54 protein-coding genes, 1 pseudogene and 1 riboswitch (2 of these 56 only partly in view) are annotated in these 56799 nt (G+C 61.3%); of the genes and pseudogenes, 21 read left to right on the top strand and 34 right to left on the bottom strand.

The window, feature by feature from the left end:
* From ACST81_RS24795 to ACST81_RS24770, 6 genes and pseudogenes are all read left to right on the top strand, one after another.
* Positions 1-743, top strand: a pseudogene (locus ACST81_RS24795) (ABC transporter permease) (it extends 210 nt beyond the left edge of the window).
* A gap of 11 nt (positions 744-754) precedes the next feature.
* Positions 755-1675: an SMP-30/gluconolactonase/LRE family protein gene (locus ACST81_RS24790; RefSeq protein ID WP_438754172.1), complete on the top strand. Its 921-nt coding sequence runs from the start codon at positions 755-757 to the stop codon at positions 1673-1675.
* A gap of 52 nt (positions 1676-1727) precedes the next feature.
* Complete coding sequence (gene denD, locus ACST81_RS24785) at positions 1728-2717, top strand: D-erythronate dehydrogenase (RefSeq protein ID WP_438754170.1); 990 nt, start codon at positions 1728-1730, stop codon at positions 2715-2717.
* A gap of 49 nt (positions 2718-2766) precedes the next feature.
* A complete protein-coding gene (locus tag ACST81_RS24780; RefSeq protein ID WP_438754590.1) occupies positions 2767-3666 on the top strand; it encodes a sugar phosphate isomerase/epimerase family protein in 900 nt (299 codons plus the stop codon).
* Entirely contained in the window at positions 3663-5372 is a 1710-nt protein-coding gene (locus ACST81_RS24775; RefSeq protein ID WP_438754168.1) for a dihydroxyacetone kinase family protein, read from the top strand. The genes ACST81_RS24780 and ACST81_RS24775 overlap by 4 nt, the downstream gene beginning before the upstream one ends.
* A 269-nt stretch (positions 5373-5641) precedes the next feature.
* The gene (locus ACST81_RS24770) at positions 5642-5869 is read left to right on the top strand and encodes a hypothetical protein (protein ID WP_438754167.1); all 228 of its coding nucleotides are present in this window, start codon (positions 5642-5644) and stop codon (positions 5867-5869) included.
* 94 nt (positions 5870-5963) lie between these two features.
* Here the strand turns inward: ACST81_RS24770 and ACST81_RS24765 are convergent, their stop codons facing one another.
* Complete coding sequence (locus ACST81_RS24765) at positions 5964-6851, bottom strand: hypothetical protein (RefSeq protein ID WP_438754165.1); 888 nt, start codon at positions 6849-6851, stop codon at positions 5964-5966.
* 208 nt (positions 6852-7059) lie between these two features.
* Between ACST81_RS24765 and ACST81_RS24760 the strand changes: the two genes are divergently transcribed.
* Positions 7060-8052: a Gfo/Idh/MocA family protein gene (locus tag ACST81_RS24760; RefSeq protein WP_438754163.1), complete on the top strand. Its 993-nt coding sequence runs from the start codon at positions 7060-7062 to the stop codon at positions 8050-8052.
* Positions 8053-8073: 21 nt separating this feature from the next.
* Here ACST81_RS24760 and ACST81_RS24755 read toward each other — a convergent pair whose 3' ends face one another.
* Positions 8074-9072: an ABC transporter permease gene (locus tag ACST81_RS24755; protein WP_438754161.1), complete on the bottom strand. Its 999-nt coding sequence runs from the start codon at positions 9070-9072 to the stop codon at positions 8074-8076.
* 38 nt (positions 9073-9110) lie between these two features.
* Complete coding sequence (locus ACST81_RS24750; RefSeq protein WP_438754158.1) at positions 9111-9881, bottom strand: ATP-binding cassette domain-containing protein; 771 nt, start codon at positions 9879-9881, stop codon at positions 9111-9113.
* Between the two features lie 222 nt (positions 9882-10103).
* Here ACST81_RS24750 and ACST81_RS24745 point away from each other — a divergent pair, with 222 nt between their 5' ends.
* Both ACST81_RS24745 and ACST81_RS24740 read left to right on the top strand, forming a co-directional pair.
* Positions 10104-11084 (top strand): NAD-dependent epimerase/dehydratase family protein, encoded by a 981-nt coding sequence (locus ACST81_RS24745; protein ID WP_438754156.1) that lies wholly within the window; start codon positions 10104-10106, stop codon positions 11082-11084.
* A gap of 44 nt (positions 11085-11128) precedes the next feature.
* Complete coding sequence (locus ACST81_RS24740; protein ID WP_438754154.1) at positions 11129-12121, top strand: substrate-binding domain-containing protein; 993 nt, start codon at positions 11129-11131, stop codon at positions 12119-12121.
* 50 nt (positions 12122-12171) lie between these two features.
* Here the strand turns inward: ACST81_RS24740 and ACST81_RS24735 are convergent, their stop codons facing one another.
* The 16 genes from ACST81_RS24735 to ACST81_RS24660 all read right to left on the bottom strand — a co-directional run bounded on the left by ACST81_RS24735 (position 12172) and on the right by ACST81_RS24660 (position 28636).
* On the bottom strand, positions 12172-12891 hold the full coding sequence (locus tag ACST81_RS24735; protein WP_438754588.1) for an ABC transporter ATP-binding protein: 720 nt from the start codon (positions 12889-12891) through the stop codon (positions 12172-12174).
* A gap of 41 nt (positions 12892-12932) precedes the next feature.
* A complete protein-coding gene (locus tag ACST81_RS24730) occupies positions 12933-13892 on the bottom strand; it encodes a FecCD family ABC transporter permease (RefSeq protein ID WP_438754586.1) in 960 nt (319 codons plus the stop codon).
* 89 nt (positions 13893-13981) lie between these two features.
* Complete coding sequence (locus ACST81_RS24725; RefSeq protein ID WP_438754152.1) at positions 13982-15025, bottom strand: ABC transporter substrate-binding protein; 1044 nt, start codon at positions 15023-15025, stop codon at positions 13982-13984.
* Between the two features lie 257 nt (positions 15026-15282).
* Positions 15283-15525: riboswitch (cobalamin riboswitch) on the bottom strand.
* Between the two features lie 89 nt (positions 15526-15614).
* A complete protein-coding gene (locus tag ACST81_RS24720; RefSeq protein ID WP_438754150.1) occupies positions 15615-16403 on the bottom strand; it encodes an SDR family NAD(P)-dependent oxidoreductase in 789 nt (262 codons plus the stop codon).
* A gap of 129 nt (positions 16404-16532) precedes the next feature.
* A complete protein-coding gene (locus tag ACST81_RS24715; RefSeq protein ID WP_438754148.1) occupies positions 16533-18287 on the bottom strand; it encodes a tetratricopeptide repeat protein in 1755 nt (584 codons plus the stop codon).
* Between the two features lie 289 nt (positions 18288-18576).
* On the bottom strand, positions 18577-19794 hold the full coding sequence (locus tag ACST81_RS24710; RefSeq protein ID WP_438754147.1) for an ROK family transcriptional regulator: 1218 nt from the start codon (positions 19792-19794) through the stop codon (positions 18577-18579).
* A gap of 109 nt (positions 19795-19903) precedes the next feature.
* Positions 19904-20419, bottom strand: coding sequence for an RES family NAD+ phosphorylase (locus ACST81_RS24705; protein WP_438754145.1), 516 nt, complete (start codon positions 20417-20419; stop codon positions 19904-19906).
* Entirely contained in the window at positions 20412-20783 is a 372-nt protein-coding gene (locus ACST81_RS24700; protein ID WP_062578326.1) for an antitoxin Xre/MbcA/ParS toxin-binding domain-containing protein, read from the bottom strand. The genes ACST81_RS24705 and ACST81_RS24700 overlap by 8 nt, the downstream gene beginning before the upstream one ends.
* 77 nt (positions 20784-20860) lie before the next feature.
* Positions 20861-21652, bottom strand: coding sequence for a crotonase/enoyl-CoA hydratase family protein (locus ACST81_RS24695; protein WP_438754142.1), 792 nt, complete (start codon positions 21650-21652; stop codon positions 20861-20863).
* The gene (locus ACST81_RS24690; RefSeq protein WP_438754141.1) at positions 21649-22524 is read right to left on the bottom strand and encodes a hydroxymethylglutaryl-CoA lyase; all 876 of its coding nucleotides are present in this window, start codon (positions 22522-22524) and stop codon (positions 21649-21651) included. The genes ACST81_RS24695 and ACST81_RS24690 overlap by 4 nt, the downstream gene beginning before the upstream one ends.
* Positions 22521-24506, bottom strand: coding sequence for an acetyl-CoA carboxylase biotin carboxylase subunit (locus tag ACST81_RS24685; protein ID WP_438754139.1), 1986 nt, complete (start codon positions 24504-24506; stop codon positions 22521-22523). Before ACST81_RS24685 ends, ACST81_RS24690 begins: the two co-directional genes overlap by 4 nt.
* A gap of 12 nt (positions 24507-24518) precedes the next feature.
* Complete coding sequence (locus ACST81_RS24680; RefSeq protein WP_438754137.1) at positions 24519-24902, bottom strand: RidA family protein; 384 nt, start codon at positions 24900-24902, stop codon at positions 24519-24521.
* An 11-nt stretch (positions 24903-24913) separates the two neighbouring features.
* Positions 24914-26521, bottom strand: coding sequence for a carboxyl transferase domain-containing protein (locus ACST81_RS24675; protein WP_438754135.1), 1608 nt, complete (start codon positions 26519-26521; stop codon positions 24914-24916).
* Between the two features lie 8 nt (positions 26522-26529).
* Complete coding sequence (locus tag ACST81_RS24670; protein WP_438754133.1) at positions 26530-26913, bottom strand: type II toxin-antitoxin system VapC family toxin; 384 nt, start codon at positions 26911-26913, stop codon at positions 26530-26532.
* Positions 26910-27401, bottom strand: a complete 492-nt coding sequence (locus tag ACST81_RS24665; protein ID WP_438754132.1) for a hypothetical protein — start codon at positions 27399-27401, stop codon at positions 26910-26912. Before ACST81_RS24665 ends, ACST81_RS24670 begins: the two co-directional genes overlap by 4 nt.
* Positions 27402-27472: 71 nt before the next feature.
* The gene (locus ACST81_RS24660; RefSeq protein ID WP_438754130.1) at positions 27473-28636 is read right to left on the bottom strand and encodes an isovaleryl-CoA dehydrogenase; all 1164 of its coding nucleotides are present in this window, start codon (positions 28634-28636) and stop codon (positions 27473-27475) included.
* A gap of 251 nt (positions 28637-28887) precedes the next feature.
* Between ACST81_RS24660 and ACST81_RS24655 the strand changes: the two genes are divergently transcribed.
* The gene (locus tag ACST81_RS24655; RefSeq protein ID WP_438754128.1) at positions 28888-30102 is read left to right on the top strand and encodes a TIGR03862 family flavoprotein; all 1215 of its coding nucleotides are present in this window, start codon (positions 28888-28890) and stop codon (positions 30100-30102) included.
* A 6-nt stretch (positions 30103-30108) separates the two neighbouring features.
* Here ACST81_RS24655 and ACST81_RS24650 read toward each other — a convergent pair whose 3' ends face one another.
* From ACST81_RS24650 to gcl, 5 genes are all read right to left on the bottom strand, one after another.
* Positions 30109-30528: a DUF4174 domain-containing protein gene (locus ACST81_RS24650; RefSeq protein WP_438754126.1), complete on the bottom strand. Its 420-nt coding sequence runs from the start codon at positions 30526-30528 to the stop codon at positions 30109-30111.
* Positions 30529-30635: 107 nt separating this feature from the next.
* Positions 30636-31904, bottom strand: a complete 1269-nt coding sequence (locus tag ACST81_RS24645; protein ID WP_438754124.1) for a glycerate kinase type-2 family protein — start codon at positions 31902-31904, stop codon at positions 30636-30638.
* Between the two features lie 63 nt (positions 31905-31967).
* Positions 31968-32852, bottom strand: coding sequence for a 2-hydroxy-3-oxopropionate reductase (locus ACST81_RS24640; RefSeq protein ID WP_438754122.1), 885 nt, complete (start codon positions 32850-32852; stop codon positions 31968-31970).
* A 5-nt stretch (positions 32853-32857) separates the two neighbouring features.
* A complete protein-coding gene (gene hyi, locus ACST81_RS24635) occupies positions 32858-33670 on the bottom strand; it encodes a hydroxypyruvate isomerase (protein ID WP_438754121.1) in 813 nt (270 codons plus the stop codon).
* A gap of 22 nt (positions 33671-33692) precedes the next feature.
* A complete protein-coding gene (gcl, locus tag ACST81_RS24630) occupies positions 33693-35477 on the bottom strand; it encodes a glyoxylate carboligase (protein WP_438754119.1) in 1785 nt (594 codons plus the stop codon).
* A gap of 359 nt (positions 35478-35836) precedes the next feature.
* On the opposite strand from gcl, the gene ACST81_RS24625 reads away from it, so the two are divergent.
* From ACST81_RS24625 to ACST81_RS24615, 3 genes are all read left to right on the top strand, one after another.
* Complete coding sequence (locus ACST81_RS24625; protein WP_438754118.1) at positions 35837-36664, top strand: IclR family transcriptional regulator; 828 nt, start codon at positions 35837-35839, stop codon at positions 36662-36664.
* A gap of 164 nt (positions 36665-36828) precedes the next feature.
* Positions 36829-37599: a HipA family kinase gene (locus ACST81_RS24620; RefSeq protein WP_438754116.1), complete on the top strand. Its 771-nt coding sequence runs from the start codon at positions 36829-36831 to the stop codon at positions 37597-37599.
* A 52-nt stretch (positions 37600-37651) separates the two neighbouring features.
* A complete protein-coding gene (locus ACST81_RS24615; RefSeq protein ID WP_438754114.1) occupies positions 37652-38383 on the top strand; it encodes a hypothetical protein in 732 nt (243 codons plus the stop codon).
* A 78-nt stretch (positions 38384-38461) separates the two neighbouring features.
* On the opposite strand, the gene ACST81_RS24610 is transcribed toward ACST81_RS24615, so the two are convergent.
* Positions 38462-39484 carry a glycoside hydrolase family 25 protein gene (locus tag ACST81_RS24610; protein ID WP_438754112.1) on the bottom strand — a complete coding sequence of 341 codons (1023 nt, stop codon included), beginning with the start codon at positions 39482-39484 and terminating at the stop codon, positions 38462-38464.
* A gap of 173 nt (positions 39485-39657) precedes the next feature.
* Positions 39658-40491, bottom strand: coding sequence for a hypothetical protein (locus ACST81_RS24605; RefSeq protein ID WP_438754110.1), 834 nt, complete (start codon positions 40489-40491; stop codon positions 39658-39660).
* 295 nt (positions 40492-40786) lie between these two features.
* Here ACST81_RS24605 and ACST81_RS24600 point away from each other — a divergent pair, with 295 nt between their 5' ends.
* Positions 40787-41020, top strand: a complete 234-nt coding sequence (locus ACST81_RS24600) for a hypothetical protein (protein ID WP_438754108.1) — start codon at positions 40787-40789, stop codon at positions 41018-41020.
* A 123-nt stretch (positions 41021-41143) separates the two neighbouring features.
* On the opposite strand, the gene guaD is transcribed toward ACST81_RS24600, so the two are convergent.
* Positions 41144-42481: a guanine deaminase gene (guaD, locus tag ACST81_RS24595; RefSeq protein ID WP_438754106.1), complete on the bottom strand. Its 1338-nt coding sequence runs from the start codon at positions 42479-42481 to the stop codon at positions 41144-41146.
* Complete coding sequence (locus tag ACST81_RS24590) at positions 42478-43713, bottom strand: urate hydroxylase PuuD (protein WP_438754104.1); 1236 nt, start codon at positions 43711-43713, stop codon at positions 42478-42480. Before ACST81_RS24590 ends, guaD begins: the two co-directional genes overlap by 4 nt.
* A gap of 135 nt (positions 43714-43848) precedes the next feature.
* Here ACST81_RS24590 and ACST81_RS24585 point away from each other — a divergent pair, with 135 nt between their 5' ends.
* Genes ACST81_RS24585 through ACST81_RS24575 form a run of 3 tightly spaced genes read left to right on the top strand, consistent with a single transcriptional unit; the run spans position 43849 to position 45508 of the window.
* On the top strand, positions 43849-44763 hold the full coding sequence (locus ACST81_RS24585) for a LysR family transcriptional regulator (RefSeq protein ID WP_438754103.1): 915 nt from the start codon (positions 43849-43851) through the stop codon (positions 44761-44763).
* Positions 44764-44822: 59 nt separating this feature from the next.
* Positions 44823-45089, top strand: a complete 267-nt coding sequence (locus ACST81_RS24580; RefSeq protein WP_438754101.1) for a type II toxin-antitoxin system Phd/YefM family antitoxin — start codon at positions 44823-44825, stop codon at positions 45087-45089.
* On the top strand, positions 45089-45508 hold the full coding sequence (locus ACST81_RS24575; protein ID WP_438754099.1) for a type II toxin-antitoxin system VapC family toxin: 420 nt from the start codon (positions 45089-45091) through the stop codon (positions 45506-45508). The genes ACST81_RS24580 and ACST81_RS24575 overlap by 1 nt, the downstream gene beginning before the upstream one ends.
* Before the next feature lie 15 nt (positions 45509-45523).
* Here ACST81_RS24575 and xdhC read toward each other — a convergent pair whose 3' ends face one another.
* From xdhC to uraH, 4 genes are read right to left on the bottom strand one after another with little or no spacing between them, the layout of a single operon-like run.
* Positions 45524-46369 carry a xanthine dehydrogenase accessory protein XdhC gene (xdhC, locus tag ACST81_RS24570; RefSeq protein ID WP_438754097.1) on the bottom strand — a complete coding sequence of 282 codons (846 nt, stop codon included), beginning with the start codon at positions 46367-46369 and terminating at the stop codon, positions 45524-45526.
* A 5-nt stretch (positions 46370-46374) separates the two neighbouring features.
* Positions 46375-48711 (bottom strand): xanthine dehydrogenase molybdopterin binding subunit, encoded by a 2337-nt coding sequence (xdhB, locus tag ACST81_RS24565; RefSeq protein ID WP_438754096.1) that lies wholly within the window; start codon positions 48709-48711, stop codon positions 46375-46377.
* 10 nt (positions 48712-48721) lie between these two features.
* A complete protein-coding gene (gene xdhA / locus ACST81_RS24560) occupies positions 48722-50203 on the bottom strand; it encodes a xanthine dehydrogenase small subunit (RefSeq protein ID WP_438754094.1) in 1482 nt (493 codons plus the stop codon).
* Between the two features lie 3 nt (positions 50204-50206).
* Entirely contained in the window at positions 50207-50566 is a 360-nt protein-coding gene (gene uraH / locus ACST81_RS24555) for a hydroxyisourate hydrolase (protein WP_438754092.1), read from the bottom strand.
* Between the two features lie 163 nt (positions 50567-50729).
* On the opposite strand from uraH, the gene puuE reads away from it, so the two are divergent.
* Positions 50730-52148: an allantoinase PuuE gene (gene puuE, locus ACST81_RS24550; RefSeq protein ID WP_438754090.1), complete on the top strand. Its 1419-nt coding sequence runs from the start codon at positions 50730-50732 to the stop codon at positions 52146-52148.
* Between the two features lie 10 nt (positions 52149-52158).
* A complete protein-coding gene (locus ACST81_RS24545; RefSeq protein ID WP_438754088.1) occupies positions 52159-52644 on the top strand; it encodes an ureidoglycolate lyase in 486 nt (161 codons plus the stop codon).
* 38 nt (positions 52645-52682) lie between these two features.
* Here the strand turns inward: ACST81_RS24545 and ACST81_RS24540 are convergent, their stop codons facing one another.
* Together ACST81_RS24540 and ACST81_RS24535 are read right to left on the bottom strand one after the other, a co-directional pair.
* On the bottom strand, positions 52683-53141 hold the full coding sequence (locus tag ACST81_RS24540; protein WP_438754087.1) for a hypothetical protein: 459 nt from the start codon (positions 53139-53141) through the stop codon (positions 52683-52685).
* Positions 53142-53400: 259 nt separating this feature from the next.
* Positions 53401-54693 (bottom strand): NCS2 family permease, encoded by a 1293-nt coding sequence (locus ACST81_RS24535; protein ID WP_438754085.1) that lies wholly within the window; start codon positions 54691-54693, stop codon positions 53401-53403.
* 825 nt (positions 54694-55518) lie between these two features.
* On the opposite strand from ACST81_RS24535, the gene ACST81_RS24530 reads away from it, so the two are divergent.
* On the top strand, positions 55519-56544 hold the full coding sequence (locus ACST81_RS24530; RefSeq protein WP_438754083.1) for a LacI family DNA-binding transcriptional regulator: 1026 nt from the start codon (positions 55519-55521) through the stop codon (positions 56542-56544).
* Between the two features lie 42 nt (positions 56545-56586).
* Positions 56587-56799, top strand: partial view of an ABC transporter substrate-binding protein gene (locus ACST81_RS24525; RefSeq protein WP_438754081.1) — the 5' end (the start) only. The gene runs 1026 nt beyond the window's last position; 213 of the gene's 1239 nt are visible here — the first part of the coding sequence; it begins with the start codon at positions 56587-56589; its stop codon lies beyond the right edge, outside the window.

Raw genomic sequence — 56799 nt, 5'->3', positions numbered from 1 at the left:
ATCGATCTGTCGGTCGGCTCGATCGCCGGGCTTTCGGGCATCATTCTCGGGCTTTCGATGCGCGAGCTGCCGCTGCCGGTGGCGATTTCGGTCGCCGTCACCTGCGGTGCGTTGATCGGAACCATCTCAGGCGTGCTCGTCGCAGTGTTCGGACTTGCGCCCTTCGTGGTGACGCTGGGCATGATGTCGATCTGCCGCAGCCTCGCCTATGTGCTGTCCGGTCAGCAATCGATTTCCGATATCCCGGAGGGGCTTTCCGTGCTGGTCTATGGCTCGGTTCTCGGCATTCCGGCGAATGTCTTCATTCTTCTCGTCCTCTACGGCCTGAGCTGGTTCTATCTCAACCGGACACGCGGTGGCCGCAGCATTTATGCGCTGGGTCCAGCTATGAAGCCGCGCGCATCGCCGGGCTTTCGGTGATCCGCTACACGATCGTTCCCTACGCCATTTCCGGCGCGACCTCGGCGATTGCGATCACCCTCGTCGCCGGCCAGATCCTCTCCATCGACCCCCTGGCCGGCAACATGATGGAGCTCGATGCCATCGCGGCTGTGGTCATCGGCGGCGCCAGCCTTTTTGGCGGGCGCGGCACGATCGTCGGCACGCTGATCGGCGTGTTCATCATGGTGATGATCCGCAACTGGCTGAACCTGATGGGTGTTTCGCCATTCTGGCAGGGCAGCGCGATCGGCGCGATCATCATCGCCGCCGTGCTTGTCGAACGTGTTCTTTCCCGACGCTGAGGAGCGATGTGATGCTGGATGAATGTATTGAAGTGCTCGATGAGCGTTTTCGCGCGCTGGTCATGCCCAATGTGCACATCGAGACGCTTTACACCGGATGCCGCTGGGCCGAAGGCCCCGCCTTTTTCCCGGCTGGCCGTTATCTCGTCTGGTCCGATATTCCGAACGACCGAATGATGCGGTGGGACGAGACGGATGGCTCAGTCAGCGTGTTCCGCCAGCCCGCACGCAATTCCAATGGCAATACGCTCGATCAGCAAGGGCGGCTCGTGACCTGCGAGCACAGCGGACGTTGCGTATCCCGCACCGAATTCGACGGCAGCCGCACGGTGCTGGTCGACCGGTTTGAGGGCAAGCGGCTGAATTCGCCGAACGATGTCGTCGTCAAGTCCGATGGTAGCATGTGGTTTACCGATCCGAGTTATGGCATCGACAGCGACTATGAGGGCGATGCGGCCGAAAACGAAATCGGCAGCTGGAACGTTTATCGCCTTGATGAGAACACCGGCCAACTGACCGTCGTGGCCAGCGATTTCGATAAGCCGAACGGTCTGGCCTTTTCGCCGGACGAAAGCCTGCTTTACATCGCTGATACTGGCGCTACGCACGGGCCGGGCCGCCCGCACCATATCCGCCGTTTCAGGGTAAATCGGGATGGAGCTTCGCTGTCCGGCGGCGAGGTTTTCGCCGATTGCGCCGCCGGATTTTTCGACGGCTTCCGCATCGACACGAAGGGCAACATCTGGAGCAGCGCGGCTGACGGCATCCATTGCCTGGACCCGGACGGTACGCTGATCGGTAAGATCCGTGTTCCCGAAGTCGTCGCCAACCTGACCTTCGGAGGGTTGAAGCGCAACCGTCTGTTCATCTGCGGAACAACCTCCCTCTACAGCATCTACGTCAATGCCACCGGATGCGCTCCCCGCCTGTAGGCAACTCCCAGGAACTGGTTGCGAAGGCAGCCGATCAAGAAGGTGAATTCAAATGCATGTACTCGTCGTTGGCGCCGCCGGCATGATCGGCCGCAAGCTTCTCGACCGGATCGCCGCGCAGCCGAATGTTCTCGGTCAGCCGGTGAAAAAGCTGAGCCTCGTGGATGTGGTCGAGCCCGTGGCCCCGGCAGTCCTGGCCGGCATCGCACAGTGCGCGCAAGTGGATTTGGCGGAACCGGGGGCTGCCGAAACGCTGATCACCACCCGGCCGGATATCATCTTCCATCTTGCCGCCGTTGTCTCCGGCGAAGCAGAGGCGGATTTCGACAAGGGCTACCGGGTCAACCTGGATGGCACACGGGCGCTGTTCGACGCGATCCGGCAGGAAGGCCTGAAGGCACCCTATGTGCCGCGCGTGGTCTTCGCCTCCTCGGTCGCGGTTTTCGGCGCGCCGTTCCCGGAACAGATCGACGACGAGTTCTTCACCACGCCGCTCACCAGCTACGGTACGCAAAAGGCGATCGCCGAACTGTTGCTTTCCGACTATTCGCGGCGCGGCATTTTCGATGGCATCGGCATCCGCCTGCCGACGATCTGCATCCGCCCCGGTACCCCCAACAAGGCGGCTTCCGGCTTCTTCTCCAACATCCTGCGCGAGCCCCTCGTCGGCAAGGAGGCGGTGCTTCCCGTCGATGAAAACGTTCGGCACTGGTTTGCCAGCCCGCGATCGGCAATCGGCTTTTTCGTTCATGCCGCGACACTCGATCTTTCGCTGGTCGGGCCGCGCCGCAACCTGATGATGCCCGGCCTCTCGGCTTTGGTCGGCGAACAGCTGGCAGCTCTCGAAAGGGTTGCCGGCCCCAAGGCAACGGCTCTTATTCGCCGGGAGCCTGATCCCGCCATTCAAAAAATCGTCGCCGGCTGGCCCGCCGATTTCGTGGCGAAACGCGCCCAGGCACTCGGATTTACGGCGGAAACCAGTTTCGACGACATCATCCGCATTCATATCGAAGACGAACTGGACGGAAAGATCGGTGGCTGACCCCTTGCAAACTCCGTGGAACAACGAAACATGGCCGATCGCGGCCGCCATGATCCAGTATCCGAATAGGCTGCCCGATGGCCGCTCGGTTCAGGATCAATCGGTGGAAGAATGGGCGCAGACGCTGGCGGACGTCGTCGATGCCGGCTTTACCGAGCTTGATCCGACGGATAGCTGGCTGCGCATCGCCGATCTTTCAACAACGCGCCTTGATGCCTTCATGGCGTTGGTACACTCACTCGACCTTAATATCCCGGCGATTTCGACGTCGCGTCGTAGCGTCATTGATGCCACCCATGGTGATGCCTATCTCGCCTATGGTCACCGCCTCATCGATAGCGCGAAAGCCATTGGTGCCGGCTCGGTATCCTTCGGCTTCTTCGAGCCGCTGACGGATGCCCAGAAGAAGGCGCTCTGGTTCTGGACGGTCGATGGCCCGAAGAATCCGGACGATCCCGCCATCTGGAACAAGGCAGTTTCACGCATTCGCGAACTCGGCCGCCATGCCGAAGAACTCGGTATCGAAGTCTCGCTTGAAATGTACGAAGACACCTACCTTGGTACAGCGGAAAGCGCCGTGCGTTTCGTAGAGGAGGTCGGCCTGTCCAATGTCGGGATCAACGCCGATCTCGGCAACCTGATCCGGCTGCATCGCCCGATGGAACACTGGCAGGAGATGATGGCCAAGGTTGCGCCCTATGCGAAATACTGGCACGTCAAGAACTATACACGCACGGAAGATCCTTCCTCCGGCATCGTCATCACCCATCCGGCACCGCTTGAATCCGGCATCATTAATTATCGTGCTGCGATCCGCATGGCGCTGGAGTACGGTTTTTCCAGTGCGTTTCTTTGCGAGCACTATGGCGGCGATGGACTTTCCGTCTGCGCCAGCAATCGCGATTATCTGCGCCGCATTCTGCCGCGCGATCGATGGGCACGACCATGACAAAGATTCTTGACGCTCCGGAGGAGTTTGCAGCGACGGCCCTGGCTGGCTTCGTATCGGTCTATGGCCGCTTCGTTCGCCTTGTGAAGGGTGGTGTTGTTCGCTCCACTGCCGTCCCGAAAGGTAAGGTTGCGGTCGTCGTTGGCGGAGGTTCGGGGCACTATCCCGCCTTTGCAGGATATGTCGGACCAGGGCTTGCCGATGCCGCCATTGCCGGCGATATCTTTGCCTCGCCTTCGACCGCGGCGGTTGCCCGTGTTTGCCGGCAGGCCAACCAGGGTGGCGGCATCCTGCTCGGTTTCGGTAATTATGCCGGCGACGTCCTGAATTTCGGGGTGGCCGCCGAGCGGCTGCGAGCCGAAGGCATTGATGTGCGCATCGTGCCGGTTACCGACGATGTGGCGAGCGCTTCGGCCGACACGCCAGCGAAGCGGCGTGGTATCGCGGGAGATCTCGTGGTCTTCAAGATCGCTGGCGCGGCGGCGGAAGCGGGCCTGTCGCTCGATGAGGTCGAGCGCATTGCCCGTCATGCGAATGACCGTACCGTATCCTTCGGCATCGCTTTCGGCGGTTGCACGCTGCCGGGCGCAACCGATCCGCTCTTCACCGTGCCGAAGGGGCAAATGGCGCTCGGGCTTGGTATTCATGGCGAGCCCGGTATTCGCGATCAGGCGATCGGCTCGGCAAGCGAACTTGCCCGGCTGCTGACGGATACCTTGCTGGCGGAGCGGCCCACTAATGCCCACCGGGTGGGCGCGATCCTCAACGGTCTGGGTGCAACCAAATACGAAGAGCTGTTCGTTCTCTGGACACAAGTCGCGGCTCGATTGCAGAGTGCAACCGGCCTTGAAATCGTCGCGCCTGAGGTTGGGGAACTCGTCACCAGTCTCGACATGCAGGGCTGCTCGCTGACGCTGGTCTGGCTGGATGAGGAGCTGGAGATGTACTGGACCGCACCCTGCGATACCCCGGTGTTGCGTCGGGGCGCTGCGATGGACACAGTGCCCGCAGTTGTTTTCTCAGTCGAGGACGACGCCTTGCCGAACTATCCGCCAGCAAGCGAAGTGGGGAGGGGCGGCGCGGCATGTATCGTGCGCGTTCTGGGTGGGATCACAGATCTGCTTCGCAGAGCGGAGGAAGAACTGGGGCAACTCGATGCCCATGCCGGCGACGGCGATCACGGTCGTGGCATGCTGCGCGGCGCGGATGCGGCGCTTGAAGCAGCAAAGATCGCCAATAATGCCGGTGCAGGAACGGCAAGTGTCCTTGCCGCGGCCGGAGATGCGTGGGCGGATCGCGCCGGCGGTACATCTGGCGCGATTTGGGGGCTGTTGTTGCGATCGTGGAGCACGGCGATCAGCGATGAACTGGAAATCGAGGTAAAATCTGTCGTCAGGGGAGCAAGGCTTGCGCTTGACAGCGTAACGGCTCTCGGCGGCGCGAAGGTTGGTGACAAGACACTGGTGGATGCGCTGGTGCCTTTTGTCGAGACGCTGGAAGCCGGTTTTCTGGCTAAAAAGACGCTGGCTCTGGCTTGGCGTGAAGCGGCACGTGCATCGCAGGTCGCTGCCCATGCTACAGCCGGTTTGACCCCGAAACTTGGCCGTGCCCGGCCTCTCGCCGAAAAGAGCCTTGGCCATCCCGATGCCGGCGCAATCTCCTTGGCAATGATCGCCAATTGTGTCGGGGAAGTGATTGAACCTTAAAACAACCCGAAGCCAACGATGATCGGCCTGGCGTTTAATACGGATTTATTTGCTATCCGAGCAAGTGCAGACAGGTATGGAGACTTCTTTCGAAGGCGTTGACGATGTCAAGGCAAAGCATTTGATAAGACAATCAATCGTCTGAAACGGCCTCGTTCACGACAAGCAACATTGGCAGGCGTCCAAAAGGTCGCGCCTAGCCATGTTCCATAATGAAACTTATCTGATTTTTTGTTGTAGCCGGGTGGGTTCAAGGATCGCGGATCGCCTTGCTCGTTGCTGGTGTTTGTCGACGATGCGACTGGACGGATGACCGGGGGCTCGTCCATGCTGCCCCGACAGCTGGTGTCGTCGCCATCCCGGTCTCGCCGACGTATGTTTCCGCCTCTCCCGAACCACGGCTGCTGCTCGGATTCTCCGGCCTGACGCGGGCGGATGTCGGTATCGCGACACAGCGGCTGGCCAGCCTGTTGGAGCGGGAGGACCGCAACGCGTGAACGACTACAGCGCCGCGCGTGATATTTGACGCGCGGCGCTGTAATGCAGCATCTCCTTCGCCTCTCCGTCCCGATCCCGTCTGCGTCAGGAGATTCAAGGTTCACCCATCTGTTCCGCCGTGCGCAGCTGGAATTTTTCCAGCGCATCCGATGTCGCGACGAAATTCAGTGCCTTGGCATCCCAATTGTAGAGCGTCCCGGCGCTGGTCGCGGGGGCTGACGCTAGACTTTCGTCGTCGCAGACCTCGTCGGTCGGCGTCGTGCTCTCCCGGATCGTCGCCAGAATGTCGGAATAGCCCGTCCCGCCTGGCCGTTCCTCAAATGTCAGAACCTGTCGGGTCGCCGCGCCGCAGGTTCGTGCGCCATAGGTGGAAAAGGTATCGGCCAGTTTCAGCTTGCTGTCCTGCGGAAGGATCAGGGCCGTCGTTTCGAAACTTTCACTGGAATTGAAATGGCTGCTGCGCACGACCAGCGCCTGGCTCTTCTTGCCGATGTTCACGAGCGCCGGCTCGCCAAGGGAGGTGTCGCGGTCCATGCCGACATCGACGGCGTCGAGCAGTTTCGGAACCTTGCCATCATCGAAAACCGCAAGTAGGACCGGCTGCTCCACCGTCGCCTCTACACTTCCGATACCGGTGAGGATGGCAATGCGCGGCAGGCCGTCCACCATAAAGGTCAGAACCTCCAGCGTGCCCATATCGAGAGTAGCCAGTGGCTCTCCGCCATAGCCTTCCGCGATGTGGCGCAGGGGCATCGCCAAGCGGCCGTTTGCGCTCGTCCCCTCGGCGCCGAGATCGGGCACGATCTGTTTCAGGAGATCGAAATAGCTTATGCCGGGATGGCCGGGCACCTCCATCGCCATGTCCTGCAACCGCGAGATGGCCGTCTGGGCGAGGCTGTTCGTGACGCTGAACATCGCCATGGCAAGCCCGAAAACGGCGTGTTTCGACCATCGGCTCAACTGCCGCATCCAGTTCATCACGTTTCCCCTCCAGGACGCCTGCTCGCTCGGGCGACGATGTGTCATCGTCAGTCGGATGAAGACGCGTCAATAGCGAAATATATTCGCTGTCACGCTTCGCCGACAAGCAAGACCAATGGCCTTTCCCGGCCAAGTCCGATAGGACGCTTCAGGCGTTTCCCAACCGAAAGTTGGCGGAAACACAATCGACAGGGCGGAGGAATTGAAGATGGATAAGGTACTTGGTTGGGGCATTCTGGCAACCGGCTGGATCGCGGAACTGTTCACGCAGGACCTGATCGCCTCGAACCTGAAGGTCTCCGCGGTCGGTTCGCGGTCGGCGGAAAAAGCCCGGACTTTCGCCGATCGGTTCGGCATCGCCAAAGCTCATGCGAGTTACGAGGATCTTGTCGACGATCCGGATGTCGACATCGTCTATATTGCAACGCCGCATCCCCAGCATGTAAGCGCCGCCCTGCTGGCACTGGAGGCCGGCAAGCATATTCTGGTGGAAAAGCCCTTTACGCTGAACGCCGACGAGGCGCGCGAAATCACCAGGAAGGCAAGCGAAAAGAACCTCATCGTGCTGGAAGCCATGTGGACGCGCTTCCTGCCTCATATGAAGCGGATCCACGAGATCATCACGGCCGGAACGCTGGGCGATCTGCGGTCGCTGACCGCGGAACACCGCCAATTCCTGTCGACCGATCCGAAGCATCGACTGAACGCGCTGGAACTCGGCGGCGGCGCGTTGCTCGATCTCGGTATTTACCCGATCTCGTTTGCCTTCGACATTCTGGGCGCGCCCTCCTCCGTGTCATCCGTCGCCCGTTTCAAGGACACCGGCGTCGATGCCGAAGTCGCAACGCTGATGCAGCACAAGGGCGGTGCGATTTCCAACACCGTCTCGGCGCTCGATTGCGCCGGACCGAATGTCGCCGTCGTCTATGGCACGAAGGCGCGCATCGAGATCGCCTCCGTCTGGTACGCGCCGACCTCGTTCAGGGTAATAGACCAGCAGGGCGCGGTGATCGAGGAATTCACGGAAACGGTCGAAGGGCGCGGCATGCAGTTCCAGGCCTTCGAAATGGAAACCCTCGTCCGCTCCGGCAAGCCCTCGGCCCGCATGGCGCCGGAGGACAGCGTGGCGATCATGGCGACGCTGGATACGATCCGCAAGCAGATCGGCCTTGTTTACCCGACGGAGCGCGCGACCACCTGAACGCTATACCGGCCGGCAGGGCTATTCGCTCTGCCGGAAATTGCGGATGCGGTCGAAGAGGACGGCGAGGAGGATCGCGCCGCCGATGAAGGCGCCCTGCCAGAAGGCGTTGATGCCCAGCAGCCCGAGGCTGTTGCGGATGATCTCGATCAGCGCGGCACCGATCAGGGCGCCGAAGGCCGTGCCGATGCCACCGGCGAGATTGGCGCCGCCGATGACGGCGGCGGCGATGACCTGCAGTTCCATGCCGGCGCCGAGATTGGTGGTGACGGCGCCGAGCCAGCCGGTCTGGATGATGCCGGCAATGCCGGCCGACAGCGCCGAGATCATGTAGACGGCAACCTTGATGCGCCGCACCGGCACACCGGTCAGGGTGGCCGCATGTTCGTTGCCGCCGATGGCGAAGACATAACGACCGAAGCGCGTCCAGCGAAGCACGAAGCCCGTCAGGAGCGCCAGCACGATCATGTAGAGCACCGGATTGGCAATGCCGAACAGCCAAGCGCCGCCGCCGAGCGCCAGCAGCGTGTCATGATCCGGGCCGAACTGGAACACGACGGTATTGTTCGAGACCACCATGGCAAGACTGCGCGCGATCGACAGCATGCCGAGTGTCACGACGAAGGGTGGAAAGCCGAGGTAAGCGATGAGCACGCCGTTGAACCCGCCGACGATCAGCGCAACGGCGATCGAGGCAGCAATTCCAACCTCGATGCTGTAGCCGGCATTCATGGTCACCGCCACGACCATGCTGCAGAGGCAGAGCACGGAGCCGACGGAGAGATCGATGCCGCCGGTAATGACAACGATGGTCATGCCGAGCGCGATGATCGCCACGAAGGTGACATTGCGGGTGATGTTGTAGAGGTTTTTCGCCGTCGCGAAGGAATCGGTGGCAAAGGACAGAAAGACGCAGGCGAGGATGACGGCGATCAGCACCCAGAAGGTTTGGCCGCTGACGACTGCGCCGAGCCAGTTCCTCTGCCGGTGTTCGATCGTCTGGTCGAGCGTTACTGCCATCGTGGCCTCATATCCCTGTCGTGTCCGTTTTGCCTTGATTACACCTGCTCGATCGCGCCGGTGATCAGCCCGGTCACTTCCTCGGGCGAACTCGCGGCGATCGCCTTGTCGGCGACCTTGCGGCCGCGGCGCATGACGATCACCCGGTCGGCAACCGTGAAGACGTCCGGCATACGGTGACTGATCAGCACGACGGCGATGCCCTTGTCGCGCAGGTGGCGGATGAGGTTTAGCACCTCCGCCACCTGCCGCACCGAAATGGCCGCCGTCGGCTCGTCCATCAGCACGATCTTGGCTTCGGACAGCATGGTGCGGGCAATCGCCACCGCCTGCCGCTGGCCGCCGGACATCTGCTTGACGAGATCGCGCGGTCGCGTCTCCGACTTGAGTTCCTTGAAGATGGCGCCGGCGCGCTGGTACATCGCCTTGTAGTCGAGGATGCGAAGCGGCCAGACGCCCCGGCGCAGTTCGCGGCCGAGAAATACATTGGCGGCGGCCGTCAGGTTGTTGCACAAGGCAAGGTCCTGATGGACGATCTCGATGCCGTGCTGACGGGCCTCGACCGGCCGGTGCATGACCAATTCCTTGCCGTCGAGCCTGAGCGTGCCGTGGCTTGGGCGGAAATTGCCGGCGATCATCTTCACCAGCGTCGATTTGCCGGCGCCATTGTCACCCATCAGCCCGACCACCTGCCCGGCCTCGAGCGAGAACGAGACGTCGTTGACCGCCTGGATGGCGCCGAAATGTTTGGAAATATTGGTCAGTTCGAGAACCGCCACCAGCCTTCTAGCCTCCCCGCCAATAGGCATGCGGCAAAACTTCAACACGCACGAAAGTGCAGGTTCGAAAGCCGCAATGCGCCATCCAGATTTCCTCCCGTGGATGACAATACGGCGCATTAATGCAAAACACCGCCCAAGCGTCAATGGAATGTCGGGCTTTACGTCGGGTGGCGAGAATATTTGAATTATATTACAAATAGCCGTTGACGAAAAAGAAATGCCGATATTAGCTGCTCGCGGGAGGCGAGCATGCTGATCCTTGTTACCGGGGCGACCGGCAAGGTCGGGCGGCACTTCATCGCTGGGCTGCTTGACGATCCGCGATTTGCTAATGCGCGCATTCGTGCGCTTTGCCATAACCGGTCATGCGATGAAACGCACCGGATGGAGGTAGCGCGGGGATCGATCGCCGATCGCGGTGTCGTGACCGCAGCGCTTCGTGATGTCACCCATGTCGTCCATCTCGCCACCTGCAAGGAAACGCCGGAAGACGTCATGAACGTAACGGTCAAGGGGCTGTTCTGGCTGCTCGAAGAGTTCCGTGTCAGTCCCACGGCCCAGCAATTTATGCTCATCGGCGGCGATGCTGGAATTGGCCATTTCTTTTACCGTCACGACGGACCGATTACCGAGAAGACCCCGCATCAGGCCTATCCGGGTAGCTACGCACTATCAAAGGTTCTCGAAGAGGTGATGCTGGAACAGTTCGGCATCCAGTACGACCTGAACGGCTGCTGCCTGCGCGCGCCATGGATCATGGAGAAGGACGACTTCAAATACACATTGTCTTTCGGGAACGACGTCTTTGGCGGCCCGGACTGGAAGGCGATGGTGCCGGCAGAGGATGCGCGACGTTACGCGAAGGACGGAACCGTGCCGCTGTTGCTCGACGCGGATGGACGGCCGCTGAAGCGGAATTTCGTCCATGTCGAGGACCTGGTTTCGGCCATCCTGGCGGCACTCGACAATCCGCGCGCCAAGCGGCAGCTCTTCAACATCTGCATGGACGGACCGGTGGATTACCGGGCGGTGGCGGACCACCTCGCGGCAACGCGCCGCCTCGGCAGCATCGATATCCCCAGCCAGTATCATTCCAACTGGATGGACAACAGCAAGGCCAAGTACCTGCTGGGCTGGCAACCGAAATACGATCTGGAATTGCTTATTGACTCGGCATGGCAATACGAGCGTTCGGCAACTGATCCTCGCATCGTCTGGTATCCGGGTTAGTCGTGTGGCGGACGCGTCGTTCGCCGTTTCAATGGGAGGAAGCAATGAGAAAAGCACTATTGCTTGCAGCCGCGACACTCGCCCTTGTGGCGGGATCCGCCGTGGCCCAGGAAAAAAAGCAGCTCGTCATCGTCGTGAAAGGGCTCGACAATCCCTTCTTCGAGGCGATCAACCAGGGCTGCCAGAAATGGAACAAGGAAAACGCCAGCTCGGAATACGAATGCTTCTACACAGGCCCCGCCTCGACATCGGACGAGGCCGGGGAAGCGCAGATCGTCCAGGACATGCTCGGCAAGCCGAGCACGGTGGCCATGGCGATCTCGCCATCCAACGCCAAGCTGATCGCGCAGACGATCAAGACCGCCGCGCCGACGATCCCGATCATGACACTCGACGCCGACCTGACGGTCGAGGATGCGGCGCTGCGCAAGACCTATCTCGGTACCGACAACTATCTGATGGGCAAGCGCATCGGCGATTTCATGAAGGAAGCGCGTCCGGCCGGCGGCAAGGTCTGCTCGATCCAGGGCAACCCGGGCGCCGACAACATCCTGCGCCGTGCGCAGGGTTGGCGCGATTCCCTGTCGGGCAAGGAAGGCCTGACCGAACTGAAGGGTGAAGGCGGCTGGACCGAAGTCGCCGGTTGCCCGGTCTTCACCAATGACGACGGTGCCAAGGGCGTGCAGGCGATGACCGACATCCTGGCTGCCAACCCCGATCTGGTGGGCTTCGGCATCATGGGTGGCTGGCCACTGTTCGGCGCGCCGCAGCCCTACCGTGACCTGTTCAAGCCGATGGCCGACAAGATCGCCAGCAACGAATTCGTCATCGGCGCCGCCGATACGATCGGCGATGAAGTCGCGATCGCCAAGGAAGGCCTCGTCACCGCCCTCGTCGGCCAGCGGCCGTTCGAAATGGGCTACAAGGCGCCGACGGTGATGATCGACCTGATCGAAGGCAAGACGGTCGAAGATCCGGTCTTCACCGGCCTCGACGAATGCACCAAGGATACGGTCGATACCTGCATCCAGAAGTAAGCGCGATACCGGAGCGTCCTTTGGCGGGCGCTCCGGATTTTTTTCGAACCTCAATCTATCCGGTACTGGATGTGCTGGCGGCCATGATGGGCCGAACGCTCGACAAAGGCCCGGACGCCAAAGACATCGGCCATCAGATCCTCGGTCAAAACTTCTTCCGGCGTACCGGCTGCAACCACCTTCCCGCGATGCAGCACCGCCAGCGTATCGCAGAACATCGCCGCCAGATTGAGATCGTGCAGCGCGACGACGCTGGTCACCGGCAGGCGCGCGACCAGCGACAGGATTTCCAGCTGGTGCTGGATATCGAGATGGTTGGTCGGCTCGTCGAGCAACAGTTCGGTCGGTACTTGCGCAAGCGCCCGGGCGATATGGACGCGTTGGCGTTCGCCACCGGACAGCGTGTGCCAGAGCTGGTGCGCCCGTCCTCGCATGCCGACATGATCGAGCGCCGCGTTGACGGCGGCATCGTCGGCCAGGTTCCAGGGCGAAAGCGGTCCGCGATGCGGCGTGCGGCCAAGCCGGACGACATCCAGGACCGTCACCTGCGCATCAGTCGTCGCCTGTTGTTCGACGAAGGCGACCCGTCTGGCGATATCCAGGCGCGGCATGCGGGCAATATCGGCATCCCCGAGCGAAATGATTCCGCTCTTTACATTGCGCAGCCGGCAGATGAGCCGCAGCAGACTTGATTTTCCCGAGCCGTTCGGCCCGAGCAGGCCGAGCATTCCGCCCGGCTTCACCTCTATATCGATGCCGTTGACGATCATCGTGTTGCCGGCCGACCAATGGACGTCGCGAACTGAAATGCTCACACCGGCCTCCTTGCCTTGTACAGGATGAGGGCGAAGGCCGGCGCGCCGAACAGGGCGGTGACGACGCCGATCGGCAGGATCTGCTGGGGAATGATGACGCGCGAGACGATGTCCGCTGCCACCATGAAGATGGCGCCGATCATCGCCGAGGCCGGCAGCAGCCGCCCGTGGCCGGGGCCGACGATGAAGCGTGCTGCATGCGGGATGACCAGGCCGACGAAACCGATCGAGCCGACGACGCTCACCATGGCGGCCGTCATCAAAGCCGTTGCGCCGAGCAGGACGATGCGAACGCGGGTGACGGCGATGCCGAGGGAGGCGGCCGCATCGACGCCGAAGGTGAAGGCATCGAGCGCACGGGCATAGAACATCGCAGCGAAAAAGCCGATGAGCGCCACCGGTGCGGCGAGATAGACATCCGCCCAGCGCACGCCTGACAGGCTGCCAAGCAACCAGAACATCACACCCCGTGCCTGTTCGGCATTGGCCGAGGTTGTGACGATATAGGAGGTTAGCGCATTGAAAAGCTGCGACCCGGCGACGCCTGCAAGAATGATCCGGTCGGCACCACCGCCGGAACCAGCTGCCAGCGCCGAGACCAGCACGAAAGCGACAATGGCCCCGATGAAGGCGCCGGTCGAGAGCGTCAGCACCCCATAGCCGAAACCGAGGATCATCACCGCGACCGCACCCGTCGATGCGCCGGCGGAAATGCCGAGCACATAGGGTTCCGCCAGCGGATTGCGCAGCAGCGCCTGCAGGATCGCGCCAGACAGCGCCAGTGCTGCACCGGCGCTTGCCGCCATCAGCGCGCGGCTGAGGCGATAATCCCAGACGATGCCCTGATGGATGCGGCTGAGCTCGAACGATGCGCCGAACAGCCGATTGGCCACCGCCTTCGCCGTCGTCGCCAGCGGAATGGAAATCTCGCCGATGGAAACGGCGAGACTGATCATGAATCCGAGCACCAGAAAGGTCGAAGCGGCGAGCGCGAGGCGCGCCCACCACCATCGACCGACCGGCACCGGTTGGTTGATCGCAAGGCTCACTGCGACAATCCGAAGGATTTGATGCCCTGCGCCAGGATCTCGATGCCGTCGATCGTGCGGATGGTCGGGTTCATCGACTGCGCGTCCATCTGGACGAAGCGCTTGTTCTTCACCGCGTCGAGCTGGCTCGTCACGGGATCTTTTTCGAGGAAATCGATCTTCACGGCCGGATCATCGGCGGCGTAGCGGCGGCGGTCCATGGTGGCGATGACGATGACCGACGGATTGGCTTCGGCGATCGTTTCCCAGCCGACCAGCGGCCATTCCTCCTCGGTCGTCACGACATTCTTCGCGCCGAGTGCCTTCAGGATATGGGCCGGGGCGCTGTTCTTGCCGGCGATGAAGGCGTCGCCCTGGACTTCCTTGCTGGAAAACCAGAACACGATCGGGAGCGCGCTGGATTTGGCGTTGCCGATCGATGCGACGGCGGCCGCCTCACGGGCCTTCAGGTCGGCAACGAGGGCGTCGCCGCGAGCCTGGACGTCGAAGATCGCAGAAAGCTCATGGATTTCCTGATAGATCAGATCCATCGTGAAGAGTTCCTTGCGCACGCCGTCGCCGCCGTCCGTATTGATCTTGGCGGCGCAATCGGCCGGCGCGATATAGGAATTGATACCCAGTTCGGAAAACTGCTCGCGCTTGCCGACCGAACCCTGCGGGCCGACATGCCATTCGAACTCGGCGGCAACCAGATCAGGCTCCTGGCCGACGACGGATTCGAAGCTCGGATCATTGTCCGCCAGCCGCTTGATCGACTGGTTGACGGCCTCGTATTTCTTCAGCACCGGGCCGACCCAGACGGCGGTGCCGGCAATCTTGTCGGCAAGGCCGAGGGAGAACAGGATTTCGGTCATGCCCTGGCCGATCGACACGATTTTTGTCGGCGCCTTGTCGAACGTGACGGTCTGGCCGCAATTGGTGAGCTGAAGCGGATAGGTCGTCGCGTCGGCAAAGGTCGGGGCGGAGAAGCCGGTGAGCGCAAGGAGAGCCGCCGAAAGCGATGTCAGCCAGCGGGAGGCGCGAATGGATGTGTATGGCATGATAACCTTCTTGAAAAACGAAAGCGGGCGCAGGGTTTGTACGCGCTTCGAGGATTGGGATCGGAAACGGAAAGAAAACGCGATTGCGCGATGCGCGTAGCCGGACGAGACCGGCTCGCTGTCACGAAGACGCGGTTTTCGGGGCGCCTAAACGCAGGCGAAACGTTCCGTTCGAGAAGGAATCGAGGATGGATGCGGGATGGGGCGGTCGAAAGTGGTCATTTGGGCTCCTGTTCCGGGCAACCCCGCCCGGGTTTGTGGATTTGCTTTCGACGGCAGGTCTCCTGGCTCGCGGATATCTGTCTCTCGCCTGCCTTCCCGCCTGAACCCTAAGGTCCGGCAGTGGCATGACACCATTGAGGTATCACATGGGCGATCGGCAATCCGCTTACAGTTGCGGGGGCAGCCACGGTCTTGGTCCCTGTTGGGTCTTCCGCACCGTGTTCCCTATTAATCCCCTCGAAGTCATCCATCGGGGAACCGTCATGCTTGACTTAGTCCGAGCGCTGTATTGTCGTCAAGTCACGGAAAACGGCCGCGCGCCGCCGGCCGTTTCAAGGTGTCCGAAAAACCCGGGCGTATCGCCGGGTCAAGGCATCAGCTGGCCGCCATTGACCTCGATGATCTGGCCGGTGATGTAGCCGGACAGCGTCGGCGAGGCGAGGAACAGGTAGGTTCCCACGCACTCCTCAGGCGTTCCAACGCGGCCCATCGGCACGGTCTTGCGCTGTGCGTCCAGCATTTCCGGGCTGGTATAGCGATCATGGAACGGCGTGGCGATGATACCCGGCGCAACAGCGTTGACTCGGATATTGTCGCCGGCAAATTCCTTGGCGTGGCCACGCGTGATGGTCGAGACGAAACCCTTGGAAGCCGCATAGAGAATGGCACCATTGCCGCCGCCGTTGCGGGCGGCGATCGATGTCGTGTTGATGATGAAGCCGCCTTGTTTCTTCAGCCAGGGATGCGCTTCCCGCGTCGCTGCAAGGACGGAGCGGGCATTGAGGTCCATGACGCGCTCATAATGAGCATCGCTCATTTCCGAGGTCGCCACGCGACCAAGCATGCCGCCGGCATTGTTGATCAGCCCGTCCAGACGGCCAAAATGAGCGGCGGCTTCTTCCACCACCCGTTCGGTCACGCCGTCGGCCGAGACGTCGCCCTGCACCAGAACGGCCTTGCCGCCGGTGCCGGTAACCTCGGCGAGCAGATCCGCCGCCGGCTGCTTGCTCTCGTTATAGTGGATGGCGACGCTTGCGCCCTGGGCTGAAAATGCGCGCACCAGCGCCGCGCCGATCCCCGTCGATGCCCCGGTGATCAGGACGGTCTTTCCGTCCAAATCGGGAATCCTGATCCCGTTCCACAGTGCCTCTGCCATATCCCGTCCTCGATAAATCCAGCAAAATTGCCGGACGGGAGAATAGCGTCCGGCGCGCGATTAGCCAGCCTCTTTACGCCCAGTCTCGCAGGTTCTGATATTGATGACTTTTGCCGCGCGGCCTGGCGTTCAAGACCGGGATTCGATTGCTTTCCGCAATCCCGTGATCAGCAGTTCCGTCATTTTTGGCGTAAATTGGCGAGCCGTCATGCTGGCGCGAAAGAGGTCTTCGAAGCCGCGATTGTAGGACAAACTCCGCATCGCTTCCGACGCGTCCCGCACCCTGCCCAACTGCCCGGTTGCTGCGACTTCGATGACGTTGGCCAGGAAATTCCGCGATGGGCCGAGTTGAAGCGAGAGCGACAGGGCGTCTTCGAAACGACCGATGCGATAAGCACTGAGCGCGCGTGTCAACAACACGTCGGGAAGCACGTCGCTTTCCAGCCGCGTCGCCCTGAATGCCAGCCCCTTGCCTTCTTCCCATCGGCCGATGGTAAAGAGATAAAGTCCCAGTCGCGCCGGGATATCGCTGTTGTTGGGGTTGAGCGTCATGCCGGTATAGCCGGTCTCGATCGCTGCCAGGATCTGGCCGGTCTGGAACTGGCTTATCATCAGCGCATATCGGCTGCGGTCGGAAAACGGCGCCAGCAGGACGGCGTCGTTTGCCAGCTTGCGGGCGCGGTCGGAGAGCAGGGTCGGCACCTCCGGAGAATCCATGGCCAGAAGCACGATCGCCAGTTCCGCCTTGGCGCCAGCGTCGTTGGGGGTGGTCGTCAGCGTCAGCTCCAGGCAATCACGCGTGCCGGCGATCTCCTGCGCATCGCCATGTCCCAAAGCAGCCTTCGCTCTCAGCACACAGCCATTGCCGAGCGAGGGATCGTCGAGATCGCGCAGCGTCTCGATATTGTTGATGACGCCACGCGTGCCGGCGAGTTTTCGTGCCAGACTGCTGGCAAGCTCCCAGTTCTTCGGCGTGATGCCCACGGCCCGTTCGAGTTGGCGTTCGACACCGGAGAGCAGAGCTTCGCCGGTTTCCGCATTTTCCACCTGCCACCAGACGAGGCGTTCATGGGCAACCGTCTCGTATTTGAGGACGATTTGATAGATTTGCTGCGGCGCCTTGCCACGGAGGGAGGATGCCAGCGACGAGCCGGCCCATTGCCCAAGCACCGAGGCGGAAGTCCCTGTGGCTGACGAGAGGCGCACCGTCTGGAACTGCGACATCGCCACCATCAGATAGTCACGGATGTTTTCAGCGTCCGGATTGCTGTCGCCATCCATGACGACGGAGACCATCGGCTTGTATGTGAAACTTCCCTGTCTCCAGGTGCCGAAACCGCCGGTGATAAGGTAGGCGGCTATGCCGCCGCCAGCGAGCAGCCAGGTGAAGGCGACGCCGGCGCTGGATATCCACGCCCATTGCCGGCTTCGGGTTGTCGGTGCCGCCGGCTCGATCTCGATAACAGGAAGCGGGCAATTGATTTCGGCATCCGCGTCACTGTTCGTTTCCTCCAGCACGACGCGGGTGAAAACCGGCACGTAACGGCCGCGCGGAAGATCGATGCGGATATTGGTCCGGTTGCCATGCGCATCGTAATATTGTGTCAGTGCCGCGCGCAGGCGCGTGGCCTCGATGCGGACGATCGGATCGACGGAGGGGTCGAAATTGGGCGGCCGGCCAAAGACATCGACGGCGATCGTATAGGCTTTGATAGCCTCGGCGCGACCTTCAAAAAATTCGGTGGAGATGAAGCGGAGGAAGCTTCTGTTGCGCTCGGGGGATTGAAACCGCGGATCGGTGAGCAGCCGCTCGACTTCCGCCTGGCCCTCCATATGTCCGATCCGTTCGCAGGTCGACCGCTCGATTGTTTGCTTGCCGCTCATGCTTGCCCCCAAGCATTCAACTCGAAGTGTCAGTAACACACCAATCCGGCAGAGAGGTCAAACGCTTCCTGTTGAAAAGAAGCACAACAAAATGTGGGAAAATCCCCGCACCGTTTCGAAAATCATAAAGCGGAGGTAATCTGTTTATTACTGATACGCCTCCTGGATGCCAAGGTGAGAAACCGAATGTATTTGATTTGTTGAAAGAATATTCATCGAAGATTTTAAGCGATGTAAGCTGTCGAAGATGAAGGGCAAAGGGCGCGCAGGCTGCGGATCTCCCTTCCGCCTAGCGCCGCCCCGTCTCGCTGAAGCTCACTGTTTCCGCCGGCGGCAGTGACATCCGTCCGTCGGGAGCATCGGCGCCGAACAGCGCATTGTGGATATGCCCAAGCCCGATCGCAGCCGCGCCGACGATGGCCGCGCGCGGGCCGAGCTGGCTTGCCTCGATCTCGACCGGATGGGGAAAACAGGAGGGGAGGAAGGCGCGCACCCGCTCTATCAGCTCTGGTCTCAGACCGATCGATCCGCCCATGATCACCTTCTGCGGATTGGCGATAGCCGCAATCGCACTGATGCCCCGGGCGAGATATTTCGCGGTTTCATCCAGGGTTTCCGACGCATGTCGATCACCCGCCGCCGCCCGCTCGAAAATCATGGGAACGGTTACTGTCTCGCCGCTCGCAGCACGGTAGCTTTCCACGATGGCGATCGAAGCCGCGACGCGCTCGAAGGCGCCCGTTCGCAGGGATTCGGGCTCGAAGGGATCGGCGCCAAACGGCAGAAAGCCGAGCTCACCAGCTGCATTTGTCGCGCCCCGCACCAGTTGGCCGCCGACCATCAGTCCGCCGCCGATACCGGTGCCGACGGCGATGAAGGCGAGATTGTCGATGCCCTGCCCCTGGCCGAGCCAGTTTTCACCGAGAACCGCCAGATTGACGTCGTTTTCCAGGATGACCGCCATGCCCAGCGCCGCCTCGAAAGCGGCGGCGACGTTCATCGTGTCGAAATCGGCGATATTCGGCGCCATCAGGATGCGGCCGGTGGTGATGTCGGGCGCCCCGGGCGCGCCGATCACGGCGATCCTGATCCGTTCCTGCGCGATGCCGAGATGACGTGCCGCCTGCCGGCAGAGCGCGGCGATTTGGTCAACGACGAACTGGCCACCACGGCGATCGGTCGATGCGACTTCCTCGGTGAAGACCTGGCAGGCGAGATCGGTGAGCGCAAGGTGGATCTTGGTGCCGCCGAGATCGACGGCGGCGATATAGGCGGCGTCGGGAACAAGCTCGTAAGTGACGGCGCTGCGGCCGACATGACCGCTGGTGCGCCCGGTTTCCCGCACCCATTCGTCCTCTTCCAACTGCCGGACAATCTCGGAAATCGTCTGCTTGGAAAGCCCGGTCTGCTTGGCGATCGAGGCGCGGGAGATCGGGCCATTCTGGATGATCGCCTCCATCACCGCGCGCTGGGAGAACTTTCGGGAGAGACGCAGGGTTTCGCTCACAGTCACCTCTATTAATTCGTTCTGTATCCGAACTAATAGAGACGCGCGGAAATCTGTCAAACGAAAATGGCGTGGACCGACGGCGCCTCTCGTGCGGACGAAAACGAGATCAAAGCCAGGATGCAGGTGTCTTCGGCAAGCGTCCATCGGGATCGACGACGTCGAGATGCGGTGCACCCGGTCCATTCCATCGCCAAAGCGCAACGCAGGAGCCACCAGGCGACATGAAGGACGGATAGATCAATCCATCATATCCGAGGTCGATCAGCGCCAAGCGCAGGCGGTGGGTCTCCGGCACCTCACCCTTATCCAAGTGCATGCGCCATTCGCATTGATGAATGTCGGCGGGACAGCCGAAGTCGGCGAGCATGTCATCATCTGTCAGATCCGCCAGCATCGCGTTCCTGAGTTCCAGTTGGGCGATCAGCGCCGGATGCTGCACGAAACCCTGGTTGTATTCGGCCCAGGCGGTCGAAAGCTCGCGGGCGGCATAGACGGTCGGCGCGCCAACCGGGTTCCAGCGGCCACCGAAACGCGAGGCGCCCTCGCCCGATAGCGGCGCAAAGGCCCATTTGGGCACGAAGGCGCGCCACAACTGCATTGCCTTGATGGTCTTGTCAGGCATAAACGCCGGACCGTACCGCCTCGAGATAGGCCAGCACCTTGTCCGATTTGCCCTCGCTCACCAGATCATAGGCCGTCTTGCCGGCCCAGCCGGGAATGGGTTGGTGCTTGAACCAGATCGTCGCCCGGTTCTGGTCGCCGGCCATTTCGCTGGCCATGGCGAGGATGCGCACGACCTGACTCAGCGCGCTGTCCACCTTGCGCGCGCCGGATTTCGCCGTCAGCGTGTTGCGGGCGACGCCGATCAGGCGGGCGAGTTCCGACAGGGTGACGCCGAGCTGTTCGGAAACGCGCGACGCCGACAGGAACGGCGACTGCCCGTCACCGAAGCGGCTTGCCGTCATGTCGAAGCTCAGGGCTGTCATGGCACGATCCAATCGAATTTTGATGGTCACACCATCAAAATAGGCTCAAATCCCGTGCATTACAAGCTCAGATATCGTCAAGCGGGATTTTGCCAGCGTGGCTTGCGCTTTTCCAAGAAGGCCGAGATACCCTCGCGCGCCTCTTCTGTTTCCCAGGTGTCGGCCAGCCGCTCGATTGTCGCCTCGATGACATCATCGGTGATCGGCATGCCGAGCGATCGTGCAAGCGCCTTCGAGGCGCCGGCAGCGCCGGGAGCGACCTGCAGATAGGGCTGGATCTCCGCATCGACCGCTGCATCCAGGCCGTCCGCCGGCACGACCCGCGCCAACAGACCCACCGCTTGCGCTTCCCGCGCATCGATGATCCTTGCCGACATGAACAACGGCCGCGCCCGCCCCTCGCCGATCCGCGCCATGACATAGGGGCTGATGGTCGCCGGGATCAGCCCGAGCCGGGTCTCCGTCAGTCCGAACTTGGCGCTGTCTGCGGCGATCGCCACGTCGGCAATGCTGAGAAGACCGATGCCGCCGCCAAAGGCGTTGCCTTGGACCGCGGCGATGACCGGCCTGGATATTTCGTTCAACGCCTGGAACATCAGCGCCAATCGTCGTGCCCCGGCCATCCGCGTCACGCGATCGGCATCGACCTGTGCCTTCATCCAGCCGAGATCGCCGCCGGCACAGAAGCTCGCTCCCTCCCCGGCCAGAACCACGACGCGAATGGTTGCGTCCTGACTCAGTTGACCGGCCACCACCGTCAGTTCCTCGATCATCGTGGCCGACAATGCGTTGTGCTTTTCCGGACAGGCAAGCGTCAGGCGCGCCACGCCGCGCGCGTCCGTCGCAAGCCGGATCGTTTCGAAGGTCATGGCATGCTCCTCAAGCTGCGGGCAAAGGTCGATGCCTCTTCCAGGGCCGGCTGTGAGAGCCCGGTCTCGAACCCTCGCGCCGTCACATACCGATCGACCGCCAGCGTATCGACATTGCCCTTCGCGCCCGGCGCATAGGGGCAGCCTCCGAGCCCGCCCACGGATGCGTCGAACACCCTTATGCCGCGCTCCAGCGCAACCCCGATATTGTCCAGCGCCCGCCCCGCCGTGTCATGAAAATGCCCGGCAAGCCGAGTGGCAGGAATGGTGTCCAGCACCCGTGCCAGCATCGTATCGATCGCCTCCGGCCTGCCCCGACCGATCGTGTCACCCAAGCTGATTTCGTGACAGCCCAAGGCGAGGAGGCGGTCGGCAACACCAGCCGTGCTTTCCGGCGCGATCGCCCCCTCATAAGGACATTCGACGGCGCAACTGACATAGCCGCGCATGGGAATCCCCTGCGCGGCGGCGGCCTCCGCCACCGGACGGAACCGCTCGATGCTCTCGTCGATCGAGCAATTGATATTGTGCCGCGAAAAACTTTCCGACGCCGAGGCAAAGATCGCCATCTCATCCGCACCCGCCGCCAGCGCTGCCTCGAACCCCTTGAGATTAGGTGTCAGTGCGGCGTAGCGAACCTTTTCGTTGCGGGTGATTCCGGCCATGACTTCCGCCGCATCGGCGAGTTGTGGTACCCATTTCGGGCTGACGAAGCTGGTCACCTCGATGCGCTCGAAACCACAGGCGGACAGCATGTCGACCAGCCTGATCTTCGCGTTCGTGTCGATCAGCACCGCCTCGTTCTGCAGCCCGTCGCGCGGCGCCATTTCGACGATCGAGACGCGGCTTGAACCCTTGTTCGCAACCATCATGCACTCTCGGTCTTCAGCGCCAGCAGCACCGCGCCCTCGCTGGTCTGGTCGCCCTCGGCCACATGCAGGCTTTCGACAATGCCGTCGCGAGTGGCTGACAGGGTCAGTTCCATCTTCATCGCCTCCATGACGATCAGTGCGTCGCCCTTGGCGACCGCGTCGCCCTCGCGGACCCGCACCAGCTTGATCAATCCGGGCATGGGTGCCACCAGACGATCGCTGCCGGCTTCCGCCACTGCGATGGCGTCGAGCGGATCCGGCAAGTGGAAATCATGGGTCTTGCCGTCGACGATCAATGTCAGGCCGTGCGGTCGCTCCAGCACCTCGACCCGTGTTTGCCGGCCTTCGACCTCGGCATGGCAACCACCTTCGAACCGACTGCCGACCCGTACGGGAATGACGCGGCCGCCAACATGGACGGCAAACAGGTCGTGGCCTCGCGCTGCGACGCGGATCACATGGTGGTCGCCCGCCCGGTCGAGCGTCGTCGTCCGCGTCGCCTGTCCCCAGAGCTGCCAATGTCCGAGAGAAGTCCAGGGATCGCCGGCCGTCGGCATGCTCAGGGCATTGAGGGAGAAGACGGCGGCAAGCGCCAGGACCGTATCGGCCGGCGGCTCGCCCATGGTGAGGCTCTCCACCTCGCGGTCGATCAGCCCGGTATCGGGATAACCGGAGGTGAAATCCTGCTGGCGGCTGAGGCGGGACAGAAAGTCCAGATTGTTGGCGACGCCGCCGATATGGCTGCCGTCGAGTGCCGCGGCCAAATTGGCCAAGGCTGCCGTCCGGGTCGGGCCGTGCACGATCAGCTTGGCAATCATCGGATCGTAATGGGTGCTGACCCGGTCGCCTTGTCGCACGCCGGCATCCACCCGCACCCCGCTGCTCGGGAAAGCCAGATGCGAGAGCGTTCCCGTCGACGGCAGGAAGCCGCGGGCCGGATCTTCGGCATAGACCCGCGCCTCGAAGGACCAGCCCTCGATCGAAAGATCGGATTGCTGCATCGGCAGCGGCTCGCCGCTCGCCACCCGCAATTGCCACTCGACGAGATCGATGCCGGTGATCGCCTCGGTTACGGGATGCTCGACCTGCAGGCGCGTGTTCATCTCCATGAAGAAGAACTTGTCGGGCCACAGGCCGCTCGACACATCGGCGATGAACTCCACCGTGCCGGCGCCACAATAATCGATGGCACGGGCCGCGCGCACGGCCGCGTCGCCCATCGCCCGGCGCATTTCCGCGGTCATGCCCGGTGCGGGCGCCTCCTCGATCACCTTCTGGTGCCGCCGTTGCAGCGAGCAGTCGCGTTCGAACAGATGCACGACATTGCCGTGGCGGTCGCCAAACACCTGGATCTCGATATGGCGCGGCCGCAGCAGATATTTCTCGATCAGCACCGCGCCATCGCCGAAGGCCGCCATGCCCTCGCGCTGCGCCGCTGCCAGGGAGGCCGCGAAATTAGCGGGGTCATCGACCCGCCGCATCCCTTTGCCGCCGCCGCCCGCCCGTGCCTTGATCAGGACGGGATAGCCGATCTCATCCGCTTGGCCCGCGAGAAATTCCGCATCCTGGTTGTCGCCGTGATAGCCGGGAACGACAGGCACGCCCGACTGTTCCATCAGCGCCTTTGCCGCATCCTTGAGGCCCATGGCGCGAATGGCTGATGGTGACGGACCGATGAAGACGAGACCGGCCGCCTCGATCGCCTCGGCGAAGTCGGCATTTTCCGACAGGAAGCCGTAGCCGGGATGAATGGCCTGCGCGCCCGACCGTTCGGCCGCCGCCAGAATCCGCTCGATCGACAGATAGCTCTCGCTTGCCGCCGCATGGCCGATCCGGAAGGCTTCGTCCGCCAGTTCGACATGCAGCGCCGCCGCGTCCGCATCGGAATAGACGGCGACGGTGCGCACGCCAAGCCGTCGCGCGGTGCGGATGATCCGGCAGGCGATCTCGCCGCGATTGGCAATGAGGATCTTCGAAAACATCGGCTGTCCCGGTTATTGCGCGGCGATCACTTCGACTTCGAGCAGCCAGGCCTCGTCGAAGATTCCGGCGATCACCACCGTCATTGCCGGCGCCAGGCTGCCGAGATATTCGCTGCGGATCTCGCGATTGGCCATCGTGTGGTGTCGGTCGGAAAGATAGGTCGTCACCTTGACGATATCGTCCTTGCCCATGCCGGCCGCCTTCAGTTGCGCATCGATATTGTGCCAGACCTGCCGCGCCTGCGCCTCGAAACCCGAGGCCAGCACATCGTCCGTGTCGGTCGGGATTTGTCCGCTGACGAACAGAACCCGGCTGAAGTCTTCCAGCCGTACGGCCTGGGAATAGCCGCCGCGTGGTTGCGGGGCATTCTTTGCGTTGAAAACGTCGCGTTTCATGCTCATTCTCCTCACATCCTGAACAGGCCAAAACGGGTATCGCCGATCGGTGCGTTGAGCGCCGCCGAAAGGGACAGAGCCAGCACGTCGCGGCTCTTGCGCGGGTCGATGATGCCATCGTCCCAGAGCCTTGCCGAGGCATAGAGCGGATGGCTCTGCGTTTCGAACAGACTGAGCACCGGCTTCTTGAATTTCGCCTCGTCGTCCTCGCTCCAGGGCGTGCCGGCGCGTTTCAGCGCCTCGCCGCGCACGGTCGCCAGCACGCCGGCCGCCTGCTCGCCGCCCATGACGGAAATCCGGCTGTTCGGCCAGGTCCACAGGAAGCGCGGCGAAAAGGCCCGCCCGCCCATGCCGTAATTGCCCGCACCAAAGGAGCCTCCGACCAGCATGGTGATCTTCGGCACGTTGGTCGTCGCCACTGCCGTTACCAGCTTGGCGCCGTGCTTGGCGATGCCTTCGGTCTCGTATTTTCGCCCCACCATGAAGCCGGTGATGTTCTGCAGGAAAACCAGCGGGGTCTTGCGCTGCGAGCACAGTTCGACGAAATGCGCGCCCTTCAAGGCCGATTCCGAAAACAGCACGCCATTGTTGGCGATAATGCCTATGGGAATGCCGTGCACATGGGCAAAGCCACAGACCAGCGTCGTGCCATAACGCGCCTTGAACTCGTCCAGCCGCGAGCCATCGACGATGCGGGCAATGACTTCGCGGATATCGTAGGGCGTGCGCAGATCGACAGGCACGATGCCGGCAATTTCCTCCGGATCATAGTGCGGCTCTTCCGGTACCTGCCGCTCTACCGTTGCGATCTTCGGACGGTTGAGATTGGTGACGGCGCGGCGGGCAAGCGCCAGGGCATGCGCGTCATCGCGGGCCAGATGATCGGCGACACCGGAAAGCCGCGTATGCACATCCCCGCCACCCAGATCCTCCGCCGAGACCACCTCGCCTGTCGCGGCACGCACCAGCGGCGGCCCGGCCAGGAAGATGGTCCCCTGCCCCTCGACGATGATGGCCTCATCCGACATGGCCGGCACATAGGCGCCGCCCGCTGTGCAGGAACCCATGACGACAGCGATCTGCGGGATGCCGGCAGCCGACATGTTGGCCTGGTTATAGAAGATGCGACCGAAATGCTCACGGTCGGGAAAGACCTCGTCCTGGTTCGGCAGGTTGGCGCCGCCGGAATCGACTAGGTAGAGGCACGGCAGGTTGTTTTCCGCGGCGATCTCCTGTGCCCGCAAATGTTTCTTCACCGTCATCGGATAATAGGTGCCGCCTTTGACAGTGGCGTCGTTGCAGACGATCATGCAGTCGCGGCCAGACACCCGTCCGATACCGGTGATCAGGCCGGCCGCCGGTGCCTCGTCATTGTAGAGACCATGCGCGGCCGTCAGCCCGATTTCCAGGAAGGGCGTCGCCGGATCGATCAGTTGCGCCACCCGGTCGCGCGGCAGCATCTTGCCGCGGCCGACATGGCGTTCCCGCGCACCCTCACCGCCGCCGCCAGCCGCCAGCGTTGCTGCCTCCTCGACCACACGCATTGCCTCCGCCATCGCCGCGCTATTGGCACGGAACGTCTCCGACGAGGTTGAAATTTGCGAGCGGATGACAGCCATGCATGTTCCTAGCGGATGAGTTTTACAATGCAGTTCAAATCCAGTTCCGACCACACCCTGTCCGTCGTGATCGCCGCCGCTCCGGTCGCGATAGCGAGCCCCAGGCAAGCACGATCGGCAAAGGAGAGGCGCCGGACTCGTGTTTCCTGCCTTAGCGTCGCCGCCCCTTCGGCGGAAGCGGTGTCGAACGGAACGACCTCGAGCCTGAGGGCCGCGAGCCAGATGAAGGCCTCATCCGGCGGCAGTCCCTTGTCGATCAGTTTTGCACCAGCCTCCGAATAGTTGACCGCAGAAATGCGGCCGCCCGTCAGATAGGCCATCGCCTGATCGGCGCCCGGTTCGTTGAAGGCCATGGCCAATACGGCCGAGGCGTCGAACACGGCGCCGCTCATCGCGCCTCCGCTTCCTGGCGCCGCTCGGCGATCAGTTCGTCGGAAACAAGGGTTCCGGCCGGCACGAGTTCCCGGGTCCGGCGCTGCAACTGGCGAACCGCCACCATCGGCGAAATCACACGCAATTCACCATCGACGACACTCACGGTTACCCGTCCATCCTCGTCCAGAAGCATGGCCCGGCGGATATCGGCCGGAAGCATGATCGTCCCGTCAGCGGTGACTGACATCGAGCGAAACGTGACGGTGCCAGGTGAAAGTAATATCGCCTCGCGCGGCGCGGCCTGCTCCTGACGGGCCAGATATTCCTTCTTCCAGTGGGAGTATTGGGTAAATCCTGTTCCCTGATTGCCCCCCTCGGCCACGTAAATATCCGCAACCTCCCGGCCGCTTGGCGGCACGCCGTTTCTGGCCAGTAGCTCGTCGCAGATTTGCCAGATGCGCGCCTTCTCGGAACCCTGCCTAACCGATAAATATAACATATTCATCAGATTCTCCGTTTATCGACATGCAAATAATAATTTACGTTAAACATAATGTAAAACGATAAATTATCCGCCTATCGCGCTTCAGCAAAAATCTCCCGACCGATCAGCATGCGCCTGATTTCCGAGGTTCCCGCCCCGATCTCATAGAGCTTGGCATCCCGAAGCAGTCGGCCGGCCGGGTAATCGTTGGTATAGCCGTTGCCGCCAAGGATCTGGATCGTCTCAAGCGCCAGCGCCGTCGCCTTTTCAGCCGCGTAGAGGATGCAGCCGGCTGCGTCCTTGCGCGTCGTCTCCCCCCGGTCGCAGGCAGCGGCCACGGCATAGACATAGGCGCGGGCGGCATTCAGCGTCACATACATGTCCGCGATCTTGCCCTGCATCAGCTGGAATTCGCCGATCGACTGACCGAACTGCCTTCGCTCGTGCAGATAGGGGACTGCGACGTCGAGGCAAGCATCCATGATGCCCAGCGGCCCGGCTGACAGCACGACGCGCTCGTAATCGAGCCCGGACATCAGGATGCGCACGCCGCCGCCAACCGCTCCCAGCAGGTTTTCCTCCGGCACCTCGCAATCGGAAAAGACCAGTTCGCAGGTGTTGGAGCCGCGCATGCCGAGCTTGTCGAGTTTCTGGCCGGTTGAAAAACCGGCGAAACCCTTCTCGACCAGGAAGGCCGTGATGCCGCGCGGTCCGCCTTGCGGATCGGTCTTGGCGTAGACGACCAGCACGTCCGCATCCGGACCGTTGGTGATCCACATCTTGTTGCCGTTGAGCACATAACGGTCGCCGCGCTTGTCGGCGCGCAGCTTCATCGACACGACATCGGACCCGGCCGTCGGCTCCGACATGGCCAGCGCCCCGACATGCTCGCCGGAAATCAGTTTCGGAAGATAGCGTGCCTTCTGCGCTTCGGAGCCATTGCGACTGATCTGGTTGACGCAGAGATTGGAATGGGCGCCGTAGCTGAGCGCAACCGAGGCGGAGGCGCGGCTGATTTCTTCCATGGCGACGCAATGGGCGAGATAGCCGAGACCGGCGCCGCCATGATCTTCCGCCGCCGTGATGCCGAGCAGGCCGAGTTCACCCATTTCCCGCCAAAGCGGCATGGGGAAACTGTTGGTCCGGTCGATATGGGCCGCCTGCGGCGCGATCCGTTCGCTGGCAAAGCGGCGCACGCTTTCGCGCAAGGCCTCGATCTCGTCGCCAACAGCAAAGCGCAATCCGCCCGAATACATCCGGCCTCCTCCCTTATGCGTTATTACCGGACGAACTCCTCTTCATCCGGCAACCTCCTATTTGCGAGACTATCACACCCCAACAACAATTTCCGAACCAAGACAGAGGCTTGGGCGCACGATTTATAAAAACCGGAATGCCGAACCGGTTATTTGCGATCGCGAAGGCTTCCGCGGCATCCGTCATTTCGCTTGCGCGAAATCCGTCAAGGCCCCAAGACGAAATCACGACATTCGGCACTGGACAGGACATGACGGGAAAACAGATCGCAATCATCGGCGGCGGGCCGGCGGGGCTGATGGCGGCGGAGGTCCTGTCGTTACGCGGCTATGCGGTCACTGTCTATGATGCCATGCCGACCTTCGGCCGCAAATTCCTGCTCGCCGGCAAATCCGGCCTCAACATCACCCATTCCGAGGATTACGCGCGGTTTGTCACGCGGTTCGGCCCGGCATCGGCGCGCCTTCGCGAAGCGCTCGACGCCTTCACGCCGGACAATGTGCGCGCTTGGGCGGCCGGTCTCGGCACCGAAACCTTCGTTGGAACATCGGGCCGCGTCTTCCCGACCGTCATGAAGGCATCGCCACTGCTGCGCGCCTGGCTGCGCCGCCTCGAGGCTCAGGGCGTTCGGCTGCTGACCCGGCATCGATGGACCGGATTTGCGGAGCGCGGCCTGACCTTCGAGACGCCGGATGGCGCGATCACCGTTCATCACGATGCCACCCTTCTGGCCCTCGGCGGCGCAAGCTGGCCGCGCCTTGGATCGGACGCCGCATGGACCACCCTGCTTCAGGATCGCGGCGTCGTGGTCAATCCGCTCCAGCCCGCCAATTGCGGCTTCGATGCCGATTGGAGCGAGGTCTTCAAGACCCGCTTTGCCGGCGCTCCGCTGAAATCCGTCACGGCCACCTCGACAGCCGGTATTTTTCCCGGTGAATTCGTGATTTCGAAACATGGTATCGAGGGAAGCCTCGTCTATGCGCATTCGGCAGCTTTGCGCGATGCCCTGGCGCGGGATGGCAAGGCGGCGTTGTCGGTCGATCTCATGCCCGGCCGAACCCGCGAACGCCTCGCCAGGGATCTCGCCCGTCAAGACAGGAAGGCAACCCTTGCGACCCGCCTGCGCAAGAGCGCCGGTCTCGACGGCGTCAAGGCTGCGCTGGTCCGCGAAGTGGAGCCCCAGACAAACATCTATGATCCGGAGCGGCTGGCCGGTCTGCTGAAATCTCTGCCCATCTCCGTCGTCCGCCCACGTCCGATCGCGGAGGCGATCTCATCGGCGGGTGGGATTGATCTCGAGGGGATCGACGAACGATACATGCTGAAAGCGCTTCCCGGCATTTTCGCCGCCGGCGAAATGCTGGACTGGGAAGCCCCGACCGGCGGCTATCTGCTGACGGCCTGTTTCGCGACGGGACGGCACGCGGCGCGTGGAATCAGCGATTGGCTTTCTGGCCCTCTCTGAGCCTTGTCAGTGGGGCCGCTCCTTCTTACGCACCGGTATTTGGTCGATGAGCGCGAAAATTTCATTCGGAGTAACGACATCGTTCGAACTGAACCTGATCGTGCCGTCCTTGCCGACAAGCTTGAGGGCGAAGAAGCCGTCGGTGATATCGAGGTCGGCGCGGATAGCGTAACAGTTGAGATCGTATTCCGGTCCGAACAGCGCTTTGACGTCGTTGTGCCGAACTTCCAATACGATAATATCGCGGTCGCGCAGGCCTTCGGCTTCGGAAAGCAGCATGTTCGCCTGCCGAGTTGCTTCGATATGGGCATCGTCGGGAAAGATGACCAGCACCCTGTAGCGCCATTCGAAGTCGGCGAGACTCATGCCGCCCTGCTGCGGATCGACATCGATACCGAACACATCGCCCGACAATGATTTCAACATCGCCTTTATCCCTGTTCCATTGATCGCATGGGCAGGAAACCTGACATCCGTCTTTTGGTTCCGATTTTCCATCCGGATAAGGAGAACGAAGATTGCGGCGGACCCGCTCATTGCACCAGGATCGCCCGGAAGTCATTGACATTCGTACCGGTCGGGCCAGGCTTGAATATGTCGCCGATCGCATCGAAAGCGGTCCACGCATCGTTGCGGTCCAGGAGCGCTGCTCCATCTTCACCCGCCGAAGCCAACCGCGAGATGCTCGACCCGTCGGCAAAGGCGCCGGCATTGTCTTCCGATCCGTCGATGCCGTCGGTGTCGGCTGCGAGTGCGGAGATGCCTTCGGCGCCGTCGATGCCAAGTGCGAGCGACAGCAGGAATTCGGTATTGCGCCCACCCCTGCCCTTGCCCCGGATCGTCACCGTTGTCTCGCCGCCGGAGAGGATCAGCACAGGCTTGCGGAATGGCCGGTTGCGGCCGGCCACCTCGCGGGCGATCGCCGCATGGATGCGGCCGACTTCGCGCGCCTCGCCTTCCATCGCATCGGAGAGAATGACCGCCTCGATGCCTGAAGCACGAGCCTGCTCGGCTGCTGCGTCCAATGAAACGGCGGCGGATGCGACAAGCCGGACATCGTTACGCTGAAACTTGGTATCGGATGGGTCGGGTGCAGCGGAGGCCTCGCTGCGGATGAAGGCCATGACCTTTTCCGGCGGATCGAGACGGTGACGTTTGATCAGGCGCAGGGCGTCGTCGCGAGTGCTCGCGTCTGCAATAGTCGGTCCTGAGGCCACCAGCGCCGGGTCGTCGCCGGGAATGTCCGAGACAACGAGGGAAACGACCTTCGCCGGAAAGGCCGCCGCCGCCAGCCGGCCTCCCTTGATGCCGGACACATGCTTGCGGATCGCGTTCATGGCGCTGATCGGTGCGCCCGAAGCCAATAGCGCCCGATTGACGGCGATCTCGTCGTCGAGCGTCAGGTCGCCCGCCGGCAAGGGCAAAAGAGCCGAGCCGCCACCGCAGATCAGCGCCACGACGAGATCGTCCTCCGTCAGACCGCTGACTTCTTTCAGCAATCGACGGGAGGCCGCGAGGCCGTTCTCGTCCGGCAGCGGATGCGAGGCCTCCAGTACCTCGATCCGCTTGCAGGGCGCGGCATAGCCGTAACGCGTGACGATCGCGCCGCTCAGCGGCCCGTCCCAGAGCCTTTCGAACGCCTGCGCCATCTGGGCCGCGCCCTTGCCCGCACCGATGACCACGGTACGGCCCTTCGGTTTTTGCGGCAGGTTGGCGGCCAGCACCTTTTCTGGATCGGCGGCAGCGACGGCCGTATGAAACAGAGCCTCCAGAAAGGCCTTGGGGTCGGCGATCACGGCCATGCTTCTTGTCCTCGCTTCATGAAAGAATGGGCGGTTGCCTCCCCGCAACCGCCCGCCGGATCGTCAGGCGACCACGTGGTTGGCCATGCGCTCCAGCGCCTTGACGAGACCGGAATGGTCGAGACCGCTGTCGCCATTGGCGGCGCAGTTGTTGAACAGTTCCTGCGTCGCCGCCGTGTTCGGCAGCGAGATGCCCAGCGACTTCGCACCCTGCAGCGCGAGGTTCAGGTCCTTCTGGTGCAGCGAAATGCGGAAGCCCGGATCGAAGGTGCGCTTGATCATCCGGTCGCCATGCACTTCGAGGATGCGCGACGAGGCAAAGCCGCCCATCAGCGCTTCGCGAACCCGCGCCGGATCGGCGCCAGCCTTTGACGCGAACACCAGCGCCTCGGAAACCGCCTCGATCGTCAGCGCGACGATGATCTGGTTGGCGACCTTGGTGACCTGGCCATCGCCGCAATCGCCGACGAGCGTGATGTTCTTGCCCATCAGCTTGAACAGCGGAAGCGCACGGTCGAAGCTGCCTTCGGTGCCGCCCGCCATGATCGACAGCGAGGCGTTCTTCGCACCGACTTCGCCGCCCGAGACCGGAGCGTCCATGTATTCGGCGCCCGTTTCGCGAACCGCCTTGGCGAATTCCTTGGTGTCGATCGGCGAGATCGAGCTCATGTCGATGACCAGCTTGCCCGTGGACAGGCCGGACGCAACGCCGTTTTCACTGAACAGGACATCCTTCACATCCGGCGTGTCCGGCAGCATCAGGATAGTGATGTCGACCTTTTCCGCCAGCGCCTTCGGTGTTTCGGCAAACTGCAGGCCGTTGTCGAGCAGTTCCTGCTTCGGTGCGATGTGGAATTTCGAGGTAACGACGGTGTGGCCGGCATCCTGCAGGTGGCGCGCCATCGGCGTGCCCATGATACCCAGTCCGATAAAGCCGATTGTGGCCATGATGCTTAACTCCTGATCTTGATGATGTCTGCGCTACGCGCGCTTCGGGCGCTGGCAAGCCATCCCAGCCCTTCGGATGTCGTGGTGCGCGGCTTGTATTCGCAGCCGATCCAGCCGTCGTATCCGGCCGCGTCCAGCGCCTCGAAGACGAAGGGATAGTTGATCTCTCCGGTGCCCGGTTCGTTGCGTCCGGGATTGTCGGCCAACTGGATATGGGCAATCCGCGCCTGGTGCTTGCGGAAAGTTCCGATCAGTTCGCCCTCGGTCCGCTGCTGGTGATAGAGGTCATACTGGATAAACAGGTTGTCGCTGCCGACTTCGGCGATGATCGAGGCCGCCTGTTCCACCGTGTTGAGGTAGAAGCCGGGAATATCGAAGCGGTTGATCGGCTCGATCAGCAGACGGATGCCATGCTTGCCCAATTCTGTCGCCGCCAGCTTCAGGTTGGCGACGAAGGTGGCGCGCAGCACGCTGTCGGAAACGCCGACCGGCGCGATGCCGGAGAGGCAATTGACCTGCGTGCAGCCGAGCGTGGTGGCGTAATCGATGGCGGATGCCACGCCACGGCGGAATTCGTCAACCCGGTCCGGCAGGATGGCAATGCCGCGCTCGCCGCCGGCCCAGTTCCCGGCCGGCAGGTTGTGCAGGACCTGCGTCAGCCCGTTGACCTCCAGCGCCGCCTTCAGCGCTTTCGCGTCGAACTCGTAGGGAAAGAGATATTCGACGGCGTCAAAGCCCGCCTTGGCGGCCAGCGTGAACCGGTCGAGAAAAGGCGCTTCGTTGAAGAGCATGGTCAGATTTGCCGCAAATTTGGGCATGGAATGTCCTCCTTGTTCTGGCTCAATCGATGAGCGCCATGATCGCCGTCGGGGCATCCTCGCCGCGTTCGGCCAGTTCCTCGAATTCGACCACCGCATTGATATCCGCACCCATGGAAATATTGGTGACACGCTCGAGGATGAACTCGATGACAACAGGCACCCGGTGCTCGTTCATCAGGTCCTTAGCCCTCGAAAACGCCTCCTGGAACTCGTTCGGACTCCTGACCCGGATCGCCTTGCAGCCGAGCCCTTCGGCTACGGCCACGTGATCGACGCCGTAGCCCTTCTCCGCATCGCCCGACGCGTTGATATTGTCGAAGCCGAGGCTCACCTCGAAATCCATGGCAAAGCCGCGCTGCGCCTGGCGGATGAGACCGAGATAGGAATTGTTCACGACCACATGCAGGTAGGGCAGCTTGTGCTGGGCGCCGACCGCCAGTTCCTCGACCATGAACTGGAAGTCATAGTCGCCCGACAGTGCCACGATCGGACGGTCCGGATCGGCGGCGCGCACGCCCAGTGCCGCCGGCAGCGTCCAGCCGAGCGGGCCGGCCTGGCCGCAATTGATCCAGTTGCGGGGCTTGTAGACATGCAGGAACTGCGCGCCGGCGATCTGGCTGAGCCCGATGGTCGAGACATAGCAGGTGTCGCGGCCGAACGCCTTGTTCATCTCTTCGTAGACACGTTGGGGCTTCAGCGGCGTCTGGTCGAAATGGGTTTTGCGAAGCATGGTTCGCTTGCGTTCGCGGCATTCCTCCGCCCAGCCCGACCAGTCCCGCAATTTTCCCGCCGTTTTCCATTCCGTCGCGATATCGAGGAACAGCTTCAGCGCGGCGCCCGCATCCGAGACAATACCGAAATCCGGGGCGAAGACGCGGCCGATCTGGGTCGGCTCGATATCGACATGAACGAATTTCCGGCCCTCGGTATAGGTCGGGACATTGCCGGTATGGCGGTTGGCCCAGCGGTTGCCGACGCCGAGCACGAAATCGGAAGCAAGCAGGTTGGCATTGCCGTAGCGATGCGAGGTCTGCAGCCCGCACATGCCGGCCATCAGCGGATGATCGTCGGGGATCGTGCCCCAGCCCATCAGCGTCGGGATGACAGGGATACCGGTGATTTCGGCGAATTCTGTCAGGAGATCGGATGCATCCGCATTGATGATACCGCCGCCGGCGACGATCAACGGACGCTCCGCCGCGTTCAGCATGGCGATCGCCTTTTCGGCCTGCGCCCGCGTCGCGGATGGCTTGTAGGGATCGAGCGAGGCATAGGTGTCGATATCGAACTCGATTTCGGCCAGCTGGACATCGACCGGCAGGTCGATCAGCACCGGACCGGGGCGGCCCGAGCGCATCAGGTGAAACGCCTTCTGGAAGACGAACGGCACCAGCGCCGGCTCCATGACGGTGACGGCCCATTTGGTCAGCGGCCCGGCGATCTTGGCGATATCGACCGCCTGGAAATCCTCCTTGTCCAGCCTTGCGCGCGGCGCCTGGCCGGTGATGCAGAGGATCGGGATCGAATCCGCCTGAGCCGAATAGAGCCCGGTGATCATGTCGGTGCCGGCCGGCCCGGACGTGCCGATGCAGACGCCGATATTGCCATGCTCGGCGCGGGTATAACCCTCGGCCATATGGGACGCGCCCTCGACATGCCGCGCCAGGATGTGCCGCACCGAACCGCGCGCTTTCAGCGCCGAGTAAAAGGGATTGATCGCCGCGCCCGGAACTCCGAAGGCGCAATCGACACCTTCCCTCTCCAGAACCAGAACCGCCGCATCGACCGCGCGCATTTTCGCCATGACTTGATCCTCCATCGTCGTGAGGATCAGGGTAGATCAAATTTCCGGCCGCGCAATTTTTAAATGGAAATCATTCTCATCATGTGGAAATAAACATTTTCAAGGAATCGGAGGCAATCGGATAAAGTGCGTGTGATAAATGCATTGAGATTTCAGGGATTGCCCCTCACCCTGGCCCTCTCCCCGCAGGCGGGGAGAGGGGACGACAGCGCTTGCCGCAAATTTCCCATGTAACAATGCACAGGTGACCAAGGTGCGGCAGATCCCTTCTCCCCGCCAGCGGGGAGAAGGTGCCCGACAGGGCGGATGAGGGGGTGCCGCTACCTTCCTAATATCCCTTAAATCCAAACGGAACCACCATGCCCGACCACCCACTTAAACAGGAAACCCAGCGCCCCAAGCGCGGCCGCAAGGCAGGAGAAAATGCCGTCCCCTCCTCCGTCCAGGTCCTCGATCGCAGCCTGACGCTGCTCGATCTCATTGCGTCGTCTGATGGCGCAGTCCTGACCGAGCTTGCCGACCAGTCCGGCATGGCGCCATCCACGGTCCACCGCCTACTGACCTCGCTTGCCGGCCATGGCATGGTGACGCATGACGCGGAGACCGGTGCCTGGACGATCGGGCTGAAGGCCTTCGAGATCGGCAATGCCTTCCTGCGCTTCCGCAAGCTCGGCGCGATCAGCCGCCCCTTCCTCAAGCAATTGATGGAACGGTCCGGCGAAACCGCCAATATCGGCATCGAGGATGGCGGCGATGTCGTGTTCATCTCGCAGGTCGAAAGCCATGCACCGATGCGCGCCTTTTTCCGTCCCGGGCGCCGTGGTCCCATTCACGCCTCGGGCATCGGCAAGGCCACCCTCTCGACCTGGCCGGACGGCGACATCGAGCGCCTCTTGTCGCCGCGCCCGCTTGCCCGTTTCACGGAGAAGACCCGCGACAGCCTGCCGAAGCTGATGGTCGACCTTGCAATCATCCGCACACGCGGCTGGTCGATCGACGACGAGGAGCACACACTCGGCATGCGCTGCCTCGCCGCCCCGATCTTCAACGAATATGGCGAAGCGATCGCCGGAATTTCGATTTCGGGACCAGCGGTCAGGTTGCCGGATGCGGTCCTTGCGGAACTCGGCCCGGTCGTGCGGGCCGCAGCCGATGGGCTGACGCGGGCAATGGGTGGGCGGGTGTGAAGCGGTAAGACCAAATTGCGTTGAGGGTGTTCTGGGATCAATCAAAACGCGCATTTTCCTCGTGAACTTATTGAAATATGCGTCGCCAAACGGTAAAGGTTCGGTAGGGGACAATCAATAGTAGTTAATAGCGTCTCTTCGTACGACGCAATGGGCGGAGGAGAATGGCGATAGCGCCCACACAAGGCAGTGTTCCACAATTAGTGGCGCTTGACGCCATGTTCTGCGGAGCAGCCAACTTTGGAAGTGAAGACACGAACGAAGGCTGCTTTTGCGGCGACGCAGGCACTTTTGTGATCAAAAAAAACAACGTTCATCCTGCCCTGCCGCACTGCGAATGGTTTTGCTCTTCGCTTGCAATCGCAGTTGGAGTTCCACAGGTGCCATTCAGTGTCATCCGCCATCCAGATGGAAATTATTGGTTTGGATCACAGTGGATGAATGGAAAGACCAAAGATTGGTGGAACTTCGCTGCGCAGGGTAATATCAATTTTGGGTCGCTTTCAGAAGACCTTTCTCGAATCTACGCTTTCGATCTGTTTATTCACAACGTTGATCGACACGCAAATAACTTTATGATCGTCCCAGAAGGTAACGGCCATAAAGTGTATTCATTCGATTACTCAAGGTCATGGCTCGTCAATGGTTTTCCGCCGCCTGCGCCGATGACAAACCCGATGCTTGCAACGGTGAATGTCAGAAATTGGTTGAAAGCGAATTTTGGAGATTACATCGACATCAATGTCGCCGAACAAGTTTTAACCAGCATTGAAGCGATAGATGCCACAAGAGTCCAACTCATCATCGGTAGCCACCCGAAGGATTGGTTGACCCAGCAAGAGGAGGATGCGATCATAGATTGGTGGAGCAGTGGTATGGCGTCGGCAAGGGTGGCAGCGATCAAGACTGGTTTGAATGATGGCACACTCATATAAATTCTCAATTATACAGGCACGCCCGAATCCCATGAGAGGGGAGCGGGTAAACGTGGGCGTTATTGCGGTGGGACCTGACGGGATTGACGTACGTCTGACAGAAATTCGTAAGCTCGTTCACCTTACTGGCTACAAATGGGAAGAGATTGCGCAGGCTTACAAAGACATGGCATTGAAGACTGCGATCTCAGATTTGGAGGCGCTCTATGGTCGTGATGATCACAGTAGCCGTCCCCTTCAAAGCGAGGTCTTCGTGCTGGGCAAACCCGGTGATATACGTGCCAGAACGTCAGAGGAATATGATGCTGCGATCCGGAAGATTTTGTCTGTGTTCGTAGACAAGCCGGCGCTTAGCCGGAAAGAAAAACAGCAAAAGATCAACACAGAAATATCGACAATGTTACGTCAGGTCGGCGTTCTCGGAGAGCGTGGGCAGACGTTGGAAGACGGGAAAGTGATCCCAAAATTCGTGGTATCTGAAGAGAAAGAAATAGTCGCTGATTTCGCCTACAAGACCAATGGGCTGAAGGTTGTTTCAACACTCGAACTTCGCGGGATTACGACAAATGCACACGGCAAGGCTTGCGAAAAAGGCGCGACCCTGTATTTCGCGAAACAGCGATTTGGCGAGCAAGTGAAGCCATTAGGAGTGTACGCTGTCTCCCCTGAAGAAGCGAGTGTTCATAAGGGTGAGATAGAGATTTTGACCAGCTTCGCTGAGGGCAATGTCTTTAATTGGTCGGACCCAAAAGACCGGCAGAAATTTAAAGCTGCGCTTTATTGATTGGCGCGGCTTTCTGGATATCCTTCTTATATTCTCTAATTTTTCAGGGTAGGGTCCCCGTTCTAACTTAACGCCCTCTCACCCCCGCGCCACCCAGTCGTGCCAGTCGTTCTCGCTGCCGTGGAAGACATTGAGGTCGATCCGGCCCTCCACCCCATGCGAGAGACCGGAGCCGGAATATTGCCAGAACAGCCATTTGCGGCCCGGGTAGATCTTCGACGGATGAGCGGCGACGGAGCGCAGCCAGAAGGGGTGGTTCTTGAATTCGCCGGTCAGGTTGTCGCGGTAGAAGTCCGGCGCCGTGTAGATCACCGGTCGCTTGCCGTAATGACGCTCCAGCTTGTCCATGAACACCTGCATCTTCTCGAGCGTCTTGGCCCGCGACAGGCGGAAGCGGCAGCTGGATTCGCTGTTATATTCAACGTCGATCACCGGCGGCAGCGCGTCGGGGTCACGCGGCACGTTGCGGATGAACCAGTCGGCCTGCTCGCCGGCGGTGCGGCACCAGTAGAAGAAGTGATAGGCGCCGCGCCTCAGTCCGGCATCCTTGGCGCGCTTCCAGTTCTTCCTGAACATCGGATCGAGATGGTCACCGCCGTCGGTCGCCTTGATATAGGCGAAGTTGGCACCCTGCGTGCGCAACTTGGCCCAGTCGATCTCGCCCTGCCAGCGGGAAATGTCGACGCCGTGCACGGCCATTTTCCTGGGTGAAGCCTTGCCGAAATTGATCGGATGCGCGTCGCGGAACTGGCGGCTGTAAATCTGCGCGCGTCCACGGCGGGTACGCGGTTCCGCTTCCGGATTATCGGGCATCATCAACGCGACCGGCCGTTCGGCCGGAACGGTCATGGCCTCGGTGGTCATGGATTCGAACGCCTGTGGCTGCGGTACCTGGCCCGCCCAGGCCAGTTGTTCCGGGTGGCTTTCAGCCGCGGCGATGATCGCTCCGACATCATTGACCGGCACGGGGCCTTTCGCGACCGAGCTCGTGACTTCCTTCGAGGGCAGCCCGGCGGACAGGCTGTCCGGCCCGGAATTGGAGGTGCAGCCGGCAAGGGCAATACCGCCAATAAGAAGTGCTGAAAGAACCGATAAACGCATTGGAACCCGTACGCAAAACAGAACCGGGCGAACCGCGCCCTCCACTGCCTTCAATTGCTAACGGAAAATTACCAACAAATGCTGAATCCGAATGAATTCGGCAAGCGTTGCGCAAAAACGACGATCGCGGCCGGGGCCGCCTAGCTGTCCTTTCGACAGACGTCCGTCGTCGCTCACTCAAGGGACCTGATATTCTCTGGAACGGTATATTCCCTGCCGTCATAGGTCAAAAGCAGGGTCGTTTTCTTCGGCCCATTGCGCTGTTCCACACATTCGCCGTTCGCCGCCACGCTCGCCACCGTCGTCGAGGATGTCTCCGACACCAGAATATCCGCATAACCGTGGTGGACGGTCGGTTGCATCGAGAGCGTCCGGCTGCTTTCGTCGAATGTTCCGGCGCAATTCGTGTCCCATTCGCCGTGATTGTCGCTGACCGTGATGCCGGATAGCACGGATGTCAGCTTGCCATCCGCGATCGTGTAGAGCGAAAGACCGACCTCCCCGAACGGATTGGGCCCCGAACTGCCATGCTGGAAGATGCGCAGCCCGAAGGCGATCTGCTTGGGCGAAAGCCGGTAGCGGGCCGTATCGAAGGCAAGCCGGGTGATCCGCACCGCATCATCCGTCATGCGGCCGGCGAGAAAGAGCCGCTGCCTGACACCGAGACTGTCAGCGTCGAGCACCAGCAGTTCCAGATCCCCCGCATTGCCATCATCCGACTGCCCGCCGATCAACGGCACGGCAACCAGCATCAGCTCCGGATAAGCCGGCCAGACTCGGCAAATCACCGCATGCGGATCGTCCTCGACGGCACCCTCTGCCGGCAGCGTGATCGCCAGCTCCTTGACTTTGAAGGTCGTGTCCGAGGCCTTCACCGCATCGGGATAGGCCCGCTGCACAACGGCGGCCGCCTGCCCGTTACATCCGTCATCCGCGAATGACAGATTTGTGCTCGACAGGAAGGCTGCAGCGAGCAGAACGGTGGTTTTTATGGCGCGAAGGGTCATTCGGGGAAGGTGGCACAAGGGGGGTGAAATGACAAATGGTGGAATGCCTATGCCTCGCCGGAAGCCGGTCGTTTTCGATGCGGAACATTTTGACGATCAAATCGGCAAGCCGGCCGAAGATCACACTTGGGAATGCGCTGGCCGAACTGCCGAAATGTGGCCTACTCTTGCGCCTTGAATCCGGCTGCGTCATTCCAATCCCATTGTCACCCATTGACGAGGGCTTCTTTTCTCACAATAGGGTCAGGCCGAAGAACGTGGTAAGCGCCAATCAGACAGCAACAGGAGCATAACAGTGAACGATCCGACCGTAGCAGATGCAACGAAACGTATTTATGAATCGCTTCAGGCGGACAATGCTGACATCGACGCGCATATCGTAACGCTCAAGGCAGCGTTGGCGCGGGCAGGTTTGAAAGAGGCCGTCTTCGATCCGGCGAAACTCGTGCAGAACAATCGTTCCGGCCGCAAGCTGATGCAGGCCTACTTCCGGCAGCGCGGCGTGACGGTGAAATTCTCGGCTTCGTGAGAACCGTCATCTATATCCGGCAGGCATGTCGGATATAGATGTTTCGGCTATCCTTGGCAATATCACGACCAGGAGGGTGCCCCATATGCGATAGCCCTGCCCTTGTGGAAAAGGGTCAGAACCTCACGCCGTTTCCAGCGCTCGCTTCACACCCGTCGCCGATTTCCGCCCCTTCATCGCCTTGCCGGCGACATAGACCTGCGCCACGCAGCGGTCGTCGCCCATGGTCTGGAGGATGAACAATTCGTCGGTCAGGGATTTCGCCGTGCGCATCCGAAGTTCCATCGCCGATTTACCGCTGGAATCGAGCACGACGATATCGGCGTCGGCGCCCACATGCAGTGAGCCGATGCGGTCCTGAAGTCCAAGTGCTCGGGCATTGCCCATCGTCATCCGGTAGAACGAGTTGAGCGGCGACAGGCGCTGGCCCTGCAGGTGCAGAACCTTGTAGGCCTCGTCCATCGTTTCCAGCATCGAGAAGCTGGTGCCTGCCCCAACATCGGTCGCCACCGACCAGCGGGCGCCGAGCCTGTCGAACCGGTCGCGGTCGAACAGGCCGGAGCCGAGGAAGAGGTTTGAGGTCGGGCAGAAGACCCCGACCGCGCCGGTCTCTGCCAGCACCGAAATCTCGCGGTCGCTGAGATAGATGCAGTGTCCGAGCAGCGTCTTGTCGGTCAAAAGATCATAGCGGGCATAGATGTCTGTGTAGTCCTTGGCATCCGGATAGAGCGACGTGGCAAAGGCGATCTCGTCCTTGTTTTCCGACAGATGCGTCTGCACGTAGCAATCGCGATGCTCGGCGACCAGCGCTTTGGCCATCTCCATCTGCTCGGGCGTCGAGGTGATGGCAAAGCGCGGGCTGATCGCGTAATGCGCTCGCCCACGGCCATGCCATTTGCCGATCAGCCGCTTGGTCTCGTCATAGCCCTTCTGCGGCGTGTCGCGCAGCGCGTCCGGCGCATTGCGGTCCATCATCACCTTGCCGCCGACCATCAGCATGCCGCGCTGTTCCGCCGCCGTGAAATAAGCGTCGACGCTTTGCGGATGCACCGAGCAATAGGCGACCGCCGTCGTCGTGCCGTTGGAGAGAAGCTCGTCCATGAAACGTCCGGCGATGAAGGCTGCATGTTCCGGCTCGGCGAATTTCTGTTCCTCGACGAAGATATAGGTGTTCAGCCATTCGAGCAGCTGCGCGCCATAGGAGGCGATCGCCTGCGTCTGCGGGAAATGCAGATGCGTATCGATCAGTCCAGGCAGGATGAGATGCGGCCGATGATCGGCCACTTCGACGCCGGCGCCGGCGGCCTTGCTCACCTCGGCATAGTCGCCGACGGCTGAGATCTTGCCACCCCGCACCAGAACCGCGCCATCGTCCACGGTCAGATAGGATGCGGTATCATCGATCCCCTTGGGTTCGTCGACAAACGTCAGCACGCGGCCACGGATCAGGAGTTCGCTCATTGGGTTTTTCCTCCATTCACAACTGTCTCGTACCAGGCGACCAGAAGCTTGCGCTCGTCGTCGGTCACGGCCGTCACATTGGCCGGCGGCATGGCGTGGCTGCGCCCGGCCTGCAGATAGATTTCCCGCGCGTGGGCGGCGATCTCGGCGTCGGTTTCTAGCGCCACCCCCTTGGGCGGCTTGATCATGCCCTCCCAGCCGGGCTCCTTGGCATGACACATCGAACAGCGACCGAGGATCGTGTCGCGCACCTTGGGAAAGGCTTCCGCCGTCACGAACGGCTGCTGCGCGGCCGAGACCTGTTCCGGTTCGCCGGTGAGGATTTTCGGCACCGTCGAGAGCCACATGATGACGATGAACAAAAGCACCGTTGCCAGCCAGGTCCAGGTCGGGTTGCCGGCATTGGCGTGTCGGGTGTTGAAATAATGCCGGATGGTCACGCCCATCAGGAAGACCAGCGAAGCGATGATCCAGTTGAACTGGGTGCCGAAGGCCAGAGGATAGTGGTTCGACAGCATCAGGAACAGGACGGGTAGCGTCAGGTAATTGTTGTGTGTCGAGCGTTGCTTGGCGATCCGGCCGTATTTCGCATCCGGCGTGCGGCCTGCGATCAGGTCGGCGACGACAATGCGCTGGTTCGGCATGATGATGAAGAACACGTTGGCCGACATGATCGTCGCGGTAAAGGCGCCCAGATGCAGGAAGGCGGCGCGTCCGGTGAACAGCTGCGTGTAACCCCAGGCAACCGCGACCAGGATGAAGTACAGCGCCACCATCAGTCGCGTGTTGTCATTGCCGAACGGTGATTTGCAGATCAGGTCGTAGACGATCCAGCCGAAAGCCAGAGAGGCGAGCGAAATGCCGATGGCGACGGGCTTGGAGACGTCGAGTACATTGGGGTCGATCAGGTAGAGATCGGCGCCTGCATAATAAACCAGACACAGCATGCCGAAGCCGGAGAGCCAGGTGACATAGCTTTCCCATTTGAACCAGATCAGGTGTTCCGGCATGTTGGCGGGCGCCACCAGGTATTTCTGGATATGGTAGAAGCCGCCGCCATGCACCTGCCACTCCTCACCATAGGCGCCGGCAGGAAGGTCCGGGTGCTTGCGCAGGCCGAGATCGAGCGCGACGAAATAGAAGGACGAGCCGATCCAGGCGATGGCGGTGATGACATGGAGCCAGCGGACGGCGAAGGTCAACCAGTCCCAGGCAATGGCGTATTCATACATAAGGGCCTCCCTGTTTGGGAGACTTCTGCCACCACGCGATACCATCCGAAATGCCGGCTAATCCCGAACACTTTCAAAAAAATCTATAAGATCACCCCCGCTGTGGTTGGGTCTCGCCTGTGGTAGAAGAAGAGCATGTCCTATCTCGATAATATCCGCGTCTTCGTCCGGGTCGTCGAACTCGGTACCCTCTCCTCCGCCGGCCGCGACCAGCGGGTGACCCCGGCCGTTGCCAGCAACCGCATCAAGGAGCTGGAACGGCATCTCGGCGTGCGCCTGTTCAACCGCACCACACGCAAGCTCTCGCCCACCGAGCACGGACGGGTGTTCTATCAGGGGGCGGTGAAGATCATCGAGGCGGTGAACGAGGCGGAAAGCGCCATCGCCGACCTCTCACACAATCCGAAGGGGTCGCTCCGGATCACCGCGCCGCTCGGCATCGGCCGTCGCCTGATCGCGTCCGGCATTCCCGAGTTTCACGACAAATATCCGGATATCGAGGTGCGTCTGCGCCTCTCCGACCACAATGTCGATATCTTGAGCGAGGGCGTCGATGTGGCCTTCAAGTTGGGCGTGCTCGAGGATTCCAACCTGCGCATGCGCGGCATCCTCAACTGTCAGCGCGTCGTCTGCGCCGCGCCCTCCTATCTGGAGAAACGCGGCACGCCGGAAACGCCCGACGCCCTGATCGACGCGCGGCACGACTGCCTGCTCCTGCGCTATCCCGGTTCGAAGGAATATTACTGGACGCTGCAGACGCCGGACGGCACCCGCAAGCTGGAGATCGGCGGTCCCTACGATTCCGACGATGGCGATGTGCTGACCCAATGGGCGCTCGAAGGCCGGGGCATCATCAACAAGCCTTTGTTCGAGGTGAAAAGCTATCTGAACGAGGGCACGTTGGTCGAGATCCTGAAGGACAATCCCCCCGCCAGCGTCCAACTCGCGGCGATCTATCCGCACAAACGCTTCCAGGACCCGAAGGTCCGGCTGATGATCGATTTCATGGCGGAGCGCTGTCAGCGGATGATTGGTAAGATGCTGGAGTGAGAAAATCGCTCGATTGAATTCGGCTTGGAAAATAGTATATTTTATAGGGAATGTACTAGATGGAGATGGCGATGCCTTATGCTCTCATGACCAGCGCCGACTTCAATCAGAATCCCAGCAAGGCAAAGAAGGCCGCAAACGAAGGCCCGCTCGTCATTACCGAGCACGGCGAAGCAAGCTATGTGCTTGTTCGATACAGCGATTTCGAAAACAACTGGAAGAAATCCAAAAGCCTGTATGACGCTTTATATCATAAGAACTCGAAGTTCGATGATGACTTCACCCCTGAACGATTGAGCTTCGAGGGGCGGGACATCGAATTCTGATGACCTTTCTGTTCGACACCGATGTGCTTTCTGCTTCTCGCCGGCCTCATCTGCAGGCCATCGAGTACCAGAAATTTCTCCGGACGTTCGATATCGGCACAACGTATATTTCAACGATTTCAATCATGGAAATCGAGTTTGGCATACAGCGCGAACGCGGCCGCAATCCTGCTTTCGCAACCGATCTGACCGATTGGTTGACGACAGTTATCATTCCGGAGTTCGACGATAGGATTTTGTCATTCGAAAGGCATGCTGCGTCGATTGCCGGTCGATTGCCAACGCCTCATAAGAAACCGAATGCTGACGCTATGATCGCCGCAACAGCCCTTGCCAATGACCTGGTCATCGTGACGCGCAATCTCTCGGACTTTCAGCCACTCGGCGTGACATGCCTCAATCCCTGGCATCAAGCTTAGGATCGATAGAAGACATCAGCCCTCAGCAGCAAATACATGTTGCCGTTTCTGCGCACCTATCAGCGCAGCCGTCATGATCTCGGCTGCCGCCAGCGCCGCGATGACCGCTGGGCGCTTGTCCTTCACCGCGGTGCCGCCGATCGGGCATATCAGGCGGTCGAAGAGGTCGGTGCGGCCGATTTCGCGGGACATCCAGTTCTTGAAAGTCGCGCGTTTCGTCTTCGAGCCGATCATGCCGACATAGGCGGCATCCTCGCGGCGGAGTGCTTCCGCGGTGATCAGAAAATCGAGCGCGTGATCATGGGTCAGGACGACGAAGGCACTGCCGGCCGGCGCATCGCGGACCAGAGCTTCCGGCATCGCCGCCAGGCAGGTCTCGATGCCGGCGATACTGGTCGCGGAAAGCTCGTCCTCGCGGGTATCGACCAGCACGATGCGCAGCGGCACCAGCGAAAGCGCCATCGCCAAGGCGTCGCCGACATGCCCGGCGCCGAAGATATAGACATGCGGACGCGACGCCATTTCGCGGTCGCAGCGGGCAATGAGCTGCGTGGAGAGATCGGTATTCATGGCGGTGAAGGCAAGACCGACGCGTCCGCCGCAGCATTGGCCGATTTCCGGGCCGAGCGGCACGTTCATCGGCTGTGCCGGCAAGCCCTGCCGCAGGCTGCGGCGGGCATGGTCGATGGCCATGTATTCCAGCTGGCCGCCACCAATCGTGCCGAAGATGTATTCGGCCGCCACCAGCATCCAGGCATCAGTATCGCGCGGCGTCGAGCCAGCGGTGCCCGTCACCTCGACGAGCACGCAGTCCGGCTCGCGGTGCAGGAAGTCCCTGATGTCCTCGCGTCTGGCGGCCATGCCGATCACCCATTCCTTGCGGCGCGGCGCATCCGCTCGATGGCGAGCAAAACCCGCTCCGGCGTTGCCGGTGCATCGATGCGCGGTGAGATACGATAGCCTGCAACGCTCGCCGCCGCCATCGAGATTGCCTCCAGAACCGAGATCGGCAGCATGAACGGCGGTTCGCCGACCGCCTTGGATCGGCGGATTGTCTCCTCGCGGTTGACAGACCATTCGGCCAGCTTGACGTTGAAGATACGCGGCCGGTCGGAGGCGAGCGGGATCTTGTAGGTGGAGGGTGCATGGGTGCGCAGCCGGCCCTTGGCATCCCACCAGAGCTCCTCGGTTGTCAGCCAGCCCATGCCCTGAACGAAGGCGCCTTCGACCTGGCCGATATCCAGCGCCGGGTTGAGTGACTTGCCGACATCGTGCAGCACATCGGTGCGATCCACCTGATATTCGCCAGTCAGCGTGTCGATGCTGACCTCGGAGCAGGAGGCGCCATAGGCATAATAGAAGAAGGGGCGCCCCCGGCCCTCCGAGCGGTTCCAGTGGATTTTCGGTGTCTTGTAGAAACCGGCCGCCGAAAGCTGGATGCGCGATCCGTAGGCGATCTTGATGAAGTCCGAAAAGGCGATGCGCTCGGCGCCGACGCGGATCGTGTTCGGTTCGAAGGCAACATCCGTCTCGCTGACGCCCCAGCGCTCGGCGGCAAAGGTCACCAGCCGCGCCTTGATCTGCTGGGCGGCATTGGCGGCGGCCATGCCGTTGAGGTCGGAGCCGGAGGAGGCCGCGGTCGCCGAGGTGTTCGGCACCTTGCCGGTCGTGGTCGCCGTCACCTTGATCCGGTCGAGGTCGACCTGGAATTCATCGGCCACCACCTGCGCGACCTTGGTGTAGAGCCCCTGCCCCATCTCGGTGCCGCCGTGATTGAGATGGATCGAGCCATCGGCATAGACATGCACCAGCGCGCCGGCCTGGTTGTACTCTGTCTTGGTGAAGGAGATGCCGAATTTCACCGGCGTCAGCGCGATGCCGCGCTTGATGACGCTGCTCTTGCGGTTGAACGCCAGCACCGCTTCGCGCCGCGCGGCGTAATCGCAGGAGGTTTCCAGTTCGTCGATAATACGGCCGATAATGTTGTCCTCGACGGTCTGGTGATAGGGCGTCAGGTTACGCCCCTCGCCGCCGTAGAAATTCAGCTTGCGAATTTCCAACGGATCCTTGCCGAGCGCATAGGCCACCTCTTCGATCATCCGCTCGCCGCCGACCATGCCCTGTGGTCCACCGAAACCGCGGAAGGCGGTGTTCGAAACGGTGTTGGTCTTCAGCGGCCGCGAGCGCAGCCGGACATGCGGATAGAAATAGCAATTGTCGGCATGAAACAGCGCGCGGTCGGTCACCGGGCCGGAGAGATCGGCGGAGAAGCCGCAGCGGGCAGAGAAGGTCGCATCGACGGCCTCAATCCGGCCATCATCATCGAAGCCTATCTTATAGCCGACATGGAAGTCATGCCGCTTGCCGGTCGCCGTCATGTCGTCGTCACGATCCGGGCGGATCTTCACCGCGCAGCGATATTTCTTCGCCGCAAGCGCTGCGACGGCGGCAAACAGGTTCGCCTGCGTTTCCTTGCCGCCGAAGGCCCCGCCCATGCGGCGCACATTGATGGTGACGGCATTGGAGGCGACGCCGAGCACCTGGCCGACCATGTGCTGGGTTTCACTGGGATGCTGGGTCGAGGAGTAAAGCGTGATCTCGTCGTCCTCGCCGGGAATGGCGAAGGAGATATGGCCCTCAAGGTAGAAATGATCCTGCCCGCCGATGCGCATCTCGCCTTCGAGGATGTTCCTGGCCCTGGCAAAACCGGCGGTAATGTCGCCACGCTCGAGCTTCAACGGATCGATGACCAGCGGGTAATTGGCGGCGGCCGCTTCCAGGACATCGGTGACATGCGGCAGGTCCTGATACTCGATCTTGACCTTGGCGGCGGCGCGCCGGGCGGCATCGCGAGTTTCGGCGATCACGGCGAAGATCGGCTGGCCGTGGAATTCGACCTTGTCGGTGGCAAAGACCGGATCGTCATGCTTGTGCGCCGGGCTGACATCGTTTTCGCCGGTGATGTCATCGGCCGTGAGGATGCCGAGAACGCCGGGAGCGGACTTCACCGCTTCGAAGTCGATCGATACAATTCGGGCATGGGCGCGCTGCGACAGGCCGAGATAGGCGTGCAGCGTGCCGGCGGGCTCGGGAATATCGTCGATATATTCAGCTGTCCCGGTCACATGCTTGTGGCCGGATTCATGGCGCTCGTTTTCGTGGACGCCGCCGCGGATGCGGTCGATGGGCTGCATGACGTTCATGATCTTCTCCTCACACAGCTTGCCTGATCGTGCGGTCGAGCCGCACCGGTTCTTCGCCCCGTGTTTCCAGATGGAAACGGCGCAGAAGGTTCTTTGCCACCAGCAGCCGGTAATCAGCGGATGCGCGCCAATCGGTCAGCGGCGTATAATCCTTGCCGAGCGCCTCTATGGCAGCCTCGGTGCTTGCCTCGGTCCAGGCGGTGCCGGTCAGTGCTGCTTCTGCATGGGAGGCCCGCTTCGGTGTGCCGGCCATGCCACCATAGGCGATGATGGCTTCGTTGACCGTGCCGCTTCCATCCAAAGTCACACGGAAAGCCCCGCAGACGGCGGAGATATCCTCGTCCAGCCGCTTGGTGATCTTGTAGACGGCGTAAAGCGCATTTTCGGGCAGGAACGGAATGCGCACGGCCTCCACGAATTCGCCGGGCTGACGATCCTGCCTGCCATATTCGATGAAGAAATCTTCTAGCAGCACAGTGCGTTGCACCTTGCCGAGACGCAGGACGACGGATGCGCCGAGCGCGATCAAGGCCGGCGGCGTGTCGCCGATCGGCGAACCGTTGGCGATGTTGCCGCCGATCGTGCCCATGTTGCGCACCTGTTGGCCGCCGATGCGGTTCCAGAGTTCGGTGAGTTGGGGGAAATGTTTCGAGATCAGTGGGAAGGATTCGGTGTAGCTGACGCCCGCGCCGAAGATAATACCACTTTCATCGACGGTGATGCGGCGCAGTTCATCGAGATGACTGAGATGGACGACGGGCGCGATATCGCGCATGAACTTCGTCACCCACAGGCCGACATCGGTCGATCCGGCGACGATACGGGCTTTCGGCTCCGCCGCATAGATGTCGGCCAGATCATCGACCGAGGCCGGCAGCAGGAAGCGCTCGGAGCCTTCGCCGATCTCGACGCGCTTGCCATCTTTCAGGCTCTCCAGCTTTCCGATGATCGTGGCACGTTCCGCGACCAGCGGATCGCGGTCGAGATTGCCGATGACCGATACGGCTTCGGCGGCGCGGATGATGGCCGCATAGCCGGTGCAGCGACAGAGATTGCCCTGCAGCGCCTTTTCGATCTGGGCGACAGACGGCTTCGGATTTTCCATCCACAGGCCATAGAGCGACATGACGAAACCCGGCGTGCAGAAGCCACATTGCGAGGCATGGGTCTCGACCATCGCCTGCTGTACCGGATGCAAAGGGCCGCCGGGCACCGCAAGCGAATCCACCGTAACGATATGGCAGCCATCGAGCGAGCCGACGAACCGGATGCATGCATTGACGCTCTCATATTTCAGCCGGCCATCCAGTAGCCGACCGACGAGCACGGTGCAGGCGCCGCAATCGCCCTCGGCGCAGCCTTCCTTGGTGCCGCGCAGATTGCGGTCCAGCCGCAGGAAATCGAGCAGGGTCTGGACCGCCGAAACGGCCGAAAGCTGGACTAGGCGATGATTGAGCAGGAAGCGGATGGAACGGCGTATCTGGACTGTCATGGCTCAGCTCCCGCGATAGGTGGAATAACTGTAGGGCGAAAGCAGTAGCGGCACGTGGTAATGGGCCGATGCATCTGCGATGCCGAAGCGGATGGGGATGATGTCGAGGAACGGAACGCTGCCGGTCGTATGGCCGAGATAGTCGCCGGCGTGGAAGCGCAGTTCGTAGATCCCGGGCTTCATCGTGTCGCCACCCAGCAAAGGCGCATCGCAGCGGCCATCGTCATTGGTTCGGGTTGAACCGATCTGATCGGCCCGGTCGCCTTCAATGCGGAAGAGGTCGATGCGCAGGTTCTCGGCCGGTTTACCAAGCGCCGTGTCCAGCACATGGGTTGTCAGCCGCCCGGCTGTTCCTGATTGCATGCGATTCACCTCCCGAAGACTGCATTCGTGCAGCCACTATCGGGCAGTCCACTTCCCTGCGGTAGCGGGTGGATCGTTCGAGACTTTCAAATTTTTGAGGGGGAATGGCGCGCGCGTTTTCGGTTAGAAATCGGTCAATCACATATCTGGGAGGACTGACTTCATGAGATATCCCCGCGATCTGCAGGGCTACGGCGCCGTGACGCCCCATGCCACCTGGCCGGACGGCGCCCGTATCGCCGTCCAGTTCGTCGTCAACTACGAGGAGGGTGGCGAAAATTGCGTGCTCCACGACGACGTCGCATCAGAAGCTTTCCTGTCGGAGATCGTCGGCGCCAGCGCATGGCCCGGCCAGCGCCACTGGAACATGGAATCGATTTATGAATACGGTGCCCGCGCCGGGTTCTGGCGGCTGCACCGGTTGCTGACCGAGCGGAATATTCCGGTCACCGTCTATGGTGTGGCGACGGCGCTCCAGCGTTCGCCGCAGCAAGTGGCGGCGATGCAGTCGGCAGGCTGGGAAATTGCGTCGCACGGGCTGAAATGGGTCGAGCACAAGGACATGGACCCGACCGAAGAGCGCAAGCAGATCGCTGAAGCGATCCAGTTGCACACGGTCGTTACCGGCGAGCGGCCGCGCGGCTGGTATACAGGGCGCTGTTCGGAAAACACCGTCGATCTGGTGACCGAGGAAGGCGGCTTCGCCTATGTTTCCGACAGCTATGCCGACGACCTGCCCTACTGGCATGAGCATGGCGCCAAACATCAACTCGTCATCCCCTATACGCTCGATACCAACGACATGCGTTTTGCCACGACGCAGGGCTTCAACAGCGGCGACCAGTTCTTCAGCTATCTGAAAGACACGTTCGACGTGCTCTATGCCGAAGGGGCGCAAGGTGCACCGAAGATGATGAATATCGGCCTGCACTGCCGGCTCGCCGGGCGGCCGGGACGCGCGGCGGCGCTGATGCGGTTCATCGATTATGTGAAGTGCCACGACAAGGTCTGGCTCGCGCGGCGTATCGATATAGCCGAGCACTGGGCAAAGGCATTTCCTTATCTGCCGAATGCAGACCGCCCTACGCGTCTTTCGGAAGAGGTTTTCGTTGCCCGCTTTGGCGGTGTTTTCGAGCATTCCGACTGGATCGCCAAGCGCGCCTTTGCCGGCGAACTGGGGGCTGCCAACGATACGGCGATCGGCCTGCACGCGGCGCTGTCGGCGGTGTTTCGTGCCGCGAGCGAAGCGGAGCGGCTGGCCGTGTTGAACGCCCATCCGGATCTGGCGGGTAAACTGGCGCAGGCCAAACGGCTGACCGAAAGCTCGACCAACGAACAGGCTTCCGCCGGGCTCGATGCACTGACGGATGGCGAACGCGAGGAGTTCAACATCCTCAACGGCCGCTACGTCAAGACTTTCGGGTTTCCCTTCATCATCGCCGTGCGCGGGCTTGGCAAGGCGGACATTGTGGCGGCCTTCAAGCGGCGGATCGGCAATGACTGGCAGACGGAATTCTCGACGGCCTGCCGGCAGGTCGAGCGGATCGCCCTGCTGCGCCTGACAGACATGCTGCCGAACTGAGAGGACGACGATGAAGACGATCGATATCCAGCCCCTGACCCGTGATGCTTTCGCGCCGTTCGGCGAGGTGCTCGAAACCGAAGGTGCGCCGAACTTTCCCATCAATGCCGGCAAATGCGTTCGCTACCACGATCTGGCAAAGATCGAAACGACCGGGGAAAAGGCGAGGCCGATGATCAGCCTGCTGCGCGGCGAACCTTATCCGCTGCCGTTGGAACTCGGCATGGTCGAGCGCCATCCCCTCGGCAGCCAGGCCTTCATTCCCCTGAGCGAGCATCCCTTCCTCGTCGTCGTGGCGACGGAGACGCCGAATGGACCCGGCGAGCCGATCGCGTTCAGGACTGCCCCTGGACAGGGCGTCAATATCGGCCGCAACATCTGGCACGGCATCCTGACGCCGCTCGACGGCATCTCCGATTTCGCCGTCGTCGATCGCGGCGGCGAGGGCGTCAATCTGGAAGAGCATTTTTATGAGATGCCGTTCCTGATCCGGTGAGCGTACTTTTCGTTGCGGTTGCAGCTGTTCTACCAAGCTCAGTATTCCGGGCTGAAAAGTGGAATCACAATCTTTGGGGTTCCACGCTCAAATATCCAGTCGCCCGCGAGGCACTCAAACGTGTCATCTCGCAGATAGAACAAATAGTGTCTGCCGCCCTTGCCGGGATAAGGTGGCACCTGCCAATCGTCAGGTTGCATCCTAAGAGTATTTTCACCGATCAGCTCATAAAATTGACCCCATTTGGGAGCCAGCTTGCTGTATCGGCATTGTCCTCGATACCAGCCCTCGTCGTTTGTCAGGCCAAAACGCCATAGCTTGCATCCTTCAAACGTAAGATATCCCACCTCGCCCTCGTCGGCCTGATAAGCCCATGGATTGAGCAGAAATCGAAGTTGTACCATCGAACCGGAGGTTCCGATTTCCGCAAATGGCGCGTTTGGTTCAGCGTTCCAGTCTTTGTTGAGTCGGACGAAACTAAGGGATGCTGCAGGCATGATTATAACCGTCGAAATGCAAAAGCTGCTTGTTGTGCGCAAATGAAACGTACGAGATCAAAACGTCTTCGGCCAACAATAATTCAACGATAGCCTCTCAGGTTACAATTCATTTTCATGTTCTGGTGCTCACATTGATCGAGCGGTCTTCGACCAGTGGTCCAAAACGGAAAGGTCGGGCCGCAAGATATGCGGCCCGACCTTTGCTAATCCGGGAAGCATCGAAAAACGGCGATCGTTACCCGTCGTGCCTCTTCATTCACTCCGCGAAGAACGCGAAGCGGATGACGAACAGCGCTGCGACGATCAGGGTGGCCGGATGGATGGCGCGCCATTTGCCGGTGCAGGCCTTGAGGATCACATAGCTGATGAAGCCGAAGGCGAGGCCGTTGGCGATCGAGTAGGTGAAGGGCATGGCAAGGGCGGTGAGTGCTGCCGGGGCAGCCTCCGTCAGGTCTTCCCAGTCTACTTCCGTCAGTTCGCGCATCATCAGGCCCGCGACATAAAGTAGTGCCGGGGCTGTCGCATAGGTCGGCACGGAGCCGGCAAGCGGCGAGATGAACAGCGAGGCGAGGAAGAGGACGGCGATGACGAGCGCCGTCAGGCCCGTGCGGCCGCCGGCCTGCACCCCGGAGGCGCTTTCCACATAGGCGGTGGTGCTGCTGGTGCCCATCAGGGAGCCTGCGACGATGGCTGTGCTGTCGGCGAGAAGCGCGCGGCCGAGACGGCTCGGCTTGCCTTCCTGGATCAGGTTCGCCCGCTTGGCGACACCGATCAGCGTTCCAGTGGCGTCGAAGACTTCGACCAGAACGAAGACCAGGATGACATGGATGAGGCCGCCATGCAGGGCGCCGACGATGTCGAGCTGCAGGAAAGTCGGCGCCATGCTCGGCGGCATCGAGACGATGCCCTGGAACTGGCTGACACCTGTAATCCATGACAGCACTGTCACGGCCAGGATGCCAATCAGGATCGCGCCGCGCACCCGAAGCGCATCCAGCACGGCGATGACGAAGAAGCCGAAGATCGCCAGCAGAGGCCCGGTCTCCTTGAGGCTGCCAAGCCCGACCAGCGTTGCCGGATTGTCGACGACGATGCCGGCATTCTTCAGCGCGATAATGCCGAGGAACAGGCCGATACCGGTAGCGATGGCGCTGCGCAGCGAATGCGGAATACCCTGGATCAGCCAGCTGCGGATGCCCGTCACCGTCAGGAACACGAAGATCAGGCCCGAGATGAAGACGGCACCCAGCGCCTGCTGCCAGGTGAAGCCGAGGGCGGCGACGACGGTGAAGGCGAAGAAGGCGTTGAGCCCCATGCCCGGCGCCATGCCGATCGGCCAGTTGGCGACTAGCGCCATGACGATCGAGCCGAGGGCCGCAGCGAGACAGGTCGCCACGAAGATCGCGTCTCGATCCATGCCGGTGGTCGACAGGATGTCCGGATTGACGAAGATGATGTACGACATCGTCAGGAATGTCGTCAGGCCCGCGATCAGCTCGGTGCGGATCGTGGTATTGTGCTCAGTCAGCTTGAAGAGCCGTTCAAACATAGTTCCTCCCTTGGCCAGGATCTCCGATCCCGGCAAACGCCATGGCCGCCCCGCCTTACTCCTCCGGTCGCGGCCTTCATTTACCGATTTTCAAGCCATCTCGACTTGCCGGGGCCTCTGCCCGATCAGGAACCGGCTCCCTTTGCGGGAGCCGGACACGCCTCATTCACGGTTTCATGATTGTGCGTTTTCGCGCCGCGGATCGCTAGTCGTCCATTTCAACGCCCAAAACGAAAGACTTTCAAATTTTTCGGAGAATAATTTGGGGAGCAATCCAGGCCGCGCCAAAGCAAAACAGTCGCTGGAAATTTGCCGGTTCGATGCCGAGAGCTTTCCGAAACGGAGTCAGCCGGCCACTCGCCTGGCCGTCATCTTGTGAGCATTCGCGGCAAAGTCAAGCCGACTTGAAAAGGTCCCAGAATCGAAAAAGCCTGCCGCGGGAGGAGGTGCGGCAGGCTTTCGAATAGAACCGAACGGCAACTGGGAGGAGGAGTGTTGCCATTCCGCAAGTACCCTCTGGGAGGAGGAGTGAAGGCACTTACAATATCGAAGCTTTGCGGGAGGAGGTGCATTGCTTCAATAATTTGACTATATATTGATTACGCTTAAATCATAGGCAGATTTTTGCAATGCAGCCATGCGCTATGCGCGCAACAGATGGCTCGCCAGCCTCCGGTTTTTCTGAGTAACGCTTGTCATAGCCAACTCCTCTCCCGTTCCTCGAATCCAGACGTCGTGTTGTCGATGTAAGAAATAAGCATGAGAAAACGTTTTTTCAGTTGACAGTTTGATTGGTGAAAGGTTTTCTCACAATAACAGGAGGACATGAGACTGGATACCGGAGGGAGCAAAAAGCGGATTACGATTCACGATGTTGCGGCTGCTGCAGGTGTGAGCATTTCGACGGCCTCCAAGGCGCTAAACAATAACGGGCGCATGGGAGACGAAACGCGCCAACGGGTGAAACGGGTGGCAAGCGAGATCGGGTTTCGGCCGAACGCCCTTGCCCGGGGTCTGCTCAGCAAGCGCAGCTTCACGATCGGGCTGCTGACCAATGACACCTACGGCCGCTTCACTCTGCCGGTCATGGCAGGTGTCTCGGAAGCACTGGTGGATCACGGCGTTTCGGTCTTCCTCTGCGCGATCGAGGATGATCCGGCGCTTGGGCAGATCCATGTCGAAGCCATGCTCGACAAGCAGGTCGATGGCATCATCGCCAGCGGCAAGCGGCTGGACAGGCAACTGCCGGTCGATCTGTCAAACCTGCCGGTGCCGGTCGTCTACGCTTTCACGGAAGGCACGCCTGATAGCGTCACTTTCCGGTCGGACGATGCGCATGGTGCAACCCTAGCGGTGGAGTGGCTGCAGTCGAACGGTCGGCGAAGGATCGTCCATGTCACCGGCCCTAAAGAGTTCTTCTCGGTGCGTGAACGCGCCGATGCCTACAGCACTGCTGCGGGTGACGGCGAACAGGTTCTTTATGGCATCTGGTCAGAAGGCTGGGGTCATGACGCGGTCGACCGCTTGTGGACGCGTGCCGGAGAGAAGCCTGACGCCCTGTTTTGCGGCAACGATCAAATCGCCCGCGGTGCCGTCGATGCCTTGCGCGAACGCGGCATCCAGGTGCCGGAGGATGTGTCGGTCATCGGTTTCGACAATTGGGAGATTGTCGCGGCCCAGACCCGGCCGCCGCTGACGACGGTGGACATGGAACTGAAGGAACTCGGGCGTCAGGCCGGATTGACCGTTCTCGCGCTCGCGGAGGGGCGGCCTGTCGAGCCGGGAGTACGGAAACTGCCATGCCGGCTGGTCGTCCGGCAGTCATGCGGGGGCAAGACCCCGAGGGAATGAACAAGGCGCCGGAGGAGATGGCGTCAAATTGGGAGGAGTGTCATGATCAAGCGTTTATTGGCGGCCACCAGCGTCGCGACCCTGTGCCTGGTAGCCAGCGCATCGGCGGCCGAAAAGGTCGAAATGTGGGTTCGCTCCGGTATCGGCGAATCGTTCAAGAAGACTGTCGAAGCCTACAATTCCAGCCATGAGAACCAGGTCGCGATGACCGAAGTGCCGTTCTCGGAACTGGTGCAGAAATATGCGACCGCGATT

This window comes from Pararhizobium sp. O133 (assembly GCF_051669845.1).
GTDB lineage: Bacteria > Pseudomonadota > Alphaproteobacteria > Rhizobiales > Rhizobiaceae > Pararhizobium.
The sequence above is the reverse complement of the archived record's forward strand: the minus strand, read 5'-3'. Positions and strand labels throughout refer to the sequence as shown.

Excerpts from the sequence above, each read along its gene's own strand:
- ACST81_RS24790 (WP_438754172.1), top strand. The coding sequence starts at position 755 with ATGCTGGATGAATGTATTGAAGTGCTCGATGAGCGTTTTCGCGCGCTG.
- denD (WP_438754170.1), top strand. The coding sequence starts at position 1,728 with ATGCATGTACTCGTCGTTGGCGCCGCCGGCATGATCGGCCGCAAGCTT.
- ACST81_RS24780 (WP_438754590.1), top strand. The coding sequence starts at position 2,767 with ATGATCCAGTATCCGAATAGGCTGCCCGATGGCCGCTCGGTTCAGGAT.
- ACST81_RS24775 (WP_438754168.1), top strand. The coding sequence starts at position 3,663 with ATGACAAAGATTCTTGACGCTCCGGAGGAGTTTGCAGCGACGGCCCTG.
- ACST81_RS24760 (WP_438754163.1), top strand. The coding sequence starts at position 7,060 with ATGGATAAGGTACTTGGTTGGGGCATTCTGGCAACCGGCTGGATCGCG.
- ACST81_RS24755 (WP_438754161.1), bottom strand. The coding sequence starts at position 9,072 with ATGGCAGTAACGCTCGACCAGACGATCGAACACCGGCAGAGGAACTGG.
- ACST81_RS24750 (WP_438754158.1), bottom strand. The coding sequence starts at position 9,881 with ATGCCTATTGGCGGGGAGGCTAGAAGGCTGGTGGCGGTTCTCGAACTG.
- ACST81_RS24745 (WP_438754156.1), top strand. The coding sequence starts at position 10,104 with ATGCTGATCCTTGTTACCGGGGCGACCGGCAAGGTCGGGCGGCACTTC.
- ACST81_RS24740 (WP_438754154.1), top strand. The coding sequence starts at position 11,129 with ATGAGAAAAGCACTATTGCTTGCAGCCGCGACACTCGCCCTTGTGGCG.
- ACST81_RS24735 (WP_438754588.1), bottom strand. The coding sequence starts at position 12,891 with ATGATCGTCAACGGCATCGATATAGAGGTGAAGCCGGGCGGAATGCTC.
- ACST81_RS24730 (WP_438754586.1), bottom strand. The coding sequence starts at position 13,892 with ATGATCAGTCTCGCCGTTTCCATCGGCGAGATTTCCATTCCGCTGGCG.
- ACST81_RS24725 (WP_438754152.1), bottom strand. The coding sequence starts at position 15,025 with ATGCCATACACATCCATTCGCGCCTCCCGCTGGCTGACATCGCTTTCG.
- ACST81_RS24720 (WP_438754150.1), bottom strand. The coding sequence starts at position 16,403 with ATGGCAGAGGCACTGTGGAACGGGATCAGGATTCCCGATTTGGACGGA.
- ACST81_RS24715 (WP_438754148.1), bottom strand. The coding sequence starts at position 18,287 with ATGAGCGGCAAGCAAACAATCGAGCGGTCGACCTGCGAACGGATCGGA.
- ACST81_RS24705 (WP_438754145.1), bottom strand. The coding sequence starts at position 20,419 with ATGCCTGACAAGACCATCAAGGCAATGCAGTTGTGGCGCGCCTTCGTG.
- ACST81_RS24700 (WP_062578326.1), bottom strand. The coding sequence starts at position 20,783 with ATGACAGCCCTGAGCTTCGACATGACGGCAAGCCGCTTCGGTGACGGG.
- ACST81_RS24695 (WP_438754142.1), bottom strand. The coding sequence starts at position 21,652 with ATGACCTTCGAAACGATCCGGCTTGCGACGGACGCGCGCGGCGTGGCG.
- ACST81_RS24690 (WP_438754141.1), bottom strand. The coding sequence starts at position 22,524 with ATGATGGTTGCGAACAAGGGTTCAAGCCGCGTCTCGATCGTCGAAATG.
- ACST81_RS24685 (WP_438754139.1), bottom strand. The coding sequence starts at position 24,506 with ATGTTTTCGAAGATCCTCATTGCCAATCGCGGCGAGATCGCCTGCCGG.
- ACST81_RS24680 (WP_438754137.1), bottom strand. The coding sequence starts at position 24,902 with ATGAAACGCGACGTTTTCAACGCAAAGAATGCCCCGCAACCACGCGGC.
- ACST81_RS24675 (WP_438754135.1), bottom strand. The coding sequence starts at position 26,521 with ATGGCTGTCATCCGCTCGCAAATTTCAACCTCGTCGGAGACGTTCCGT.
- ACST81_RS24670 (WP_438754133.1), bottom strand. The coding sequence starts at position 26,913 with ATGAGCGGCGCCGTGTTCGACGCCTCGGCCGTATTGGCCATGGCCTTC.
- ACST81_RS24665 (WP_438754132.1), bottom strand. The coding sequence starts at position 27,401 with ATGAATATGTTATATTTATCGGTTAGGCAGGGTTCCGAGAAGGCGCGC.
- ACST81_RS24660 (WP_438754130.1), bottom strand. The coding sequence starts at position 28,636 with ATGTATTCGGGCGGATTGCGCTTTGCTGTTGGCGACGAGATCGAGGCC.
- ACST81_RS24655 (WP_438754128.1), top strand. The coding sequence starts at position 28,888 with ATGACGGGAAAACAGATCGCAATCATCGGCGGCGGGCCGGCGGGGCTG.
- ACST81_RS24650 (WP_438754126.1), bottom strand. The coding sequence starts at position 30,528 with ATGTTGAAATCATTGTCGGGCGATGTGTTCGGTATCGATGTCGATCCG.
- ACST81_RS24645 (WP_438754124.1), bottom strand. The coding sequence starts at position 31,904 with ATGGCCGTGATCGCCGACCCCAAGGCCTTTCTGGAGGCTCTGTTTCAT.
- ACST81_RS24640 (WP_438754122.1), bottom strand. The coding sequence starts at position 32,852 with ATGGCCACAATCGGCTTTATCGGACTGGGTATCATGGGCACGCCGATG.
- hyi (WP_438754121.1), bottom strand. The coding sequence starts at position 33,670 with ATGCCCAAATTTGCGGCAAATCTGACCATGCTCTTCAACGAAGCGCCT.
- gcl (WP_438754119.1), bottom strand. The coding sequence starts at position 35,477 with ATGGCGAAAATGCGCGCGGTCGATGCGGCGGTTCTGGTTCTGGAGAGG.
- ACST81_RS24625 (WP_438754118.1), top strand. The coding sequence starts at position 35,837 with ATGCCCGACCACCCACTTAAACAGGAAACCCAGCGCCCCAAGCGCGGC.
- ACST81_RS24620 (WP_438754116.1), top strand. The coding sequence starts at position 36,829 with ATGGCGATAGCGCCCACACAAGGCAGTGTTCCACAATTAGTGGCGCTT.
- ACST81_RS24610 (WP_438754112.1), bottom strand. The coding sequence starts at position 39,484 with ATGCGTTTATCGGTTCTTTCAGCACTTCTTATTGGCGGTATTGCCCTT.
- ACST81_RS24605 (WP_438754110.1), bottom strand. The coding sequence starts at position 40,491 with ATGACCCTTCGCGCCATAAAAACCACCGTTCTGCTCGCTGCAGCCTTC.
- guaD (WP_438754106.1), bottom strand. The coding sequence starts at position 42,481 with ATGAGCGAACTCCTGATCCGTGGCCGCGTGCTGACGTTTGTCGACGAA.
- ACST81_RS24590 (WP_438754104.1), bottom strand. The coding sequence starts at position 43,713 with ATGTATGAATACGCCATTGCCTGGGACTGGTTGACCTTCGCCGTCCGC.
- ACST81_RS24585 (WP_438754103.1), top strand. The coding sequence starts at position 43,849 with ATGTCCTATCTCGATAATATCCGCGTCTTCGTCCGGGTCGTCGAACTC.
- ACST81_RS24580 (WP_438754101.1), top strand. The coding sequence starts at position 44,823 with ATGGAGATGGCGATGCCTTATGCTCTCATGACCAGCGCCGACTTCAAT.
- ACST81_RS24575 (WP_438754099.1), top strand. The coding sequence starts at position 45,089 with ATGACCTTTCTGTTCGACACCGATGTGCTTTCTGCTTCTCGCCGGCCT.
- xdhC (WP_438754097.1), bottom strand. The coding sequence starts at position 46,369 with ATGGCCGCCAGACGCGAGGACATCAGGGACTTCCTGCACCGCGAGCCG.
- xdhB (WP_438754096.1), bottom strand. The coding sequence starts at position 48,711 with ATGAACGTCATGCAGCCCATCGACCGCATCCGCGGCGGCGTCCACGAA.
- xdhA (WP_438754094.1), bottom strand. The coding sequence starts at position 50,203 with ATGACAGTCCAGATACGCCGTTCCATCCGCTTCCTGCTCAATCATCGC.
- uraH (WP_438754092.1), bottom strand. The coding sequence starts at position 50,566 with ATGCAATCAGGAACAGCCGGGCGGCTGACAACCCATGTGCTGGACACG.
- puuE (WP_438754090.1), top strand. The coding sequence starts at position 50,730 with ATGAGATATCCCCGCGATCTGCAGGGCTACGGCGCCGTGACGCCCCAT.
- ACST81_RS24545 (WP_438754088.1), top strand. The coding sequence starts at position 52,159 with ATGAAGACGATCGATATCCAGCCCCTGACCCGTGATGCTTTCGCGCCG.
- ACST81_RS24540 (WP_438754087.1), bottom strand. The coding sequence starts at position 53,141 with ATGCCTGCAGCATCCCTTAGTTTCGTCCGACTCAACAAAGACTGGAAC.
- ACST81_RS24535 (WP_438754085.1), bottom strand. The coding sequence starts at position 54,693 with ATGTTTGAACGGCTCTTCAAGCTGACTGAGCACAATACCACGATCCGC.
- ACST81_RS24530 (WP_438754083.1), top strand. The coding sequence starts at position 55,519 with ATGAGACTGGATACCGGAGGGAGCAAAAAGCGGATTACGATTCACGAT.